The following is a 57,040-nucleotide window of genomic DNA, read 5'->3' as shown; positions in this document are numbered from 1 at the left end:
GGCAAGGTCAATCCGCTGGCGCTCGAGGAATTCGCAGCTCTCGAGGAGCGGTACACCTTCCTCTCCACTCAGCTCGAGGACGTCAAGACCGCACGCAAGGACCTTCTTGCTGTGGTCGCAGACGTCGACGCACGAATTCTGCAGGTGTTCACCGAGGCCTATGCCGACGTCGAGCGTGAGTTCGTGGGAGTGTTCGAGAAATTGTTTCCCGGGGGAGAAGGGCGGCTGGTCCTCACCGATCCCTCGGACATGCTCACCACCGGCATCGAAGTCGAGGCGCGTCCGCCCGGTAAGAAGGTCAAACGGTTGTCGTTGCTGTCGGGCGGCGAGAAGTCGTTGACCGCGGTGGCCATGCTGGTCGCGATCTTCCGGGCACGCCCGTCCCCGTTCTACGTGATGGACGAAGTCGAGGCGGCGTTGGACGACACCAACCTGCGGCGGCTGATCGGACTCTTCGAACAATTGCGGGAGAAGTCGCAGTTGATCGTGATCACTCACCAGAAACCGACGATGGAAATCGCCGATGCGTTGTACGGCGTCAGCATGCGCGGCGACGGCATCACCACCGTGATTTCGCAGCGACTTCGCGGTCAAGACATGGCCTCGACGTAAGCCCTGCTCACTTTCCGGGTCGGAGCCTGAAACAATGGGCCGGTGACTACCCAGGCTTGGATCATCATCGCGGCTGTAGCGGCCGTACTACTCGTCGTTCTCGTTGCCGGATTCCTGCGCTACCGCAAGGGGCAGGTATCGCTGAAGGCGCCCGAGACGAAGCCGGAGCTCGGCGCCCCCGAGAAGGACAAGTCAGGCGGCTACAAGGCCGGTGGCGGGTTCAACTTCAGTCAGGGGTCGACGGCAACGGCGCCACCTCCGGTGGTTCCGACACCGCCGGTCGCCGAGAAGCCGCCCGTCGTCGAAGAACCTGTCGTCGAAAAACCGATCGTCGAAGAACCGGTTATCGAGGAACCAACTGTCGCGGAACCGGTTGTCGAAGAACCTGTTGCGGAGAAGCCGGCCGCCGTCGAGGAGCCGGTTGTCGAAGAGCCGGTAGTACCGGTAGTAGAAGAGGCGCCGGTAGCAGAACCGGTTGTCGAAGAACCTGTTGTCGTTCCCGAGCCCGTTGTCGTACCCGAGCCCGTCGTCGTTCCCGCGCCAGTCGAGCCTGCACCGCGCGTGCTGGACGAGATCGACCCGACCGAGGGTCGGTTGGACCGACTGCGCGGGCGCCTTTCCCGCTCGCAGTCAGCAGTCGGCAAGAGCTTGCTGGGTCTGCTCGGTGGCGGCGATCTGGACGAGGACTCGTGGGAAGAAGTCGAGGACACCCTCCTCATCGCAGACCTCGGCTCCGCGACCACGGAAAAGGTCGTCACGAAGCTTCGTGAGCAGATGGCGGCCCGCAGCGTCCGGACCGAGGCTGCCGCCCGCGCCCTTCTGCGCGAGGTGTTGATCGCCGAACTGCGTCCCGAACTGGACCGCTCCATCCGCGCGTTGCCGCATGATGATCACCCGGCTGTTCTGCTCGTCGTCGGCGTCAACGGGACCGGCAAGACAACGACCACCGGCAAGTTGGCTCGCGTGCTCGTCGCCGACGGTCGTCGCGTCGTGCTCGGTGCCGCGGACACGTTCCGCGCCGCCGCCGCCGATCAGCTCCAGACGTGGGCCGAGCGTGTCGGCGCTGAAGTTGTTCGTGGCAAGGAGGGTGGCGATCCCGCTGCGATTGCCTTCGACGCGGTCTCACGGGGCATCGCGGACGGCGTCGACGTGGTCCTGATCGACACCGCCGGCCGTCTGCACACCAAGACCGGTCTGATGGACGAGCTCGGCAAGGTCAAGCGGGTTATCGAGAAGAAGGCCTCGGTCGACGACGTTCTGCTGGTTCTCGATGCGACGGTCGGCCAGAACGGATTGGCGCAGGCTCGAGTGTTCGCGGAGGTCGTGGACATCACCGGCGTCGTACTGACCAAGCTGGACGGAACCGCCAAGGGCGGAATCGTCTTCCAGGTTCAGCATGAACTGGGTGTGCCGGTGAAGTTGGTCGGCCTCGGTGAAGGTGCCGACGACCTGGCGCCGTTCGAGCCGGGTGCGTTCGTCGACGCCCTCCTGGGCTGACGCCCCCGTGCGCCTTTTCGGTAGCGCGAACTACCGAAAAGGCGCACAGGGTCGGTAGAACTCCCTGGCGAAACCTGTTTGCAACAAAGTTGGGCAATTGGTTCACGTCTGCGAAACGCGACAGCGCCATGGACGAAACACCAGCCCAGCACTCTTCTCCTTAACGACGTGCTGCCCGGCACGTGCGACTAGGAGGTAGTAAGTGAGTACCGACGATTTGTTGGCGAACTCCGGTAACGCCGCATGGATGCTGATGGCTGCATCTCTGGTCTTGCTGATGACACCCGGCCTCGCTTTCTTCTACGGCGGGATGTCTCGGTCCAAGTCCGTCCTGAACATGATGATGATGTCCTTCGGGGCCATGGCCGTCATCGGCGTCATCTACGTTCTGTGGGGATGGTCGATGTCCTACGGCACCGAGAACATCGGGGGCATTTTTGCCAACCCGTTCGAGTTCTTCGGCCTCAAGAACAGCATCACCGATGCTGACGGCAACTTCATCGCCGGCGCCTGGGGCTACCCCAACGTCATCGACATCGCGTTCCAGGTGACGTTCGCGATCATCACCACCGCCCTCATCAGTGGTGCCCTGGCCGAGCGGGTCAAGTTCGGCACCTGGCTCCTGTTCTCGGGTATCTGGGTCACCGTCGTCTACTTCCCGCTCGCACACATGGTGTGGGGCGGCGGACTCCTCTCGGGCTCCGAGGACGGCATCGCGGCAAAGCTCTTCGGCACCACGGTCAACGACGACGGAGTCACCGTCGCCAACGTCGCTCCGATCGACTTCGCCGGTGGCACAGTCGTTCACATCAACGCGGGTATGGCCGGTCTGGTCCTCGCACTCATCGTCGGCAAGCGTCTCGGCTTCGGCAAGACCGCCTTCCGTCCGCACAACCTGCCCTTCGTGATGCTCGGCGCCGCACTCCTCTGGTTCGGTTGGTTCGGCTTCAACGCCGGCTCGGCATTCGCCGCCGACGGTAACGCCGGTCTCGCCTGGGTCAACACGACCACCGCGACGTGTGCCGCAGTCCTGGCCTGGCTCGCTACCGAGCGTATTCGTGACGGCCACGCCACCAGCCTCGGCGCAGCTTCCGGTGCGGTCGCCGGTCTGGTCGCCATCACCCCTGCTGCCGGTGCGCTCAACCCGGTCGGTTCCATCTTCCTCGGCGCAGTAGCCGGCATCCTGTCCGCTCTCGCAGTCGGCCTGAAGTTCCGCTTCGGCTTCGACGACTCGCTCGACGTCGTCGGTGTTCACCTTGTCTCCGGCCTGTGGGGCACGATCGGTATCGGATTCTTCGGCACCGCAACCGGACTCTTCTACGGCGGCGACTACAAGCAACTGGTGGTTCAGATCGTGATCGCACTCGCAGCCCTCGTCTTCACCGGCGTTCTGACGACGATCATCGGCTTCGCACTCAAGCCCCTGGGCTGGCGAATCTCGGCCGAGGACGAGGCACGCGGCATCGATGAGACCGAACACGCAGAGACCGCATACGACCTCGCGTGATCAGCACGTGATTAAAGTGAATTCAGGCACTTCAGAGTTTGGAAAGGGATGAGCACATGAAGCTGATCACAGCAATCGTCAAGCCGTTCACGCTCGAGGACGTCAAGACCGGACTCGAGCAGGCCGGAGTGCTGGGTATGACAGTCAGCGAAGTTCAGGGCTACGGCCGACAGAAGGGCCACACCGAGGTGTACCGAGGCGCGGAGTACTCCGTGGACTTCGTACCCAAGGTCCGGGTCGAGGTCGTCGTCGACGACGCGGCCGTGGACAAGGTGGTCGAGGTGATCGTCGAGGCCGCTCGAACCGGCAAGATCGGTGACGGCAAGGTGTGGGTTTCGCCAGTCGAGTCGGTCATCCGGGTTCGCACCGGGGAACGCGGTGGCGATGCACTCTGACCCGAAAGGGTCCGAGAACTTCGGCCCTGGTTCCGTCGCGAAAGCGACGGGGCCAGGGCCGGTCTCGTCAGGGGGATCCGACGAAGCTGCGGACCTGGCCCGCGCACGCAAGGCCCTACTCACCGGAGGCGTCAAGAACAGGAGGCTCGACGCCCCCGCGCTGCGACATGCACTGGTCGATCTGCACGAATTCTGGTTGACCACCAAGGGGACCGAACTGGGCATCAAACCGGATTGTGGGTTTGCCATCGTCGCCGTGGGTGGTCTCGGCCGACGCGAACTGTTGCCGTATTCCGATCTCGATCTGATTCTGCTGCACGACGACATGGACCCAGCAGTCGTGGCCCAGGTTGCGGACAGCCTGTGGTACCCGCTGTGGGACGCGCACATCAAACTCGACCACAGCGTGCGGACGCTTCCGCAGGCGCTTCAGGTTGCGGCCACCGACATGACGGCGGCACTCGGAATGCTCGAAGCACGCCACATTGCCGGCGACGTGGAGCTGAGCAACTTGTTGATCAGTGGTGTCCGACGACAGTGGCGCATGGACATCCGCAGCCGATTCGACGAATTGATCACCCAGACCCGTACGAGGTGGGAGCGCAGCGGCGAGATCGCCCATCGCGCCGAACCGGATCTCAAGAGCGGTCGTGGCGGGCTGCGAGACGTCCAACTGCTCAACGCCCTGTCCATCGCGCAATTGACCGACGGGATGCCGGGGCTGGGACCCAACTCGCCCGGCGGCGGTCTGGCACTTGCGCACAGGCGGTTGCTCGACGTGCGCACCGAACTTCACCGCGTTGCCGGTCGCGCCCGCGACCAACTGCGAGCACAGGACGCCGACGAGATCGGTGCGGCGCTACGGATCGGTGATCGATTCGATCTGGCCCGCCTTCTCAGCGAATCGGCGCGCACCATCAGCTATTCGGTCGACGTCGGTATCCGTACAGCCGGAAACTCCTTGCCCCGGCGTGGTTTGTCGCGGCTGCGTCGCGCGCCGGTGCGACGACCACTGGACGAGGGTGTGGTCGAGCATGCCGGCGAAGTAGTTCTGGCGCGCGATGCGAGACCGAAGAAGGATCCCGGTCTGGTAATGCGGGTCGCGGCAGCGGCGGCCACAAACGGCATGCCGATCTCCGCGTCGACGCTCAATCGCCTGGCCGACAATGCCCCCGAATTGCGTGAGCCGTGGCCGAAGAATGCGGTCAACGATCTCTTGGTCGTGCTGGGTTCGGGATCGCGTGCGGTTCCGGTGATCGAGGCGATGGACCGGACCGGGCTCTGGGGTCGACTCCTGCCGGAGTGGGGGACCATTCGCGATCTTCCGCCGCGCGACGCCGTCCATACGTGGACGGTGGATCGCCACCTGGTCGAAACCGCCGCGTATGCAAGCGGATTCACCACTCGCGTCGCTCGGCCGGATCTGCTCATGCTCGGTGCGTTGATCCACGACATCGGGAAGGGGCGAGGGGGAGACCACAGCGTCGTCGGTGCCGAATTGGCCACCGCGATCGGAAATCGCTTGGGACTCTGGCCTTCCGACGTCGCGACGTTGACGGCGATGGTGCGCTACCACTTGCTGTTGCCGGAAACCGCCACCCGTCGCGACCTCGACGATCCGGCAACCGTGCAGCGAGTGGTCGACGCACTCGAGGGAGACGGGACCCTTCTCGATCTCCTGCATTCGTTGGCGGAAGCGGATTCGCTGGCCACCGGGCCTGGTGTCTGGGGCGACTGGAAGTCGTCGTTGATCGGCGAGCTGGTGCGTCGTTGTCGTTTGCTGATGGCAGGGGAGGAGCTCCCGCAACCCGATCCACTCGCTCCCGAGCAATTGGCCATCGCCGAGGAGGGCGGGGTTCACGTCTCGCTCGTTCCGGCCGAGAATGCGCACACCTACGTCGTGACCGTCATCGCGCCCGACGCACCCGGGCTGCTGTCTCGGGCTGCCGGAGTTCTGGCGCTGCAGTCCTTGCGGGTGCATTCCGCATCGCTGGGGTCGCATGCAGGTTCGGCGGTCAACTCGTTTGTCGTGACGCCGAGGTTCGGCACACCCCCGCAGGCGGTGCTGCTCCGGCAGGAATTGATCCGGGCTTCGGCCGGTGAACTGAATTTGCTCGAACTTCTCGACGCGAAGGACGAGGAGGCACGGGCAGAGCAGTGGGACGACCCGATCCAGACCAACAAGGATTCCGCGGTTCCGGTGCTCTATGCGCAGGCGCCACCGCGGGTCATCTGGTTCGACGCGCCCGGCGACGGTCAGGCGATCCTCGAATTGCGTACCGAGGACCGCGTCGGCCTGCTCTGCCGACTGGCCGCAGCACTCGAACACAGTGGAGCCGACATCCGGTGGGCGAAGGTCGCCACCTTGGGTTCCTCGGTGGTCGACGCGTTCTGCCTCGACTTCGGTGAGGCCGATACCCGCGCGGCGCGAGAGCGCGTCGAGGAGGCGGTGCTGGCGGTGGTTCCGGTGCCACAACCCAAGAAGAAAGAGGATTGACGGACCGGTTTCGGCAGTTACGCCCGCATCGGCTGGGATCGGTGCGGGCGTAGCGGCTAGGCTGGTGCCCGAGAATATCCACGGCTAACTCGCACGACCTTCAGGAGCGCACTCGGTGTTCGAATCCCTTTCCGACAGATTGACCGGATCTCTCAAGGATCTGCGTGGCAAGGGTCGTCTGTCCGGCGCCGACATCGACGCTACGGCCCGCGAGATCCGCCTTGCCCTGCTCGAGGCCGACGTCGCGCTTCCCGTAGTGCGCAGCTTCATCGCCAAGATCAAGGAACGCGCCAAGGGCGCCGAGGTCTCGGGTGCACTGAACCCGGCTCAGCAGGTCGTCAAGATCGTCAACGAAGAGCTGGTCGAGGTTCTCGGCGGCGAAACTCGTCGACTGCAGTTCGCCAAGACTCCGCCGACGGTCATCATGTTGGCCGGTCTGCAGGGTTCCGGTAAGACCACGCTGGCCGGAAAGTTGGCCAAGTGGCTCAAGGATCAGGGGCACACGCCCCTCCTCGTCGCCTGTGACCTTCAGCGTCCCGGCGCCGTCACTCAGCTTCAGATCGTCGGTGAGCGTGCAGGCGCCGCAGTCTTCGCGCCGCATCCCGGTACCTCCATCGGCGGCGGCGAGAACGCACTGGGCGTGTCCGCAGCCGACCCCGTCGAGGTCGCCCGCGCCGGCGTCGAAGAAGCACGCAACAAGCATTACGACGTCGTGATCGTCGACACCGCCGGTCGCCTCGGTATCGACTCGGAGCTGATGGCGCAGGCCGCCGGTATCCGTGACGCCGTCAACCCGGACGAGACCATCTTCGTCCTCGACGCCATGATCGGTCAGGACGCGGTCAGCACGGCCGACGCTTTCCGTGAGGGAGTCGGCATCACCGGTGTCGTCCTCACCAAGCTCGACGGCGACGCCCGCGGTGGTGCCGCGCTGAGCGTCCGCGAGGTCACCGGCCAGCCGATCCTCTTCGCGTCCACCGGCGAGAAGCTCGAAGACTTCGACGTCTTCCATCCCGATCGCATGGCCAGCCGGATCCTCGGTATGGGCGATGTCCTGAGCCTCATCGAGCAGGCCGAGCAGGTTTTCGACGCCGATCAGGCCGAAGCCACCGCAGCGAAGATCGGTTCCGGTCAGCTCACCCTCGAAGACTTCCTCGATCAGATGATGGCCGTCCGCAAGATGGGCCCGATCGGCAACCTCCTCGGTATGCTGCCGGGTGCCGGCGGCATGAAGGACGCGCTTGCCAACGTCGACGAGAAGCAACTCGATCGCATTCAGGCCATCATCCGCGGTATGACGCCGGCCGAGCGCGACGATCCGAAGATCATCAACGCCTCACGCCGACTGCGCATCGCGAACGGTTCGGGCGTCAAGGTTTCCGACGTCAACCAGTTGGTGGATCGTTTCTTCGAAGCCCGCAAGATGATGGCTGCCATGGCCGGCCGTATGGGCATGCCCGGCGCGCGTAAGCAGGTTCGCAGCAAGAAGGGCAAGAAGGGCAAGAAGGGCGGCAAGGGCCCGACGCAGCCCAAGATGCGCGGAGGATTCCCCGGCATGGGCGGATTCCCGGGTATGCCCGGCGGAATGCCGGCCGGCATGCCCGACCTGTCGAACATGCCCAAGGGTCTCGATCAGTTGCCGCCCGGACTGGAAGGCATCGATCTCTCCCAGCTCAAGCTGCCCAAGAAGTAGTCGGTGGCTGCGCTTCATCTGCGGGGTATCGGTCTGCCCGATGCCGAGCCGATCGAATTGTGGATCGTCGACGGGCTGATTTCCTTCGAGCCGGTGTCCGGTGCGGAGACGATCGTCGAATCGGGTTGGATCACACCGGGTCTCGTGGATGCGCACTGTCACGTCGGTATCCGCTACGGCGGTGGCGGCGGCGAAACCGTCGATGGCTTGCTGGGGCAGGCGAAGACCGAACGTGACGCGGGCGTGCTGTTGCTTCGTGACGCCGGATCGCCGGTCGACACCAGGTTCATCGACGAGCGCCTCGATCTGCCGCGGATCATTCGCGCAGGTCAGCACATCGCAGCACCGAAGCGGTACATCCCGGGCCTGCCGGTCGACCTGGACGACGAATCTCAGTTGCCGGCCGAGGTGGTGCGTCAGGCACGCGCCGGTGACGGTTGGGTCAAGCTCGTCGGGGACTGGATCGATCGTTCCATCGGTGACCTCGCCCCGTTGTGGAGCGACGAGATTCTGGTCGAGGCCATCGCTGCCGCCCATGCCGAAGGCGCAAGGGTCACCGCTCACGTCTTTGCCGAGGATGCTCTGCCCGGCCTGATCAACGCCGGCATCGACTGCATCGAGCACGGCACCGGATTGACGGACGCAACCATCGAGTTGATGGTCGCTCACGGCACGGCCTTGGTTCCGACGCTGATCAACATCGCAACTTTCCCCGAGATCGCGGACTCCGCCACGCGGTATCCGATCTACGCGGCGCACATGCGGGATCTGCACGCTCGTCGACATCGGACGATCGGTGCCGCTCACGAGGCCGGGATTCCGATCTATGCCGGAACGGATGCCGGCGGATCGATCAGGCACGGGCGGATCGCCGACGAGATCGCCGAACTCGAAGTTGCCGGTTTGACGGCGCATCAGGCGCTGGGCGCAGGCTGCTGGGACGCGCGGAGTTGGTTGGGTGCGCAGGGGATCGAAGAAGGAGCGCCCGCCGACCTGGTGGTTTATTCCGAAGATCCGCGCGTAAACCCCGATGTGCTCGCGAAGCCGATGCGTGTGATCCTCCGCGGAACCCCCGTGAGCGGTTAGGGAGTCCCCGCTCTCTCGAAGCGCGCACAGGGTGGTTTCCGAACGAGCCCACCCATCTGGCACAATGGACCATTGTTCGTCGCAACCGGTTACGTACCGCTGCGACGGTCACAGGATAGAGGCAAAACCGGGCTCACAAATCGTGTGGGTCGCTGAATTGCACGTGACATGCGCAGCACTGTTGTGCGCGCTGAAGGAGAACTGCAGCTGTGGCTGTCAAAATCAAGCTCACCCGCCTCGGCAAGATCCGCAACGCTCAGTACCGCGTTGTCATCGCCGACTCGCGCACCCGTCGTGACGGCCGTGCGATCGAGACCATCGGCAAGTACCACCCCAAGGAAGAGCCCTCGCTGATCGACATCGATTCCGAGCGCGCTCAGTACTGGCTGTCCGTGGGCGCACAGCCCACCGAGCCCGTCGAGGCACTCCTCAAGATCACCGGTGACTGGCAGAAGTTCAAGGGCCTGCCGGGCACCGAAGGCACCCTGCGCGTCAAGGAAGCCAAGCCCACCAAGCTCGAGCTCTTCCAGGCTGCGCTCGCGCAGGCCGAGAACGAGCCGGTTGCAGAAGCAATCACCCCCAAGAAGAAGAAGGCTGCAAAGGCTGACGAGGCCAAGGCAGAAGACACCGCGGCTGACGCCGAGGCTCCCGCTGCAGACGCCGAGGCTGCTGACAAGTGAGTGCCGTCGTCGCTGATGCGGTAGAGCATCTCGTGCGTGGCATCGTCGCCAATCCCGACGATGTGCGCGTCGAGCTGATCACCGGACGTCGGGGACGGACCGTCGAGGTGCACGTGCACCCAGACGATCTCGGCAAGGTCATCGGTCGGGGTGGTCGCACTGCGACCGCTCTGCGGACCTTGGTCTCCGGCATCGGTGGCCGCGGTATCCGTGTTGATGTCGTCGACACCGATCAGTAGACGGCAGTAAACAGGTGGAACTCGTAGTCGGTCGTGTCGCGAAGTCGCATGGCATCAAAGGTGAATTGGTAGTCGAGGTTCGTACAGACGAGCCCGAGGATCGTTTTGCCGTAGGTTCCGTGCTGCGTGGGCGCAAGCCGCGCGAGTCCACACTGAAGTCGTACACAGTGGAAGCCGCCCGGGATCATTCCGGGCGGCTTCTGCTGCGCCTGGAAGGCGTCAGTGACCGTGGCGACGCAGATGCGTTGCGCGGCACACTGTTTGTCATCGACAGTTCCGAACTCGAGCCTTCGGATGATCCGGACGAGTTCTACGATCACGAACTCGAAGGACTGAAGGTCGTCCTCACGGACGGCACCGAGATCGGTTCGGTCATCGAGGTATTGCATTCCGCCGCAGGCGAATTGCTCTCTATTCGCCGCGCCGGTGAGACGTCCGGTGAATTGCTGATCCCGTTTGTCGCAGCCATCGTCACCTCGGTGTCGATCGCCGACGGCGTCGTGGTGATCGAGCCCCCCGAGGGACTGCTCGACCCGGACTTCGGTGACAAGTCGAACAGCGACAATTCGAACTCCGACAGCGACTGATCGCTTGTCATGCGTCTCGATGTAGTCACCATCTTTCCCGAGTATCTCGAACCGCTTCGTGCTGCCTTGCTGGGCAAGGCAATCGAACGTGGCTTGATCTCGGTCGACGTCCACGATCTTCGGTCGTGGACGCATGACGTGCACAAAGCCGTCGACGATTCCCCGTATGGCGGCGGACCCGGCATGGTCATGAAACCCACCGTCTGGGGCCCGGCACTGGACGACGTGATCGGGCGCTCCGATTCTTCCGGCCCCGATGATGCCGAGACCATTCTGGTGGTGCCCACTCCCGCCGGCGTTCCGTTCACCCAGGAGACCGCGCACCGCTGGTCCAACGCCAAGCACCTTGTGTTTGCCTGCGGCCGATACGAAGGTATCGATCAACGGGTTTTCGACGACGCCGCCAAGCGGGTCAGAGTCGAAGAAGTCAGCATCGGCGATTACGTCCTGATCGGCGGCGAAGCAGCGGTGCTGGTGATGGTCGAGGCTGTCGTGCGACTGATGCCCGGCGTTCTCGGCAATCAGCTTTCACACCAAGAGGATTCGTTTTCCGACGGCCTTCTCGAAGGGCCTAGCTACACTCGCCCGGCTGTGTGGCGCGACCTCGAAGTTCCGCCGGTGCTTCTCTCCGGTGATCACGCGAAGATCAAAGCGTGGCGCCATGAGCAGTCGCTGCAGCGCACGGCCGAGCGTCGACCGGATCTTCTTCCTTAGGTATTTCGCTTCAACCAGGTGATGCTTGCGCCGTCGTCGAGCGATTCGGTTGTAGTCGGTGTGAACGGTGTCGGCTCGAAGTTACCTCTGATCATCGGTATGCCTGCGCCGGCGACTACCGGATACCTCTTGATGATCAACTCGTCGATCTCCGGTAGTAGTTCGCCGGCGAGAGTTCCGCCGCCACACAGCCAGATATCTTGTCCTTCTTCCTCTTTGAGAGATCTGACTACCCCAAGCGGATCGGCGCGAACGATGGTGACGGGGGGATCCTCGGCGTCAGGGATGGTTGTGGAGACGACGAACTGACGCAGGTGCGCGAAGGGGCTTTTCACTCCGGCGGCCAGCCCGGGCTCGTAGGAGCCGCGGCCCATGACGACCGTGTCGAAGGTCTTGTTGGGCGCGTCCTCGATTCCGAGAGCGGGCCGCACATGCGTTGGCACGGTTTCAGGATATCGATCGCATATCCAGGCCGTGATCTGTTCGGAGACCGGGAGGAAATCGAATTCGCCACCAGGCCCCGCGATGTATCCGTCGAGGGAAGCTCCCACGTAGTACACAAGCTTTCGCATATAACGCTCCGTTCGTAGTACTATGTTTGTAGTGGTTTAACTTAGGGTCGTGTCAGGAGTGATGTCAAGTGCGAAAGAACCCGGAACGCCGGCTTGCCCTGATCGACGCGGCAATCGAGGTGTTGGCCCGAGAGGGTGCTCGAGGCTTGACGTTTCGAGCCGTCGACGCCCAGGCAGCAGTGCCGAACGGGACAGCGTCGAACTACTTCTCCAATCGCGACGACCTGCTCACTCAAGCGGGTGGCCGGATCTACGAGCGACTGATTCCGGAGGACCTCGAAGGGATGATCGATCCCGTCAACGGCACCGATCGTGAGCGCCTGGTGACGCTCATGCTCGACGTGGTCGAGCGCGTCACCTCGTTCGGAACGGGTTTCCTCGCGCTCATGGAGTTGCGACTGGAGGCGACGCGTCGACCGGACCTGCGAGCGGTGCTGACCGTCCGCATCCGAGAAGACTTCGATCTGAACGTAGCCAATCATCTGGCGTCGGGCGTGCCGGGTGATGCGATGACCGTTCGCCTGCTCTATTTGTCGCTGAACTGGCTCGCACTGGATCGACTCACATTGCCGGACCTGTTCGGAGAGGAAGATATTCGGACGATCGTCGAGGCGGCGGTGGATCGAGCGTTACCCCGCGAATCGTAGAAGGTCAGTGTCGTTCGGCAGGTTTGCGGCGGAACGAGAAGTATCGATGACCGAAGAAGCTCACACCGGCGACGATCAGCATGACAACCGCCTGGGCGGGAAGCGGCGGGGCATGCAGAATCGACACCGCGATTGTTCCGAGTATCAGATTCAGCACCAGGCCACCGGAATTGACGACGATGAACGCTCCCAGGTCGCGTGCCACATGTCCGCGGACGCGGAAAACGAGAGTCCGATGCAGAACGAAAGCGATGAGGACGCTGATGGAGTACGCGCCGATCACAGCCACTTGATACAGATCCTTGTTGTCGAGGATCAGTGTCCAGATCACGAAGAGCACGTATCCGATCGCCGTATTAGCCACTCCGACAATGGCAAATGCGATGGGTTGATGCTTGACCACCCGAAGCAGTGGGCCGGGGTTCTCGGGTGATGCGATGTCTTCGGTCATGAAGACTCGGTTTTCACGGTGTTGATCCCGTCCTTGCGTCGGGTCCGCAGATACATCCACTCGAGCACGCCGAGTCCGAGGACTCCGGCGACCATCGAAGCGCCGCCGACCTTCCATCCCGGGGGACGCCACGTCAGGACAAGCTCTGCGTCCTTCGTCCCGGCGGGAATGTCCACGGTGACAAAGGACTTCGCGACGACGTCGATCGGGACAGGCTGACCGTCGATGCTCGCCCGATATCCGGGCCAGCCGAGCCGTGCGAACACAACCTTGCCGCCGGTCTCCGAACTGACACGAAGGGTGCTCGACATGTTCGATTCCGCGGTCGAAACAGCTTCGACGCCACGGGTATCGGCGATGCGGCCGTTTCGTGTCGAGACGGGGCCGTCGACGCGTTCGAGCACGGAGATGTAGTTCTCGTGACCGGGGTAGTCCACCCATGTCCACCCGTCGGGAGCCGGGTTCTTGCGTGCATCGGGGTAGAGAGCGTTCTGAAGTACGACGCGGTCCACGTTCATCAGGTCGACGATGGTGCGGCCGGTGGTGGGTTCGACGGTGAATGCGCGCCGAAAGGCGTCGGGGCAGACGCTCATGTCCCAGCGCATGCAGAGCAGATCACCGAAGTAGAAGTGCCCGTTGGGGGTGTAGCCGCTGGTGTAGGTCAGTTCGAGGTCTTTGGGGTAGTTGCCGAAAGCCAGGGAACCGTACGCTCCGTCGAGGGTTTTGTCCCCGGGTGCGATGAGTGCACGGTCGCCCAGTTGCAGTGTCGTGCCTTCGAAGTCGGGGAAGGCCTCTTTCATCTCCGAGCGGGATTCGGGCAGGTTCCAGCTCATCGGGGTTGGTTGCGCGGCCCGAACCTGGGCGTAGGCGATGGGGGAGACCGCGACGATCGCTACGAGGCATGCGAAAGCAGTGCCTTTGGTACGGCCGAGCCAGACCATCGCGGCGCCGAGTGCGGCAACGAGCAGGGCTGAGATCACATGCCATTTCGCGAGCCCGGGAGCTGCCGAGGCTGACCGAATCAGAAGCAGGCCCACGAGGATTCCCGCTGCAACGCAGCGCCCGCGCAACTTGTCGGTCGTGGCGTAACGCCCGAGCAGGATGCACACCAGAAGCAGGAGTCCGATGGCCACCATCGGAAGTACGCGCGCGGGCCACCGCAGTGGGCCAATCGTGCTCGGCCCGGCAGTCCACATGAGGACGGCGACCGTGAAGATCCCGACGGCGGTCAATTCGCGTGCCGCGGCGCGTGCCTTGCCCCAGTCGATGAATGCCAGGGCGGGTATGAGGAACCAGGCGATGTAGACCATGGGCATGGTCTGGATGTATCCCCACCACGAGGTGAACGCGGGCATCGTGCTCGGCAGGCTCGCGTTCAGCGATTCCGACCACGGGACGGCGAGGAATGCATCGTTCTTGACTTCGGATGCACCGCGCCAGGTGACGTCCGCGGTGAGCAGGCTCGGCAGATACGTCGCGAGACCGGCCAGAGCGGCACACGCGGACACCGCCAGAAGCCGCAGTGACGGCAGCCAACGCCGCTGATAGACAACTTCGCCGATTGCGACCGCGCCGATCATCAAGCCGGATTCGACTGCGGGGAAAACATATTGGACCGACATCGCGAGATACAAGAACACGAAGGTCGGGATCGGACCGCTCTTACCTCGGGCGTAGCGGATTGCCGACGCCCACGCCTGAACCATCCAGGCAGTGCCGGTGAAGGCAGTCATCCAACTGGCCGAGTCGAAGAACAGCAGGAAACCGGTGAACGGAATCGAGACGCCGGCGACGGCAGCCCACGTGGGCTTCGAGCCGTACTCGAGGCAGATCCGATAGACGCCGAGTGCAAGGATGATCGCGAAGATCAACTTCACGATCGTCGCGTACAACGCCAGGTTGTCGAAGGACGGTGCGATCAGGTCGATCAGGAGTTGCGGTGGATTGAGAAGGCCTGCTTCCTCGATCGCGTAGTTGCCCGCCATCCAGTTCTCGGGGACGAGCACCGGGAGGTGTCCTTCTCGCAGACTGCGGCCGAGCATGACCCACAGCGGCGCGTATTGGGACTCGGTGTCGTCGGTGTAGAAGTGACGAGCATTCGCGAGCACCACGGCCAGATAACCGGCGATGACACCGATCGCCGTGACGGCGCCCCACTTGTACACGTCTGCCCGGGCGAGAGTGCGAGTTTCCACCACGAGTTCCAGACCTTAACAGGGCAGGTGGGGCGTACGGAGACGCGAGCGCGTCACGCGCCGCCGGCATCCGAAGTCAAGACATCTCTGCGTGTTAAAGTTCGCGACGGTGTGGGCCCGATTGTGCCTGTCTCTCGGCGCCAGTCGAGCCCCCTGAAGGGAGTGGAAGCGAGTGCACTCGATTTCCGTCGTAGTGCCCGTTTATCAGGGCGAAAAGACGATCACGGCGCTCGTCGAGGAGTTGGACGGCCTGGGCACACCGAGTGCGACGCCCGGTGGTGCGCAGTTCTCCGTCGACGAGATCGTGCTGGTTCACGACAACGGCCCGGACCGCTCCGACGTCGTGTTACTCGAATTGGAGCGCCGTTTCGAGCAGGTGCGTGTCGTGTGGCTCAGCCGCAACTACGGCCAGGACGCGGCGACCATCGCCGGCATGGCCGCTGCAACTGGACAGTGGATCGTGACGATGGACGAGGACGGCCAGCACGACCCGGTGCACATCGGGGCTTTCCTCGACACCGCGCTGACGGAGCGATCCGATCTCGTGTATTCCAAACCCACGAACACACGCCCGCACGGATTCTTGCGGAACCTGACCTCGCGCGGCGCAAAGATCGTCTTGGCGACGGTATTCGCGTTCCCTGATTCGACGAGATTCGAAAGTTATCGCCTGATCCGCGGTGACATCGGCCGACAGTTGGCCGGCGTCGCGGCCAACGGCGTGTATCTGGACGTTGCGCTGACGTGGGTTGTCGGTAACACGGCCACGGCGCCGGTGACACTTCGAGCCGAAGGCCGCGAAGAATCCGGGTACAACTACCGCCGTTTGTTCTCGTTGTTCTGGAAGATGGTGTTGTGTAGCGGAACACGCGGTCTGCGGCTGGTCAGCCTGCTCGGAGTCACCCTGGCGTCGGCCGGCGTGATCATGGCCGCGGTGATCTTCATCGGGGCCATGACCGGCGACAACAATGATCCCGAAGGATGGGCGTCGATCATCATGGCGCTGCTGGTCTGTTCGGGTGCGATTCTGTTCTCGCTCGGGCTCATTGCCGAATATCTCGGTGTGGCACTGCACGTCCTTGTCGGAAAGCCGCTGTATCTGACTGTCGACTCCCCGCGGCCCGGAACCTCGATCGATCGGCGTAGTCGTGAGCACTGATCGCATCATCTTCTCCCGCCCCTATCGGGCATCGAACGAATTGTCGAATCTGGCAACGGTTCTGGAGTCCGACCACATTCACGGTGACGGACGTTTCACCAAGTCCGCGACTGCAGCGCTCAAGGCGATCACCGGATCCACGCATGCTCTGCTGACCACCTCGTGCACGCATGCACTCGAATTGGGTGCGCTGCTGCTCGAATTGGGCCCGGGCGACGAGGTAATAGTTCCGAGCTTCGCGTTCAGTTCGGCGGCGACCGCCGTCGCGTTGCGCGGGGCCACTGTTGTTTTCGTCGACATCGATCCGAGTACCGGCAACATCGACCCGGCGTGCGTCGCGGCGGCGATCACCGAACGCACCAAAGCTGTACTGGTCATGCATTACGGCGGAGTCGCCGCGGACATGGAACCTCTCCTCGACCTCGCGGAACTCCACGGCGTTGCGTTGATCGAAGACAACGCTCACGGACTCGGCGGAAAGTGGCGCGGGCGCTCGCTCGGCACCATCGGAACTATCGGAACGCAGAGTTTTCACGACACCAAGAACGTTCACTGCGGTGAGGGCGGCGCGCTGTTGCTCTCCGACGATCAGTTGATGACTCGCGCCGAAATCATCCGTGAGAAGGGGACCGACCGTGCGCGTTTCCTGCGCGGGCAGGTCGACAAGTATTCGTGGCAGGACATCGGGTCGAGTTATCTGCCCAGTGAACTCAATGCCGCCGTCCTCGACGCACAACTATCCGAGTTCGACGCGATTCAGGCGGCCAGGCATCGCGTCTGGGATGCCTACAGCGTGAGTCTGGGCGAGTGGGCGGCCGCGAACGGTGTCGTGCCCATGGCGGTGCCCGATGATCGCGAGCACACTGCGCACCTGTTCTATCTCAAGATGCCGACCGAAGAGAGCCGTGACGGCTTGATTCGGCACCTTGCCGGTGACGGAATCGTGGCGCCGTTCCACTACGTTCCGCTCGATACGAGTGCGGCCGGTGTGCGCTACGGCCGAACACCGCAGCCGTGCGTGCGTAGTGCCGAGTTCTCCGCGTCGATCCTTCGACTGCCGCTGTGGCCCATGCTCACGTTCGAACAACAGGACCGTGTCATCGGTTCGGTGCTCGAGTACAAGCAGGCTTGAGGACGAACACGACCGCGTGGATCGAATCAGGGCCCGGAAGCTTCGGGCATCGCCGAATCCGCGGTCGTGGATGCCGCTGCCCAGTCGTCGATGCTTCCGCTCGGGAAGAGAATCTGCGTGACGCCGGTGACCGTGTCGCGTGCGTGCAGTGCACTTTCGTCGTCGACGGCATCGGTGAACGAGGTGTCGGGATAGAAGCTGTCCTCATCCGTGTACTGGACGTCTTCTCGCGAACCGATCGCGATGATGTATCGGTTGTCGTCACCGACGATGCCGGTGGACAGATGGATCCACTTGTCCTCGACACAGCACATCCAGCCCTGTTTGACTCCTATGACGGGCTCGCCGAACAAGGCCTCGGGCAGGCCGAATCTCTGGTCGTAACCGTCGGTTCCTTCGGGAGTGGATTGCCGCAGGTACTCGACGAACTGCTCGACCCGTTCAGGTCCGAGTTGATCGGAGTCGTCGAGGACACCGCTGTAGAAGGTGACCAGGTCACGTGTCGTGGTCTCGGTGTTCCACCACATTCCGTCCCAGGGCGGCGTCGTCGCGGTCAGTGCGTAACGCTCGGCGACGCGGGTGATCACCTCTTGGCCGCCGACCTCGTCCCACAGGAGGTTGGCTGCGGTGTCGTCGGAGGATTCGAGCATCGCCGCCATGAGGGTGCGATCGTCGTCCGTGATGGGTCGCTCACCGCGCGCATCCTGATGAAGTAGATCCTCGGCGATGAAAAGTTTTGCCACCGAGGCTGTTTCGATCTGCTGGTCACCGGCGACGTCGAGGTACTTGTCCGAGGAGCGGTCGAGGATGGCGATGGAGACGTCCGCACCACGCCCGAGCGCAGCCACCTGAGCCTGTCCCAGGCGGCCGTCGAGGGTCTCGGCTACCGGAACATTGGTGTCGGGAAAGGCGGGGGTCTGCATCGGATCATCCGGGTTCTGTCCACCGCTGCACGAAGCCGCAAAAGTAACTGCGGCCACCATTGCGGCAATCCGGACGTACCGCGTACTCAATTGTTTCCCCCGGTAGCCCTGACACGGCACTGTTGCCGATCTTCTTGTCTCAGGATAGCGGTAGGGTCGGATCTCGTGATTCTCAAGACCGTGAACCAGCGCATTGCCGAGGAACTCGACGTCCGCGAAGGCCAGGTTGCAGCAGCAGTCGACCTTCTCGACGGCGGAGCCACGGTGCCCTTCATCGCCCGGTACCGCAAGGAAGTCACCGGCACGCTCGACGACGCCCAGCTGCGACTCCTGGACGAGCGGCTGCGGTATCTCCGCGAGCTCGACGACCGTCGTGACGCCGTGCTCACGGAGATCGACTCTCAGGGCAAACTCGACGATCAACTGCGCGGTCAGATCATGCTGGCCGAGACGAAAGCGCGGCTGGAGGACATCTACCTCCCCTTCAAGCCGAAGCGGCGCACCAAGGCGCAGATCGCCCGCGAGGCCGGCCACGAGCCCGTCGCCGATGCTCTCATCGGAGATCCCACCACCGATCCCGCGAAGTATTCGGACGAGCAGCTCGACGGTGCCCGGTCGATCCTCGTCGAGCGCTTCGCCGAGGACGCCGATCTGGTCGGTGAATTGCGTGAGCTGATGTGGAATCGCGGCCAGGTCGTCTCCTCGGTCCGCAAGGGCAAGGAAACCGATGGCTCGAAGTTTGCTGACTACTTCGAGTTCTCGGAACCGTTCTCCAAATTGCCCTCGCACCGCATCCTCGCCGTCCTGCGCGGCGAGAAGGAAGAAGTGCTGTCGCTCAACATGGCGGCAGACACCGAAGAACTCGCGCCGGGGGAGCGCACGGTCTACGAAGGCCGCATCGCGTCGCGGTTCGAGATCGCCGACCGCGGTCGGGCCGCCGACGGGTGGCTTCTCGACACCGTCAAGTGGGCGTGGAAGACGAAGTTCGCCGTCACGCTCGGTATCGACACTCGGATGCGTCTGCGGCAGTCGGCCGAAAAGGACGCCGTCGACGTCTTCGCCACCAACCTCAAGGATCTACTCCTCGCAGCTCCCGCCGGCGCCCGACCCACCATGGGACTCGACCCCGGATTCCGCACCGGAACGAAGGTTGCCGTCGTCGACGGAACCGGCAAAGTTGTTGCCTACGAGACGATTTACCCGCACCAGCCGCAGAACAAGTGGGACGCGGCTCTCGCGACGCTTGCCGGACTGGTCGCCGAACACGGCGTCGAACTGATCGCCATCGGCAACGGCACGGCCTCACGCGAGACCGACACGCTCGCTACCGAACTGATCAAGAAGACCGGCGCGCCCAACCTGACCAAGATCGTCGTCTCCGAGGCAGGCGCATCGGTGTACTCGGCTTCGGCCTACGCGTCGCAGGAACTTCCCGACCTCGACGTCTCGATTCGCGGTGCGGTGTCCATTGCGCGTCGCTTGCAGGATCCGTTGGCGGAGTTGGTCAAGATCGATCCCAAGTCCATCGGCGTCGGTCAGTACCAGCACGACATCACCGAATCGCTGCTCTCGCGTTCCCTCGACGCCGTCGTCGAGGATGCCGTCAACTCGGTCGGCGTCGACGTCAACACCGCGTCCGTGCCGCTGCTTGCTCGGGTGTCCGGAATTGCAGGATCCCTTGCAGAGAGCATCGTCGCGCATCGGGACCAGAACGGTCCGTTCAAATCCCGCAAGGGTCTCAAGGATGTCTCCCGCCTGGGACCCAAGGCATTCGAGCAGTGCGCAGGCTTCCTGCGGATCACCGACGGCGACGACCCTCTCGACGCGTCGAGCGTCCACCCGGAGGCATATCCGGTGGTTCGCAAGATCGTCGCGAGTGCAGGCGGGGACGTGCGCACCGTGATCGGAAACTCGCAGGCACTTCGATCGGTCAAGGCGTCCGACTACGTCGACGAGCGATTCGGTCTACCGACCGTCACCGACATCATCTCCGAGTTGGAGAAGCCGGGACGAGATCCACGACCCGAATTCAAGACCGCAACCTTTGCCGCAGGTATCGAGAAGGTCGCGCATCTCAAGCCCGGCATGACCCTCGAAGGCGTGGTCACCAACGTCGCAGCCTTCGGTGCCTTCGTCGACATCGGAGTTCATCAGGACGGTCTGGTTCACGTCTCGGCGATGTCACACAACTTCGTCAAGGACCCACGCGAGGTCGTCAAGTCAGGTGACGTCGTCAAGGTGAAGGTCCTCGAAGTGGACGAGGCACGCCAACGCATCGGGCTGACGCTTCGTCTCGACGACGAGGTGGGAGCGCCCCGCAAGTCCGAAGGCCAGCGAGGTGGGCAACCCCAGCGTCAGGGCCAGCCGCAGGGCCAGCGTCAGGGGCAGGGTCAGCAACGAGGAAATGGCGGACGCCAGGGCGGACGCGAGCAGCGACCGGACAACCGCGCGCCTGCTGCCGGGTCGATGGCCGACGCTCTGCGCAAGGCGGGCTTCGGCAAGTAAATCCGTCCGCCGGGTTTTCGAAGTCCGTATCGTCACAATCGAGTCGGTTGGCGGTATGAATCCGATCAGGGTCGGATCATGAATTCGGTGAAGGGAGGACAGTGATGCGGGAGTGGCTCGAGCGCGAGATCATCGCCCATGGCCGATTGCCGTTGCTGTTCTTCCTGCTCGGGTTCCTGTCCGCCTTCCTTTTCATCCGCCTCAGCGTCCGTATGATTCGCGCGCAAGTGAAATGGTGGCCGGGCAACATCGCGCCCGGAGGCCAGCATGTGCATCACGTCGTGTTCGGTGTGATCGCCATGATGATCTCCGGTGGTGCGTTGATCGCGGTCTACGTCGATGGTTCGCAGACCACCGGTGCCGTCCTGGCGGCGATCTTCGGTATGGGTGCGGCGTTGGTGCTCGACGAGTTCGCACTGATCTTCTATCTGAAGGATGTGTACTGGTCCGAACAAGGTCGGACCTCGGTGGATGCGGTCTTCGTCGCGATCGCCGTGACCGGTCTGGTGCTGCTGGGTTTCCGCCCGCTCGAACTTCTCGACGTCGCCGGATTCCGTGAAGAACGCGATCCGTGGATCAAATTGGTCTTCGTTTTCGTCGCGTTGATCAACTTCGCCTTGGCAGCCATCGTGATTCTCAAAGGGAAGATCTGGACGGGGCTCGTCGGCCTGTTCGTTTTCCCGTTGCTGGTAATCGGAGCGGTCCGCCTGAGCCGGCCGGGTGCACCGTGGGCTCGCTGGCGGTACACGCGCAAGCCGAAACGGATGAACCGCGCGCTCGAACGCGAACGGAAATGGCGTCGGCCCGTCATCCGGGCCAAGATCTACGTCCAGGATCTGATAGCCGGATCGCCGAGCGTCGAACATGCGATGACCGCGGCCGAGCAGGAACTGGACCACACCATCCACGCAGCTCCGCCGCCACCGATTTCCCCGCTGGTATCCGCGTCTGGCACAATGGACGGGTTGCCTGGACCAGGCAGCAGCACTTGATCTGGGCACGAACCAGACGAGCGCCGTTTCGGGAGACCGAAACGCGTGCCGCTCGGTTCCTCTGCTCCTGCGAAATACAAGGATGACATATGAACACCCTGGACTTCCTGGACAAAAAGTCGCTCCGCGACGACATCCCTGAGTTCCGTCCCGGCGACACGCTCAACGTGAACGTCAAGGTTATCGAAGGCTCCAAGGAGCGCGTGCAGGTCTTCAAGGGCGTCGTTATTCGTCGCCAGGGCGGCGGCGTTCGCGAGACCTTCACCGTCCGTAAGGTCTCCTTCGGCGTCGGCGTCGAGCGCACCTTCCCGGTTCACAGCCCCACGCTGGCCTCCATCGAGGTTCTGACCCGCGGTGACGTCCGTCGCGCCAAGCTGTACTACCTCCGTGAGCTTCGTGGCAAGAAGGCGAAGATCAAGGAAAAGCGCTGATCTTTCCGATGAGCCCGGCACCGCGTACGCGCGGTGTCGGGCTAATCTGGTTTCTGTGGCAGATTCTTCGAAGGAGCAGGCATTGTCGTCCGGACCCGAGAATCACGAGGGATCAAGCGGTTCCGCGGAACCGACCTCACATCGGCCGCAGAAGAAACAGCGATCGTTTCTGCGAGAACTCCCTGTTCTGATCGGCGTAGCGCTGGTACTCAGCATCGTCCTTCAGGCATTTGTCTTCAGAGTTTTTCTCATCCCATCCGAGTCGATGGAACCGACACTGCACGGCTGTGCGGGATGTACCGGTGACCGCATCGTGGTGGAGAAGATCGGATACCGCTTCGGCGATCCGGAACCCGGCGACGTCGTCGTCTTCAAGGGACCCGATTCGTGGAACACGAAATATGTGTCCAATCGGTCCGACAACGTTGTCGTCCGCGGTATTCAAGAGGTCGGTTCGTGGGTCGGCCTCGTTCCGCCGGACGAGAACGACTTGGTCAAGCGAGTGATCGCTACCGGCGGCCAGACCGTCGAATGCTGTGACGATCAGGGCCGAGTCCTGGTCGATGGCAAGCCGCTCGACGAGCCGTACATCAAGATGGATTTCCCGTTCACTCCGGGAACGCAAACGTGTGACACCGAATTGAAGTCGGGCCGCTGCTTCGGACCGATCACCGTTCCCGAGGGCCACGTGTGGGTCATGGGTGACAACCGCAGCAATTCCGCCGACTCGCGCTACCACGTCGACGACGAGTTCCAGGGAACCGTCCCGATCGACAACATCATCGGTCAAGCTCGTTTCATCGTTCTTCCCCCGTCGCGAATGGGCGGCATCGATGCGCCTGATATTCAGGGCAACTGAGTTGTCGGACCGCACACATGGATTCGCGTAGTTCCGAGTAGGCAGAGACAGTGAGTAGTTGGCCCCCTCGCGTTGTCATTCGCAGATCGGCAGGTCTGCGGACGATGGAGTCTGCGTTGGCGCGAACCGGACTCGGTCCGGTGGCCGGCGTCGACGAGGCCGGGCGCGGAGCGTGCGCTGGTCCACTTGTCATTGCAGCGTGTGTCCTGGCGCCGAAACCGCAAGCAGCCCTCGCGCGGCTCGACGATTCGAAGAAGCTGACCGAACGTGCGCGCGAGGAGCTTTTCCCGGCGATCAAGCGCTTGGCGTTGGCGTGGAGTGTCATCTCTGTTCCCGCTGCGGAAGTCGATCAGATCGGCATCCACGTCGCCAACATCGAGGGGATGCGACGAGCAGTTGCGGGCCTCGACCTCGAACCGGGCTACGTTCTCACCGACGGATTCCGGGTTCCGGGTCTGACGGCTCCGTCGCTACCGGTCATCGGCGGTGACGGCGCCGCTGCATGCATCGCCGCGGCGAGCGTTCTCGCGAAGGTGACCCGAGATCGTGTGATGACCGAGATGGACGACACTCATCCGGGATACGGCTTCGCGATTCACAAGGGATACAGCACGCCACTGCACATGGACGCACTCGACGAGCTGGGGCCGTGCCCTGAGCACCGCATGACCTATGCCAACGTGGTGGCTGCGGGAGTCCGGTTGGAACAACGCGCGGGCCGTACGGGATGATGGACGTTCAGACGAACTGGGAGGACTGGCTAAACCGATGAGTGCCGAGGATCTCGAGAAGTACGAAACCGAGATGGAGCTGTCGCTCTACCGTGAATACCGGGACATCGTCGGACAGTTCTCCTACGTCGTGGAGACCGAACGACGTTTCTACCTGGCCAACACGGTCGAGTTGCTGCCCCACAATTCAGACGGGGAGATCTACTTCGAGCTGCGGATGTCCGACGCCTGGGTGTGGGACATGTACCGCCCGGCGCGATTCGTGAAATACGTACGCGTCGTGACCTTCAAGGACGTCAACATCGAAGAGCTGGACAAGCCGGATCTGCGCCTTCCTGACTGATCTGCGCTTGCCGGACTGATCTCGACAACGAAGTGCCCCGCCGATATCGGCGGGGCACTTCGTATTTCGCGGAGTTGTGCGGGGTCAGTTGCCCTTGACGTTCACAATCTGACGCAGCGTGTGTCGAATCTCGACCAAGTCCTTCGCGTCGTCCATCACCACGTCGATGTCCTTGTACGCACCCGGGATCTCGTCGAGGAACGCCGCGGAACGCTTGTATTCGATTCCGACCATTGCCTTGTCGAGATCTTCGATGGTGAAGGTCTTGCGTGCCTGGTTACGTCCGTACACCCGACCCGCGCCGTGGGGGCTGGACTTGAACGACGGCACGTTTCCCTTCCCGACGACGACGTAACTCGCCGTCCCCATCGAACCGGGGATGAGCCCGGGCGTGCCCTCGTCTGCCTTGATCGCACCCTTACGGCTCAGCCACACACCCCTGCCCATGTGGAACTCCTTCTGGGTGAAGTTGTGGTGGCAGTTGATCCGCTCGACTTCGTCGATGATCGCGGGCTTGCCGTCTCCCATGAAATGCGCGAAGTCCTTCACGACGCGGTCCATCATCTCTTCGCGGTTGAGCAAAGCGAAGTGCTGAGCCCAGTTGAGATCGGTGATGTACGAGTCGAATTCGGGTGTCTTCTCGACCAGGTAGGCAAGATCCGGATCGGGAAGGTTGATGTACCACCGCTCGCACAAGTCCTTGGCGATCTTGATGTGATGCTGCGCGAGCTTGTTTCCGATACCGCGGCTTCCCGAGTGCAGGAACAGCCAGACGCCGTCGCTTTCATCGAGTGTCACCTCGATGAAGTGGTTACCAGAGCCCAGCGTTCCGAGCTGAAACCTCCAGTTGTTCTTGAACTTGTCGTAGAAGGCCAGGCGATCGCCCGCCATTGCCTCGAGTTCTGCGATGCGGATTTTCGCCGTGTCGCTCAGCGTCTTGTTGTAGACACCTGCCGAGAGCGGAACGGAGCGTTCGATGCTGTGGCGAAGTACGCTCAGGTCGCGGCCTTGAAGGTCGCGTGCGTTGAACTGGGTTTTGACCGCGATCATTCCGCAGCCGATATCGACTCCGACGGCGGCGGGCATGATTGCGCCTTCCGTCGGAATGACCGAACCCACCGTCGCTCCCGCACCGAGGTGCGCATCCGGCATCAATGCCAGATGTGGACGGACAAAAGGCATCTGGGACGTGCGCAGCGCTTGCTCGCGAGTGTTTTCGTCGAGTATCGATGCCCAGTTCCACAACCTCTTGGTGATCTTCTCCATCAGATTTCTCCCACATAGTTCACAGCCGAACCCATCGGTCCGGTGTGTCGTGCAGGAATGACCATGCGCTCGGTCAGTGGTTGTGTGCAACCCCTTTTCAGGTTCGCAGGCCGTCTGCGAGTTCGTAGATTCGTCCGACGTACTTCTCCTGGAAGGCTTTTCGGGCAGCATCTGCTTGTTGCCGTGCGCCCATCTGGGAGTAGAGGTACTCGAGATGAACCAAACTCTCGCCGATGTCGACCCGTCGCTGGTCGAGAACCGTCAGCTCGTCGACCAGTCGAGCCAGATCTAACGCGGTGTCCGGTACCTCGTCCATGGTGATCCTCGATGTCCGTGAGTGCTTCCTGACCCCGAGGCTAACACTCTTCGAACATATTTTCGATACCTGCCCTGTTGTTTACTTCGACAACGTGGCTGTCAGTTGGTCGATGGCATACGGAATGCTCAGGACGGTATTGCCGGACATCGCCGCGCCGACGGGTGGATCTGCGGTGTACCGCACGACTATCGCATTTCCGCTCTTCACGGCGGGTAGTCGCTGGTAGAGCGTGTTGTCGGCGAGGGCTTTCTCTCCCCCCGGATCGGCCATCACGATCAAACGATCAACGGGTTCGAGGATGTCGTATCGCTCGTTCGGCAGCCAGTCGCCGAACTGGTCGCCGACGAATGCGTCGACGGTCGCGGGGAGGGTGAACCCGAGTGACGAGAGGAAAATGCCGCGTGGGTCGTGCGACGAGAACACGTATCCCTCGGGAGTGTCGAGGTTGACGATCGTTGCGGTTTGCCCGGCGAACTCCGGGTGTGCAGCGCGGGCGGCGGCAAACGCGTTTTCGGTATCCGTGATCAGTTGCTGAGCTTGTGGTCCTTTGCCGAGGGCGCGCCCGGCGGTGAGCGTCATGTCGGTCCACGGCGTTGTGTACGCGTCGTAGTCCTTGCTCTGCGCGACAGTCGGCGCAATCGAGGTCAGCTTCTTGTAGGTTTCCGTGTCGATGTCGGCGTACAGCGCGAGGATCAGATCTGGTGCGAGGGACGCGATTTGCTCGAAGTTGAAGTCTCCGCCGCTGTTGATGTAGGTCGGAGTCATTCCCTTCCAGTAGTCCTTCGTCCACGGCCAGCTTTCATCCAGGCCGGAGCCCCACCATTCGGCCATTCCGACGGGTTCAACCCCCAGGGCAAGCAGTGGTTCGTGATCGGTGTATCCGAGTGTGACGACGCGCTGTGGTGCGGCGTCGATTGTCGTCGAACCCAGTGCGTGCTCGATCGTCACGGGGAATGCGTCGTTGCTCTGGGGCGCTGATGCGGTGTCGACGCCTTGCGAGGTTCCACAGGCGGTCGAGAACCCGATGATCGCGGCCGTCGTGAATAAGGCGGCGAGGATTCGGGTGCTACGTGAGGGCACGTGCATGCTCCTTCGAAGTGGTGGGCGAAGTGATCTGAGTTCCGCGTGAAGTGCTGAACTGGTCGCGTCAGCAATAAAGTGAGGCTAACCTTTGCAAGATCGTCGGTCCATCCTTCAGGATGGACTCGGATACGCCCAGAAAGACGCAAAATGTCCACTATCGAGTACTCGACTCGTCCAAAGTCCTTGCTAGCGCTGCCCGATAGTCGCGGACGGACATTCAAAGATTTTCAGGTCTACACCAACGTCGTCGACGGAGTGACCGCGTACGGAGCTCATCGACACCCCGAGCATCAGATCGCTTGGATGAGTGAAGGGACGATGCGGATCGCTACCGGAGGCAACGTGTGGCACCTGCACAGCGAGCACTTGGTCTGGTTGCCGGGCACCGTTCTCCACGACATGACACTTCTGACGGAGGGGTGCATGATTGCGGCCTATGCGCGTCCGGATCTACGCCCTGGCGGGCCCAGGTGGACTCAGCCACTTGTTCTCGAAGTCGATGCTCTGTCCGCTCAATTGCTGCGCCATCTCGCAGATCGGACCATCGACGATGCTCGGCGGTTGATGAGTCAGGAGTTGCTCTACGACGTTCTTGCTGCCGCGCCCGAACGGCACGACGTCCTCGCGGTTCCTCGTAATGCTGCGGCGAGTTCGGTTTCTGCACGGATCCTCGCCGATCCGGCAGACTCACGGACGCTGGGGGAGTGGGCGGGCGAACTCGGGGTCAGTTCCAAGACCTTGATGCGTGCCTTTGTCGCCGATACTGGGATTACCTTCGGACAGTGGAGGACTCGCGCCCGAATGTATGCGTCGCTCGAGATGCTCGCGCGGGGTGAGGGTGTCAACGACGTTGCCCCGCAGGTGGGTTACCGAACCAGTAGCGGGTTCATCGCCGCATTTCGGGAAACCTTCGGTACGACGCCGGCCCGGTACGGCGGGAAAGCTGATGCAGTGAGTCGCTGAGTTGGAAACCCACGTCGCACACTCGGAGACGATAGTTGATAGATCGTGCTCGCGTCGACAGGCTAAATGCTGAGGGTGGCAGTCTTCAGTACACCCAGGCTGGCTTTGCGGAGGCTGAGAGTCGGCATTGGCATCGGATTCTTCGTTCAGGGCTGCGTCTCGACGATCGGTCAATCGGTTACGGCAGCATTTTGATGGCGATTAGACAAAAATCAGAAATGTCCTCATCGTGAGCGCTTTCCGACGATCTGCGTAACCGTAGAAGACGTAACACACAATGCTGCGCCAGAAAGGAGGACAACCCAAAGCCCCCACCCGATCGATGGAGAAACGGTGGTGCGAAAAACCGTCGCTTCTGCATCTGAAACATTCATGGCGTCGATTATTCCGATCACGACCGCGATTGCGCCTACCGCTGGCGCGACCCACCGGTCTCCAAATTTGGCCTTTCCTCCTCTAGATAGAATAGTGAACAGTGCGATTGCTGCTACCGCGCCGAGAACGAGTGTTAGGACGCCGTCTCCGTCGACACCAGACTTTGAGAAGTTGAGAAATGTCACCCATGGACCGAGGCTTCCGACGATTATCCCGAAACATGCAAGTAGAGCTGCCACGATATTTGGCATGTAGTTGGAAGGGAGGGGAGAGTCGGCCTGTACGAATCCAACTGGCGGTACACCAGCGAATCGCCAATCTGTCTCGTGCTCGGGATGGGGTTCGTAAGGTTGATCCGATTCTGGCGACGATGCTTGGTGCTGAGCGAGCCAGTATTCCGGTGGTCGGGGCTCTTGGTTCGGTTGGTCAGATGGAGAGTTGGGTGGCTGCGTCACTTGAGAACCAACTTTCTGCTGTGGGAGCTGCGCAGTTTGTGGGTGAGTTGTATTGCAACTGCAATCTGTCAGACAAACTATACAAGTGAAAGTTTCGCGGAGTTCTTAAGTTGTCGGCATAGGAAAATTCGTGCAGGTCGACTGTCGCTTCAAAGTCAGACATGCTCGCCAATAGGTTGTCCGTCTACCTCGAAACGAATTGTAAATCGAGCTGGCGGGCGGAGCAGTGGCTCTACGACGTTGACCGCCTGGACGGTACGCATAGAATAAAAATGGGTGTGCCTTCCTCGGGGATAAACCAGTAGGTAGTTCGATTTTGGAGATTAGTACCAATCTGTGAAGTCATGGCCTTGTCTCCTCGAGCGATCCAGACCGCAGTTCGATGTCTAAGCTTCTACCTTTGGTGTCGGAACGCCGGAAGTGATTGATGGTTTCAACGGCGAAGATACTTCCAGAACATTGAAATGGGCCGAGCTGCCAGCATATGCTGGTGGCTCGGCCCATTTACTAATCTGAACTGAGTCAGCTCATGTTGCCGAGCACATTGCCCAGGACACCGCTGATGACATTGGTCATCGACCCCTGCGGATCGGTGAGGGAACCGAATACCTGGCCCGATCCGGAGTTGAGTGAGCCGAAGCCCATGTCCTCGAGGCTTCCGGCGCCCGCCTCGACGGGGTTCGGCTGCCGGATGGTGACGCACACGCCCATCGGATTGATGTTCCAGTCGCCCGCCGCCAGCACAATGTTGGTGCCGGCGCCGCTGTCGAGCTGAGAGCCGACAACTGCGTTATCGGGAACCTTGTAGGTGGTCTCCAATGCGATGATGCCGCCACCAGCAGTGGTCCATCCGCCGCCCTTTGCCACCACGGAGTTGTTGCCGACGACGACGGTCTTGGTGACGTCGTCCCACTTCTGGTCGCCGATAAGCCATTTGACGTTCAGGCGAGCCTTGACCAGCTGGAATCCTGCCGGGTGGAAATCGCGGATCTGATTGACGAGTGCTCCCGAACCGGAAACCTTTGTCAGGTAGGTGACCGTCTGTCCCGGGGCGACCTTGCCGTCGCCGACAACCTCCTTGCTGACGGTGTACGGCGTCCCGAGGGAACCGGCCCAACTGTCGGTGACCGACTGGTTGAGCGCGCATGCCGGTGCTGCTTGCGCCACCGAGGCTCCAAGTCCAACAGTGACGCCGGCGGCGATGAGAACGAGGGATGTAGTGGTTGCTACTGCGTGGCGAAGTGAGCGGCGGGCCATGTAGAACTCCATTCAGCGGGGTGCGTGACGGTTTGAGCAAAACTGTAACTAGTTCTACTGGACTTTCGTCCAAGATGTGGCTGATTTCAGAAAATTGTCAGGTTTCGGGTCGCCGTTGGTGTGTCGCGCTGCCGAATTCCACAGGTTCCGAGTTGTGAACAGGTTGTTTTCGGATGGCTTGGTTTTGTGGTGGTGGGTTGAGGGTGGTGGTTGGGACGCGCTTCGTATGGGGCGGGCGCGCGGTCGTGTGAGTGGTGGGGGCTGCGATGGCGAGGAATATGGCGTTGGGGGCTCGGGGCGAGGATGTGGCTGTCGAGTTCCTGATCGATGCGGGTTTGGAGATTGTCGAACGCAATTGGCGTTGTCGGTACGGCGAGTTGGATGTTGTTGCGACGTCCGGTGATCGGATTGTGTTCGTGGAGGTGAAGACTCGCTCTGGTGTCGGGTACGGGAGTCCGGCGGAGTCGGTGACGTTCGCGAAGCAGCGTCGGATTCGGGTGTTGGCGATGCAGTGGCTCACTGATTCGGGTCGGTCGTGGTCGAGGGTGCGTTTCGATGTGGTGGCGGTGTTGATCGGTCGCGACGGTGTGCCTTCGGTCGAGCATTTTGTGGATGCGTTCTGATGGCGTTGGGGCGGGCGCATTCTGTTGCGGTCAGTGGTGTCGACGGGCAGATCGTGGAGATCGAGGCGGATATCGGGCGCGGGTTGCCTGCGGTGCATTTGGTGGGGCTGCCTGATACGGCGTTGCACGAGTCGCGTGATCGGATTCGAGCGGCGGTGACCAATTCCGGTGAGGAGTGGCCCGACAGCAAGGTGATTTTGGCGTTGTCGCCGGCGACGTTGCCGAAGGTGGGCAGTGTTTACGATTTGGCTTTGTCGTTGTCAGTTCTCGATGCGGCGAAGAAGTTGCCGCGGAAGTTGTTGCGGGAGACTGTGTTTTTGGGGGAGTTGGCGCTCGACGGTCGTTTGCGGACGGTGCGTGGTGTGTTGCCTGCGGTGCTTGCGGCGAAGCGGGCGGGGTGGGGGACTGTGGTGGTTCCGGCTCGGGCGTTGGCTGAGGCGGGCTTGGTGAAGGGGATCGAGGTGCTGGGCGCTGACGATCTGTCCGCGGTGATCGGGTGGTTGCGTGGGGAGTTGGCGCTTGCTGTTCCTGATGTTTTCGAGCGTGCTGGTGTGGTGGCGGTGCGGGATTTGAGTGAGGTTGTCGGGCAGACGGATGCTCGGTGGGCGATCGAGGTTGCTGCGGCGGGTGCGCATCATTTGATGTTGACGGGTCCGCCGGGGATCGGGAAAACGATGTTGGCGCAGAGGCTTCCGGGGATTCTTCCGCCGTTGACGGAGGGGGAGTCGTTGGAGGTGACGGCGATTCATTCGGTGGCGGGGGTGTTGCCGGAGGATCGGCCGTTGATCGATATGCCGCCTTTCATTGCGCCGCATCACAGTTCGTCGGTCAGTTCGCTGGTGGGTGGTGGTAGTGGGATGGCTCGTCCTGGTGCGGTCAGCCGCGCCCATCGCGGCGTGCTGTTTCTCGACGAATGTGCCGAGATCGGGGTGAAGGTGCTCGAAGCGCTACGCACACCACTCGAAGACGGGGAAGTGCGAATCGCCCGGCGGGACGGAGTTGCTCGGTACCCGGCGCGGTTCCAGCTGATCCTGGCCGCGAATCCGTGCCCATGCGCGCCGCCGCGAGACGCGGACTGCGTCTGCGCACCCGCGGCGCGTCGCCGTTACCTGGGGAAATTGTCTGGCCCGTTGTTGGACCGAGTCGACATCAGGGTCCGGATGCAGGCGGTAGCAACCGGAGCGCTGATCGACGAAGTGGGGGAAAGCACCAGCGATGTTCGTGCGCGCGTGGCGGCGGCTCGGGACACTGCAGCCCAGCGGTGGAGTGAGTACGGGTGGCGGACCAACGCGGAGGTACCAGGGCCGGCGTTGAGACAGAAGTTCAGACTCTCGCGTGCAGCGCTGGCGCCGGTGGAACGGGCGCTGCGTAAAGGTGTCATCACTGCTCGTGGGGCGGACCGAGCGTTGCGGGTTGCCTGGAGTGTCGCCGATCTGGCAGGTGAAGCGATGCCCGGACCAGACCAAGTTGTCACCGCACTCGACTTTCGAGACAGGGGATTCCAATGACTGCACACGATCCACGACTACTCGCTTGGGCATATCTGTCCCGCGTCGTGCAGGGCCCTAGCGCATATATGTCCATGTTGATCGGCGAGCTCGGGGTCGAAGAAACTGCGAGGGCGGTTCGCAACGGCGATCTGCCACCCGCGATCGAGGAGAAGACGCGAGCCCGCGCTCACATCGACACAGCCCAACGAGACCTCGACCTGATGGAGGCGATGGGTGGCAGACTCGTAACACCGAACTGCGCCGATTGGCCGGCGTGGCGAATGCTTTCCTTTGACGGACTCGATCCCTCCGGGGGTGAGACGGCGCCATTTGTGTTGTGGGTGTTGGGGTCCGGGGATTTGGTTGATCTGACCGAGAGATCGGTTGGAATTGTGGGCACGCGGGCATCTACTGCGTACGGCGAACACGTGACGGCAGAGATTGCCGGTGACCTCGCTGTCGACGGATGGACCGTGATTTCCGGGGCGGCCTTCGGTATCGACGGGGCCGCGCACCGCGCTGCATTGGGCGTAGGTGGAAACACACTGGCTGTCTTGGCCTGTGGCGTGGATCGAGCGTATCCGTCAGGGCATGCGCGACTACTCAAACAGATAGCGAGTTCGGGTGCAGTGATAAGTGAATATCCGCCGGGCACAACACCTGCAAAGTTCCGGTTTCTGGCAAGGAATCGACTGGTAGCTGCGTTGTCGGACGGAGTAGTGGTGGTCGAGGCGGGTTGGCGCAGTGGTGCACGCAATACCGCCAATTGGGCTCGGAAGTTAGGCCGTCCCGTGATGGCGGTGCCCGGACCGGTTACCTCGGCATCGTCGACCGGATGCCACCGGATGATCCGAGAAGGTGAAGCGCAACTCGTGTCCAATGCCGTGGATGTAGTCGAAGCGTCAGGCCCATTTGGTGTCGGGGATTCCGCGGAGGATGCGGCCGCGACGCGTGACATCGACGCATTGCGAGGCAATTCTCGATTGGTATACGAAGCATTGCCGGGAACGGGGTCTCGCAGTACGCGTGAGTTGTCCGAGGAATCGGGATTGCTCATAGCTCAGGTTCGTGCCACTCTTCCTCTGCTCGAACTGGAGGGATTTGCAAGTTCTGATTCCAGTGGTTGGTTTCGGACGCGGTAGTACGTGAACTACTTCTGCGCCCGTCAGACCATGCGTGGCGATGCTCACTAATCGTTTGTGAAGACCGTGAATCGTCAATACCCGCAGCGCATCGAAAATGGCACGTCAGGGCTATTTTTCACGAATTTGCTCGACTGTGTGCAATGTAATTCTCGATGCTTTCGCCGACCCGACCTGCAAGTTCGACGGGTCTCAGGAAAGCCTCAGGTCAATGTGCGTGGAAGTCCGATTAGTCTGGATCACGATGACGGCGGGCATTGATTGACACCCGGCATCCGAGGGATGAATGTGCAGAATTTTCAGGGTCGTGTTCGGTCGAGGCAATGCCGCTAACCCGCTGCTAATTCGGACCATTGAGTCTGTTCGGAAACGGTGAAGGCTTTCGAACTTCTTTTGTTCATCAACGCTCTATCTGTGTATTGTGAAGGAGAATTGAATCGATCATTGAAAGAGGAGTGCAATGGCTGAGAAGCTGATTCGGCAACTCATCGACGACCTTGATGGTAAGCCGATTGACGATGGATTCGGTGATCGAATTGAGTTCTCTTACCAGGGAACGGATTACGTGATCGATCTGCGCGCCACCAATGCAGAGAAGTTCGACGCTGCGGTGAAGCCGTTCGTGGAGGCTGCTGCGAAGGTGAGCGGGAAGCGCGGCAAGAAGGCTCAGGCTGCATCTCCGCAGGCCACATCAGGTTCCGGACGCTCCAAGGAGACGCTCCAGGCCATCCGTGACTGGGCAGGTAAGAACGGTTACGAAGTTGCTCCGCGTGGGCGTATCAAAGCGGAAATCATCGACGCTTTCGACGCTGCACACTAGATTGAATTAAATACACCTCTGGCTCTCGGCGAACTCGCCGGGAGCCAGAGGTGTATTTTACTGTTGCTTTGCCGAGTTCTCGGACAGCTTTGTCCGAGAGGTCGTCCGTGTGAAGCTGATCAGATAATTCGTCTAAACAGCACCGAATTTACCCAGCAGATTGGTCGGTTTCTTTCGCTCTGCACAAAGGTCGACAGAGCGCTATGTGGAGTCGCCGGCGAGGTATTTCGCCCTCGTGCTGCAATTGTCGTGTACATTAGTTAGGTAACACTAACTTTCGGAAGGATCTTTCTGTGGCCAAGCCGACAACTGCATTGACGGTTCTGCGGACCGAACAATTGACCCCCCATATGGTACGAGTGTTTCTCGGGGGACCAGGCTTCGAGTCGTTCACTCCCAGCGAATACAGCGATTCCTATGTAAAGATCGAATTCGGCACTCCTGATCAGCCGACACTGCGCACCTACACGATTCGTTCGTACGATCTTGATGCCAAAGAGATTGCAATCGATTTTGTCGTCCACGGCGACATGGGTGTCGCAGGTCCGTGGGCCGCGTCAGTTCAGCCGGGCGCTGAGATTACTCTGCGGGGACCCGGTGGCGCGTTTTCGCCGTCACCAACCGCTGATTGGTATCTCTTCGTCGGAGACGAGACCGCAATACCCGCTATTTCCGCGTCGATAGCGCGATTGGCGCCGAATGCGGTCGGCTACGCCGTCGTCGAGGTCGGGGGACCGGAAGACGAAATCGCGCTCGATGCCCCAGAAGGTATTGCCGTGACCTGGCTGCATCGCGGGGCATCGTCCGACGCGGTCGGCGAAGAATTGGCGGGCGACAACGCTCCGGTTGTCGCCGCGGTCAAGGCGCTCGAGTGGTTGCCGGGCGAACCGCACGTGTTCATTCACGGTGAAGCGCAAGCCGTCATGCACAACCTCCGGCCGTACATTCGCAAGGAACGAAATGTCCCGGCGTCGGCTGCTTCTATTTCCGGCTATTGGCGTCGTGGTCGCACCGAAGAGGGCTTCCGGGTCTGGAAGTCCGAACTCGCTGCGGCCGAAAACTAACTCGCGGCGGCCGTGCCGCGAGTCAGCAACACGAGCGCAACGGCCGCGAGAACTCCGAAGGTGGGAATTGCGATTGCCATCGGAACTGCCGTGTCTTCTCCCGCAATTCCCACCAGCGGCGAAACCAGCGCCGCCAAGCCGAACTGGCCCGCTCCCATCAGCGCTGAACCGGTCCCGGCCGCGTTGGTGACCTCTCCTTGGGCGAGAGCGGTCGCATTGCCCATGATGAACCCGATGCTCGAAATTGCCACGAACAGTGGGACCAAGATCAACCAGGTATTCGTGGAACTGAAAACCACGCTGGTGCAGAACAATACGGCGCCGCCCATGAGGAGTAGGCACACCCCGAAACGCAGCAGCGTGCGTGCTCCGACGCGACCGAGCAGGCGAGTGGTGATCATCGCTGCCGTGACCATTCCGGTGGCGTTCACTGCGAACACGATCGAGAATTGTGACGGACTCAGTCCGAGAACGTTCTGAACGACGAACGGTGACGCGGAGATGTACGCGAACAGGGCGCCGAATCCGAAGACGAATGCGAGCGCATATCCGAGGTAGTGCCGATTGCGGACCACGTATCGCAGATTCGAGATCAGGGCCTTCAATCCGCCGCCGTGGCGTCGCTCGGGCGGAAGTGTCTCGGGAACGAGCAAAACGACACCAGCCACCATCACGGCGCCCGCGACAGCCAGGACCCAGAAGATTCCGCGCCATCCGACGGGGCCGAGAAGTGCGCCGCCGATCAGTGGCGCGACGACGGGAGCGATACCGCCGATGATCATCATGATGCTGAAGAGCTTCGCTGCGTCGTCGCCGCGCGCTCGGTCGGCAATACAAGCGCGGGCAAGAACGATGGCAGCGCCTCCACTCAAGCCCTGGACGAGTCGTGCACCGATGAGAAACTCGATGTTCGGCGCCACCGCGCATGCCGCGCCGCTCAGTGCCGTGATGATTGTCGCGGCCAGCAGTATTCGTCGCCTGCCAAGTCCGTCGGAGATCGGACCGACGATCAGCTGGCCGATTCCGAGGCCTGCCATGAAGGTGGTCAGCGTGAGCTGAACGCTGGCCGCAGTAGTGTCGAGTGCATCCGCCATCAACGGTAGGCCGGGCAGGTACATGTCGATGGACAGTGGAGCGATTGCGGAAATCAGTGCCAGTACGCACAACATCTTCAGAGGAATTGCTCGATTCACCGATCAACCCTATCGGCGAGGGAGCTTGCAGTTTCAATCGCGGCGAGCGAGCGTGTGTTCATGACTGACGCATTGCCGGCGAGCTTGAGCGTTCACCTCGATGCGTATGCCGAGCACCTCCGACTGAGCCGAGGCCGGTCGGAACACACGATCCGCGCCTACGTCGGTGACGCGCGGGCATTGCTGACCCATTTCTCCGCGGGTTCGGAGAATGCAGATCTCGACCGCCTCGACCTAAGTGTCATGCGTTCGTGGTTGGCCGCCCAGAATGCCGTAGGAACAGCCCGTACGACGGTAGCTCGACGGGCTTCTTCGGCGCGTGGGTTCACTGCGTGGCTCGCGCAGACCGGACGCATTTCCGTCGACCCGGGCACACGTCTGGCGGCTCCACCAGCTCGCCGGACGCTGCCGACGGTACTGCGCCAGAGCCAGGCCCTCGACGCAATGGATGCGGCGGAAAGCGGTGCGCAGCAACAAGAGCCGCTCGCCCTGCGAGACCGACTCATCGTGGAATTGTTGTACTCCACCGGAATTCGCGTCGGCGAGTTGTGTGGACTGGACGTCGAGTCGGTCGATGCCGATCGACGTTTGCTTCGTGTTCTCGGCAAGGGGAACAAGGAGCGGTCGGTGCCATACGGCCTGCCCGCAGAATCGGCACTGAACGGCTGGCTGGAGCACGGACGACCCGCGCTGTGTTCGGATCGGTCCGGGCGAGCGTTGCTCCTCGGAGTTCGAGGCGGCCGGCTCGATCAGCGTCAGGCGCGTTCGGTGGTCCACGAAACCATGGCTGCAATTCCAGGGGCTCCCGACATGGGTCCGCACGGGCTTCGGCACTCGGCTGCGACACATTTGCTGGAGGGTGGTGCGGACCTTCGTGTGGTCCAAGAACTCCTCGGTCATGCGAGTTTGGCGACCACTCAGCTGTACACGCACGTGTCGGTCGAACGGCTTCGATCCGTCCACGATCAGGCCCATCCGCGCGCCTGATTTGTGGAGCGACGCGAGTTCTCGGCTGGTATTTGGTAGCGTCGCAGCTCAGAAGAGTGAACAATCGGCAAAGTTCGATCGTCGTGTCGAGACACTCGATTACATGCGATATCCGGGGGATTCGTGAACCGCCAAGATGTGAAGCACCTGCCGAACAGCGGCCAACCAGCCTGGCTGTCCGAATCGCCGCAACCGGCTCCCGAGCCGGCGCCGACGCCGGAGCCTGTGGCGCGACTGCAAGAGGTCTGGTCCGCGCCACCGCCACCGTCGAGCCAACAGCAGGTGACAAACCAGGATCTGGTTGCCGAAGCTTTACTGAAACGCCCGAAACGGACGCCGCGTGGCGGCTGGCGTAGGGGATTGCATCGTGCGACCGGAGGTGTGGTCAATCTGGGGGATTCGACCAACGAACAGCGCAACCGTGCACTGGCCGCCCGAATCGAGCAGCCGATCCGCAACGACTACCGAGTCGCTCTGCTCTCGCTCAAAGGGGGAGTGGGCAAGACGACGGTCACGGTCGGACTCGGTGCGACGTTTGCTTCGCTGCGTGGTGACTGCGTCGTGGCGGTTGACGCCAATCCCGATTTCGGGACTTTGGCACAACGTGTTCCGCTGCAGACCAATTCGACAGTGCGCGATCTGATTGCTGCTAGACCGGACATAAAGAGCTATTCGGACGTTCGAGTGCACACATCCCAGTCGTCGAGTCGTCTCGAGGTGCTGGCGAGTGAGCAGGATCCGGCGATTTCGGAGGCATTCAGCGAGGCCGACTATCGCCAGGTCATCGACATCTTGCAGGTCTACTACAACATCATCCTCACTGATTGCGGTACCGGGATCATGCACTCGGCGATGAACGGCGTTCTGGATCTTGCCAATTCGTTGGTTCTGGTCAGTTCGCCGGCAATCGACGGAGCGCGCAGTGCAGCGGCAACGCTCGATTGGCTTCAGTTGCACGGATACGGCCATCTGGTCGAGCGGACCGTCGTCGTCATCAGCGCCGCCAGACCAGGGTCGAGCGTCATCGACATGGACGCGTTGGTGGACTATTTCATGCGTCGATGCCGCGCCGTCGAGGTCATTCCTTTCGACGAGCATCTCGCGGAGGGGTCGGTGATGGACCTCGAATTGATGCGACCGGCCACCAGACGAGCGTTCATGGAACTGGCAGCGATGGTGGCCGACGACTTCGCGGACGCTGTGGGTCGGCACGCCGTTTCCGAGTGGCACTGATTCTGCGACCGATTTCTGCGACCGATCAGCCTCCTTTCAATGGCTTGAGCCTGAGCGGTTGCGACCGAACCAGTCCGAGTGGATCGAGATACTCGCGTCCTCTGCGCAAGCCCCAGTGCAAACATGCTTCGACAGCGCACCCTTCGTGCCCGGTTTCGAGGGTTCCGATCACTGACCTGGCTGCGACGCGTTCACCTGTGCGAACGACTGCGGTGACGGGTTCGTAGGTCGTGCGTAGGCCGCCGGAATGATCGATCGACACCGTCGGCTTTCCGGCGACCACTCCCGCGAACACCACGATGCCGTCGCCGGCCGCGAGGACGGATTGGCCGGCGCTGCCGCCGAGATCGACCCCGCGATGACCCGGCAGCCAGTTCTCGGCCGGTTTGTCGAAAGCGCGTTCCACGTGCGGCCGAGGAGCGAGCGGCCAGTCGAATCGCGTGTCTGCTGACGCCGTGCCTACGGCGACACAGCAGGAGATCACGGCGAAGGCCACGCCTCGTCGAGCTCCGCGCAACATCGTCATTCCTTGATCTTGCGTGGAGTAGCGCACGCTTCAATGCAGATCAGACGGGTAATCCACAAGGTAGCCGCCGATCCACAACCGCCGGTTCGGTCTGTTGCTTCCGGGGTGGTTATGGCATCGGGGGACGAGGACGTACACTTGTCGAGCGGTCTGTGCTCGCACAGTCCGACTTCGCGCGCCCGCGCACGTTTTCCGGCCTCGGCTGGTCCTGGTTCTCACGAAACAGGTCCGACGGCCGTGCGGGTGCCAGGGCAGGGATCACCCGATCGCCTGCATCAACCGGATTGAAAGTTTGAGGTACACAGCCATGGCTGTCGTAACCATGAAGCAGATGCTCGATAGTGGAACCCACTTCGGACATCAGACCCGTCGCTGGAACCCGAAGATGAAGCGATTCATCTTGACCGACCGCAACGGCATCTACATCATCGACCTCCAGCAGACGCTGACGTACATCGACAAGGCGTACGAGTTCGTCAAGGAGACCGTTGCCCACGGCGGCACCGTTCTCTTCGTCGGTACCAAGAAGCAGGCGCAGGAGTCCATCGCTTCCGAAGCGACTCGCGTCGGAATGCCCTACGTCAACCAGCGTTGGCTCGGCGGCATGCTCACCAACTTCACCACCGTTCACAAGCGTCTGCTTCGCCTCAAGGAGCTCGAGGCAATGGAGCAGACCGGTGGATTCGAAGGTCGCACCAAGAAGGAAATCCTCATGCTCACGCGTGAGATGACCAAGCTGGATCGCACCCTCGGTGGTATCCGCGACATGGCCAAGGTTCCTTCCGCGGTGTGGATCGTCGACACCAACAAGGAGCACCTGGCAGTTGCCGAGGCTCGCAAGCTGAACATCCCGGTCATCGCGATCCTGGACACCAACTGCGACCCTGACCTCGTCGACTACCCGATCCCGGGCAACGACGACGCCATCCGTTCCGCAGCACTGCTGACCAAGGTTGTCGCTTCCGCGGTTGCCGAAGGTGTGCAGGCACGTGCAGGACTGAGCGCCGACAAGGACGCGAAGCCCGAAGCCGGCGCAGGCGAGCCCCTCGCCGAGTGGGAGCAGGAACTGCTCTCGCAGGCAGCTCCGGCCGCAGAGGCTGAGGCAGCTCCGGCTGCAGAGGCTGAGGCAGCCCCCGCCGCAGAGGCACCGGCCACCGAGGCCTGATTCGTTGAAACCGGCCCTGACCAAGAGTTCTTTTGGTCAGGGCCGTTTCACCGTTAGGCCCGAGCACCACCGTCAGGCCGTGCTTCACCGTTAGGCCGTGCTTCACCGTTAGTCCTAGGTCCGAAACAGACACATGAGGAGGCTCGCTAATCATGGCGAACTACACCGCCGCTGACGTCAAGCGGCTCCGTGAGCTCACCGGCTCCGGAATGATGGCATGTAAGAACGCACTCGCAGATGCAGACGGCGATTTCGACAAGGCCGTCGAGCAGCTGCGCATCAAGGGCGCGAAGGATGTCGGAAAGCGCGCAGAGCGCACCACCGCTGAGGGTCTCGTCGTCGCCAAGGACGGCGTCATGATCGAGATCAACTGCGAGACCGACTTCGTCGCCAAGAACGACGAGTTCATCAAGCTGGCCGACGAGATCGTGACCGTCGCTGCTGCTGGTAAGCCTGCTGACCTCGACGCTCTCAAGGCGCTCGAGCTCGACGGCAAGACCATCGACACCGTCATTGCGGAGCAGTCCGCGAAGATCGGTGAGAAGCTCGAACTGAGCCGCGTCGCTTCCTTCGACGGCCCCGTTGCCGTTTACCTGCACAAGCGCAGCTCCGACTTGCCGCCCGCTGTCGGCGTTCTCGTCGAGTACACCGGTGAAGGCGATGCTGCTGCTGAGGCCGCTCGCGGCGCTGCAATGCAGGTCGCAGCACTCAAGGCGAAGTACGTCACGCGTGACGAGGTTCCCGAGGAGATCGTCGCTTCCGAGCGTCACATCGCCGAAGAGACCGCCCGCGCAGAAGGCAAGCCCGAGCAGGCACTGCCGAAGATCATCGAAGGCCGCGTCAACGGTTACTTCAAGGACGTCGTTCTGACCGAGCAGTCTTCGGTCACGGACTCCAAGAAGACCGTCAAGGCGATCCTCGACGAGGCAGGCGTGACCATCAAGCGCTTCGTGCGTTTCGAGGTCGGCGCCTCCGCTTAATTCGGAGCCCGCACACATGGACCCCGCCTGAAGAGCATTTGCTCTACCGGCGGGGTCTACGTGTACCTGGGGCCTCCGATGAGGCAGGATGAGAGTGCCTCGGGACGAGTCCCGGGGGCTTTCCTATGCCGCGGTGTCCGATTCGGCGGCAGAAGAAGAATGAAGGACCTACAAGGTCTTGTATCGAACTGAGGAGAACAATGTCCGAACCAGCCAACGAACGTCCAGGATTCAAGCGGGTCCTGCTCAAACTCGGCGGCGAAATGTTCGGAGGCGGCAAAGTCGGTCTCGATCCCGACGTGGTCACCAAGGTGGCTGAGCAGATCGCAGAGGTCGTTCGATCGGGCGTACAGGTTGCAGTGGTCATCGGCGGCGGAAACTTCTTCCGCGGAGCGGAACTGCAGCAGCGTGGCCTCGATCGCGCGCGCTCCGACTACATGGGCATGCTAGGCACCGTCATGAACTGCCTCGCTCTGCAGGATTTCCTGGAGAAGGCGGGCGTCGATTCTCGCGTGCAGACGGCCATCACCATGGGCCAGGTCGCCGAGCCGTACCTCCCCCTTCGCGCACGTAGGCACCTCGAGAAGGGGCGCGTAGTCATCTTCGGTGCCGGGATGGGTATGCCCTACTTCTCGACTGACACCACTGCTGCGCAGCGCGCGCTGGAGATCGGTGCCGAGGTAGTGCTGATGGCCAAGGCTGTCGACGGCGTCTACTCGGCCGACCCGCGTCTCGACCCGGACGCGACGATGTACGAACAGATCACGCACCGTGAGGTCATCGAACGTGAGCTCAAGGTCGCGGACGCGACGGCATTCAGCCTGTGCATGGACAACTCGATGCCGATGATGGTGTTCAACCTCCTCACCGAAGGAAACATCGCTCGCGCGGTGTCCGGTGAGAAGATCGGCACCCTGATCAAGTCGTGAGTGACACCCAAAAAATGATGCAGAACAACATGGAGGAACAGCCGTGATCGATGAAGCGCTCTTCGAGGCAGAAGAGAAGATGGAAAAGGCTGTCACGGTAGCCAAGGACGATCTCGGCTCGGTTCGCACCGGACGCGCGAACCCCGGTATGTTCTCGCGCATCGTGATCGACTACTACGGTTCGATCACGCCGATCACGCAGCTCGCGAGTATCAACGTCCCCGAGGCCCGCATGGTCATCGTCAAGCCGTACGAGGCTTCGCAGCTCAACGCGATCGAGACGGCGATCCGCAACTCGGATCTCGGGGTGAACCCGTCCAACGACGGCAGCATCATCCGCATTTCGGTTCCGCAGCTCACGGAAGAGCGTCGACGTGAACTGGTGAAGCAGGCCAAGTCCAAGGGCGAGGATTCGAAGGTCACGCTGCGCAACATCCGCCGCAAGGCGATGGACGAACTCGGCCGGATCCAGAAGGACGGTGAAGCCGGCGAGGACGAGGTCGGTCGCGCAGAGAAAGAACTCGACAAGACCACGGCGAAGTACGTGCACACGGTCGAGGAACTCGTCAAGCACAAGGAAGCAGAGTTGATGGAGGTATAGCCTCCTCATTTGCAGTGTTTGTCGTCGGGAGTAGATCAGGGAGTTTGGGTGCACGCACAAGAGGGAACCGCCGGTGGTCCCGTCACGGACGGGCCTACGGGCGGCGCTGAGGGCGCGCAACCGCCGAAGTCGAAGGCGGGCAGGAACCTACCTGCCGCCATCGGCGTCGGAGCTGGCCTCGGCGCCTTGGTCATCGGCACTTTGATCTTCCTGCCCCCCGGATGGATCGCCGTCGTTGCGATCGCGATGTTCATCGCGACGTGGGAGGTCACCACGCGGCTTCGTGAAGCCGACATCGAGGTGCCGCGAATTCCGCTTCTCGTCGGCGGGCAAGCCACGATCTGGCTCGGCTGGCCGTGGGGACCGGTCGGGGTGCTCAGCGGATTCACCGCGACCGTCCTGGTATGCATGGTGTGGCGGTTGTTCGACCACGGCCTCAAGGCGACCCCGAAGAACTTCCTGAGAGACACCTCCATCACGGTGTTCGTTCTGGCGTGGATCCCGCTGTTGGCGTCATTCGGTGCGTTGATGGTGCTCGAAGACGACGGCCCCGGTCGCGTCTTCGTCCTGATGATCGGTGTCGTGTGCTCCGACATCGGCGGCTACGCGGCTGGAGTGCTGTTCGGGAAGCATCCGATGGTGCCCGCTGTGAGCCCGAAGAAGTCCTGGGAGGGATTCGTCGGCTCCCTCATTTTCTGCGTCATCGGCAGTTTGCTTTCGGTGACGTTGATCCTCGACGCGAATTCGATGATCGGCGTCCTGCTCGGTGTCGTCCTGGTGGTAGTCGCGACGGTCGGCGACCTGATCGAATCGCAGATCAAGCGTGAACTCGGCATCAAGGACATGGGAACCTTGCTTCCCGGCCACGGCGGAATCATGGACCGCCTGGATTCACTCCTGCCGTCGGCATTTGTCACCTGGCTGATTCTGTACGCACTCGTCTGATTTCGCGTGCGTGATTTCTTCTCCGGCCGTTCCAAGCCGATCCCCAGCCCGAACATCTGGCATTGGCCGGACGTGTACGAAATCGAGAACCGCGCGCAGGACGTCGACGGTTCCCTCTGGGCGGCGATGCGAGCCCGGGTCGACTGGACTGGACGCGATGTCGTCGATGTCGGCTGTGGGGCGGGGTTCCATCTACCGGAGTTCGCTCGTACTGCCCGTCGTGTTGTCGGAGTGGAGCCGCACGCACCGCTGGTGAAGGCCGCGCGGGAACGAACCCGCGATTCGGCGTCGATCGACGCAGTCCAGGGTTCAGCAGAGTCCACGGGTCTGGTGGATGCTTCAGTCGATCTCGTCCATGCCCGTACGGCGTACTTCTTCGGAAAAGGCTGCGGCCCGGGAATTCGTGAAGCAATGCGCATCCTGAGGCCCGGGGGAGCCCTGCTGATCGTGGATCTCGATGTGAGCGCCGGCCCGTACGGGGAGTGGATGAGGGCGGATCTGCCCAAATACGATCCCGCGGCGGTCGAAGGATTCTTCGAGGCTCAAGGGTTCTCGCTCACGCGTGTCGACGCCCGGTGGGAGTTCGAGAATCGAGACGATATGCGGCGGGTACTCGGAATCGAGTTCACCGAGAAGACTGCCGAGCGTGCGTTCTCGCAAGTAACAGGGCTTGCCTTCTCGGTGCGATACCGGATCCATGTTCGGTCCAAACCACGATCACTCGAACTTGCGTGAAGGCGGGCTCAAAAGACGAACGTCAGGCGCTCCGACTTGAGCGCCTGACGTTTTCTGCTCCGATTCAGTAGTAAAAAAATCAGTGATCGGTGGGGATGTGGAACAGGGTGGCGAGCTTGTGAATCTTCTTCGCCTTGGCGAGCTTGGGCAAGTCGCTGCCGTCGCGCACGCGTGAGCCGTCTTCGCCGAGATCGTCGATGACATTCTGAGCCCAGATCGCGTCGGCTACAGAGGGACTCAGTCCTGCGTTGACGGGGGCAGTCTGCGCGGTGGTCATGCAGAGTTTGCCGGCCATGCCGAGTGACAAGGTGATCGCACAGTCTCGGGCGAGCAGATCCAGATCGGGGCCGAGCGTGGGACCGTCGATCGGCGGAGCGATGCGTGCCGCGCGGCTGGCGATGGTGAGCCGCGAACGCGGGTACGACATCGACGTGGGGGAGTCGTCCATCCCAGTGTCGCGCCGGAAGTCGCCGCTGCCGAATGCGAGACGGAAGATGCCGTCAGTGCGTGCGATCTCGGGCGCAGCCTCGAGTCCCACCGCGGATTCGACGAGAGCAAGAATCTTGGTGCCGTCGGGAAGTCGCTCGGCCGTGGCGTCGGCCTGCTGACCGCTTTCGGTCTTTGCGAGCATGACACCCTCGAGTCCGGGGAGGCCCGCGAGTACGGCCAGATCCTCTTCCCAGAACGGTGTCGTGGCGTCGTTGATCCGAACCCAGGCGTGATTGTGTTCGCTCAGGAATGCGGCGACATCGCGGCGGGCAGCTGGTTTGTTGGGTGCGGTGACGGCATCCTCGAGGTCGAGAATGACGGCGTCGGCCGCACTCGCGAGTGCGGCGTCGAAGGTGTCCGGTTTGGACGCGGGGACGAGGAGCCAGGATCTTGCCTGCTGCGGGGCAATTCGCGAGGTCACAGGTCTCTCCATGTGAGTAGTCACATCAGGGCCTTTCCGGTGATTTCCACGACATCAATGATGCCTGCTGGCCCATCGATCGACCCAATTGCGTAACTAGATTTCAGTCACATCTGCCGCTTCGCTGCGCGCCGGATCTGAATGATGCGAACGCCACCTGCCAACGCCATGATCAACGCGCCCGCGATGGCGGAAAGCAGGATCGTGATTCCGAGCGGAAAGTCGATCTGCCAGGCGAGGATCTTGACGGAGACGCTCTCGAGGTTCTGCAGGATGAACACCAGCAGTAAGATCAGCACAATTGCGCCTATGACCAGGCCAACCCAGGTCGTCGCAGCCCTGGTTCGGTCGGTGACCGACGTTCCGGTCGGCACCGGTTCAGGCGTCGGTGTCGGTTCCGGATCGTGTTTTTCCACTGCCTTGTTCTCGTCCACCTTCGGAAGTTCCGGATCGGGGCCGAAACCGTCGGCTGGGCCGTACACGGGGGAATTCGACGGATCCTCTGGTGTGGTTGACATGACATGATCATCACTCAACCTGCGCGAAGTTGCACGGGTAATCCGGCCACAATCGGGTGGCAGTGGGGTAGCACCCCAAAACAATGGGACAATGGTGTAACTATGGCTGCCTCTCTTCCCCTCGTTTTCACTGCACCCAAGCGCGGAATGCCTCCACGGCACCTCGCCGATCTCGATTCCGCCGAGCGCAAAGAAGCGGTGAAAGAGCTCGGCCTTCCGGCTTTCCGGGCCGATCAGCTGGCGCGTCAGTACTACGCGCGGCTGGAAGCCGATCCGGAGAAGATGACCGATCTCCCCGCATCGGTGCGCGAGAAGGTTGGGGAGTCGCTGTTCCCGACCTTGTTGACCCCGATCAAGCACCTCGCGTGCGATTCGGGCGACACTCGCAAGACCCTGTGGAAGGCACATGACGGAACGCTGCTCGAAAGCGTCTTGATGCGCTATCCCGACCGGGCAACACTTTGCATCTCGAGTCAGGCAGGCTGCGGAATGGCCTGCCCGTTCTGTGCGACGGGTCAGGGCGGCCTCGACCGCAACCTCTCGACCGCCGAGATCGTCGATCAGGTTCGCGAGGCAGCGGCTGCCATGCGCGACGGTGAAGTTGCCGGCGGCCCCGGACGCCTCTCGAACGTCGTGTTCATGGGTATGGGCGAGCCTTTGGCGAACTACAAGCGCGTGGTGGCAGCGGTACGACGGATCACCTCGCCTGCACCCGACGGCCTCGGCCTGTCTCAGCGGTCCGTCACGGTCTCGACCGTCGGCCTAGCTCCCGCTATCCGCAAGCTCGCTGACGAAGGCCTGAGCGTCACGCTGGCGGTATCGCTGCACACACCGGACGACGAACTGCGCGACACTCTTGTCCCGGTCAACAATCGCTGGTCAGTGTCGGAGGTACTTCAGGCTGCCCGGTACTACGCAGACAAGACCGGTCGCCGTGTGTCAATCGAGTACGCGATGATCAAGAACGTCAACGATCAGCCGTGGCGTGCGGACATGCTGGGCAAGAAGCTGAAGAAAGCACTCGGCGGGTTGGTGCACGTCAACCTGATTCCGCTCAACCCGACTCCGGGCAGCGAGTGGGACGCGAGCCCCAAGGACGTCGAGCGCGAGTTCGTGCGTCGGGTCATCGCCCAGGGCGTCTCGTGCACGGTGCGCGATACGCGCGGTCAGGAAATCGCCGCAGCCTGTGGCCAGCTGGCAGCCGAGAACTGAAACGTTCCAGGCCTGAAACACGTAAAGAGAAGGCCTCCACGAACTTTCGTTCGTGGAGGCCTTCTCTTTGTCAGGTTTCTAGCGCGGGCGGCGACGGATGACGATGTCGCGGACCAGAATGAAGATCATCAATCCGGCGGTGCCGATGAGCCACAGATCCTCGACCTTGCCGTGATGGTTTCCGATCATCATCAGAAGCAGGAATATTGCGAAGAACCATCCGAGGAAACGGAAAAACTTGAGTCCTTCACCACTCCACCCCCATGCGGCAGAGGGAACCTCGGCCTCATCGACGTGCGAGACCACGACGGGGGCGCTGGACTTGACGTCCAACTGGGTATCGGCCACGGTCGATCCTCCTGCTCATTCGGTTGCACTACTGCCCAATATGGTGACATACGACTGCCTGTCGTACGTAGTTGGGCGTCGATAAGGTTGTTCTCAGGTGTTATCAGGAACAATGGGCGAGTGCAGGAAACCACACGTACCCGCGTCCTCCTCCTCGGCAGTACCGGTTCGATCGGTACCCAAGCGCTGGAGGTCATCGCTGCCAACCCCGACCGTTTCGAAGTAGTCGGTCTTGCAGCGGGCGGCAACAACGTCGAGTTGTTGGCCGAACAGATTCGTGCAACCGGCGTCACGGACGTCGCCGTCGCCGATCCTGCAGCGGCATCGGCGCTGGAATCGGTAACCGCCCGTTCGGGACCGAGCGCCGTGACAGAACTGGTTCGGGACAGCGGTGCCGATGTTGTCCTCAATGCGCTCGTCGGTTCGTTGGGACTCGAACCGACACTGGCGGCTTTGAACTCGGGAGCGCGCCTGGCGCTGGCGAACAAGGAATCGCTTGTCGCCGGCGGAGCGCTGGTGACGAAAGCCGCCGCCCCCGGTCAGATCGTGCCGGTCGACTCGGAGCATTCGGCGCTTGCCCAGTGCCTACGTGGTGGAACAGGCGACGAGGTGGCCCGGTTGGTTCTCACCGCTTCGGGTGGGCCGTTCCGTGGCTGGAGCGCCGAGGAGCTCGAAAGTGTGAATCCGGCTCAGGCAAAAGCGCACCCCACCTGGTCGATGGGCCCCATGAACACCCTCAACTCGGCAACTCTGGTCAACAAGGGCCTCGAGTTGATCGAGACGAACCTGCTGTTCGGGATCGACTACGACCGCATCGACGTCACCGTGCATCCGCAATCGATCGTGCACTCCATGGTGACCTTCTTCGACGGATCGACGCTGGCACAGGCGAGTCCACCGGACATGAAGCTCCCGATCGCTCTCGCTCTCGGCTGGCCGGACCGCATCGAAGGTACGGCGTCGGCATGCGACTTCACCACCGCCTCCACCTGGGAATTCGAGCCGCTCGATTCGTTGGTGTTCCCCGCCGTCGATCTGGCGCGAAGCGCAGGAAAATCCGGAGGTTGCTTCACCGCGATCTACAACGCGGCCAACGAAGTGGCGGCTCAGGCATTCCTCGACGGTGTCATTTCCTTCCCGGCGATCGTCCGCACGGTGGCTGCTGTTCTCGACGATGCAGGTCAATGGTCCGCAGAACCGGTTACCGTGGACGACGTTCTGGCCGCAGACGGCTGGGCACGCACACGAGCGCGTCAGCTCGTGAAGCAGGAGGGCTAGAGCTTTCATGGTTTTTGCACTGGGCGTAGTGCTGTTTGCCCTCGGCATCGGCGTGTCCATCGCCCTGCACGAAGCCGGTCACATGTGGACGGCCAAGGCTTTGGGAATGAAGGTTCGCCGCTACTACATCGGATTCGGACCGAAGATCTTCTCGTTCCGTCGAGGTGAGACCGAGTACGGCCTCAAGGCGCTGCCGCTGGGCGGATTCTGCGACATCGCGGGCATGACGGCCCTCGACGAGATGACGCCTGAAGAAGAGCCGCACGCGATGTACAAGAAGGCGGCGTGGAAGCGCGTCGTGGTCATGTCCGGCGGTATCGCGATGAACTTCATTCTCGGGTTCCTCCTGATCTACGCATTGCTCCTCGGTTGGGGTCGAACCAGTACGGAGCCGGCACCGCCTGTTGTCAAGGGCGTGACGTGTGTTGCTCCGACGCAGCTCGGTCAGGATCAGGGGTGGAAACTCGCGGATTGCACCGGTACCGGCCCGGCGGAGGCAGCCGGAATTGCTGCCGGCGATCGGATCGTCGCGGTGGACGGTCAACCGACGGACACTTTCGCCAAGGTTTCCGCGGCGATCCGCGACAAGTCCGGGACAGTCACGCTCACAGTCGAGCGCGGCGACGAGACTGTTCAAGTTCCGGTCGACGTATCGCCGGTTGAGCGTTACGTAGCCATAGAGGGCAGCACAACGCCGGAACTGGCAAAGGTAGGCGCTGTCGGAATCGAGGGTGTCAGCAATCTGATCGAGTACAACGCGCTCACTGCTGTTCCGGCGGCCTTCGACTTCACCGGCCAGATCATGGTCGACTCGGTGAAGGCGTTGGCTGACATTCCGTCGAAGGTGGGGGCTCTGTGGGAGTCGATCACGGGCGGCGAACGCGCTCAGGACACACCGATCAGCGTGGTCGGTGCCAGCGTTATCGGCGGTGAAGCGGCGGACCGTGCACAGTGGGCGACGTTCGTCGGACTGCTCGCATCGATCAACTTCTTCCTCGGTGTTTTCAACATCCTGCCGCTGTTGCCGCTCGACGGCGGTCACATCGCGGTGGTCTTCTACGAGAAGATCCGTGATTGGTTCCGCGCCCGCCGAGGCTTGATTCCCGGCGGCCCGGTCGACTACACGCGACTCCTTCCGATTACTTACGTATTCATCGTGATCGGTGGCGCGTTCATGTTGCTGACACTCACGGCTGACATCGTCAATCCGATCAAGATCTTCTGACCGTGTGAGAAGGGTGACGGTTGCCGCGCGGTAGTGCGGCGATCGCCCGGCTAAACTTGCAGTGAAGCTATGAAAGAAGGCACAGACGTGACCATCCCTATCGGACTGGGAATGCCCTCGGCACCCGCAGCGATTCTTGCTCCTCGACGCAAGACACGGCAGCTGCAGGTCGGCACGGTAGGTGTGGGCAGCGATTTCCCCATCTCGGTGCAGTCCATGTGCACCACGAAGACGCACGACGTCAATGCAACGCTGCAGCAGATCGCGGAACTGACCGCGTCCGGTTGCGACATCGTCCGTGTCGCCTGCCCGCGTCAGGAAGACGCGGACGCGTTGTCGATCATTGCGAAGAAGAGCCAGATCCCGGTTATCGCCGACATCCACTTCCAGCCGCGCTACATCTTCGCGGCAATCGATGCGGGATGCGCTGCGGTGCGCGTCAATCCGGGCAACATCAAGGAATTCGATGGCCGTGTCAAAGAGGTGGCCAAGGCTGCCGGTGACGCAGGCATTCCGATCCGTATCGGTGTCAACGCGGGATCGCTCGATCCTCGGTTGATGGAGAAGTACGGCAAGGCGACGCCCGAAGCGTTGGTCGAGTCCGCGCTGTGGGAGGCCGGGTTGTTCGAAGAGCACGGCTTCGGTGACATCAAGATCTCCGTCAAGCACAACGATCCGGTGATCATGGTCGAGGCTTACCGCCAACTCGCCGCCAAATGCGATTACCCGTTGCACCTCGGCGTCACGGAGGCAGGGCCGGCGTTTCAGGGCACGATCAAGTCCGCGGTCGCCTTCGGTGCGCTGCTCGCGGAGGGTATCGGCGACACGATCCGGGTTTCGCTCTCGGCCCCGCCGGCCGAGGAAATCAAGGTCGGTAACCAGATTCTGCAGTCTCTGAACCTGCGTCCCCGCAAGCTCGAGATCGTCTCTTGCCCCTCGTGTGGCCGTGCACAGGTCGATGTCTACACACTTGCCGACGAGGTCTCCGCCGGCCTCGAAGGCATGGAGATCCCGCTGCGCGTGGCAGTCATGGGTTGCGTCGTGAACGGACCGGGTGAAGCGCGTGAGGCCGACCTCGGTGTGGCGTCCGGCAACGGCAAGGGCCAGATCTTCGTCAAGGGCAAGGTCATCAAGACGGTGCCCGAGGCGCAGATCGTCGAGACGTTGATCGAAGAGGCGATGAAAATTGCCGAAAGCATGGAGGGTGACGCTTCGGAGGGTGCGCCGGTCGTCACCGTGAGTTGAGTGATTGCCGGATGAATCTTCCCCGTCGGTGTCAGGTTCGTGGCAATCTGAGTGCATCATGATCGGGTAGTGATATTCGTGGACGCGCAGTCGAGTCGAGGGGGTTGACGGATGCTCAAACTCCTCGGAGCCAAGCAGGTCGGAAGTCGAGATCTCGAAGACGTCCGACGGGTACTCGACGCCGATCCGGTGGCGGCCTGCATGATTGCCGCGCGCGTCGAAGAATGTGGCGTCGACCCACGAATGATTCACGGCGAGCTGTGGAGTCGAGGCGGGCCGTTGTCCTCACTGTGCTTTGCCGGGGCGAATCTGGTTCCGCTTCGAGGCGATCCGGATGACATTCGGGCATTCGCCGACCGTGCCTGTCGGATTCCGCGCATGTGCTCGTCGGTGGTCGGCCGCGCCGAATTGGCGTTGCCGCTGTGGGAGATGCTCGAGCTCGATTGGGGAACTGCGCGGGAGGTTCGCCCCGAACAGCCGTTGCTCGCGGTTTCCGAGCCGCTGGCGTGCCCGTCGGATCCACTGGTCCGGCAGGTTCGCTCGGACGAACTCGAGATCTATCTGCCTGCCGCGATCGCGATGTTCATCGAAGAGGTCGGAGTCGACCCGCGTGCCAACGACGGTGGGCGCGGATACCGGCACCGTGTCGCTAGCCTGATCGCCGCTGGTCGAGCGTGGGCGCACATCGAGGACGGCCAGGTCGTTTTCAAGGCGGAGGTCGGTTCGATGTCTGCTCGCTGTGGCCAGATCCAGGGTGTGTGGGTCAACCCGGAATTTCGTGGGCAGGGCTTCGGCGTGACCGGTACAGCGGCTGTAGCGGAGTCGATCATGGCGACCGGTCGCATTGCGAGCCTGTACGTCAACAGCTTCAATACGATTGCGCGGTCGACCTATTCGCGGGTGGGGTTCCGACAGGTCGCGACCTTCTCGACGGTGCTGCTCGACTGACCGTACAAGCTGCGTGCAATGGTCGCGCCTACGCTGGGTGGAGCATTTGTCGCCCTACTATGGGGCTCGATGAACACTCGGCATTTCTCTCGTAGTCGCTCGGCCCAACTGTTGGCCTCCTGCACCGTGATTTTCTTGGCGGTGGGGATCAGTTCGTGTACTCCGAAACCCGCCGGCCCCGAGCCGGTCGCGCAGCAGTTCCTGAGTGCGTTCGGTGACAGGGATATCGACGAGGCAGCAAAACTGACGGACCGGCCTGACTCCGCGGGTCCTGTATTGAGTGACACCTGGGATGCGCTCCAGGCCGAGTCGATGACTGCCGAGACCACGTCGGTGAAGATGAACGGTGACACTGCGACGGTCGGCTACACCTACGAGTGGCACCTTCCGAAAGACCGCGTGTGGACGTACGACGGCGAGCTGCAGATGGGACGCAAGGACGGCGACTGGTCCGTCCGGTGGAGTTCGACGGACGTTCACCCGCGCCTCGGTGACAAGCAGACGATGTCGTTGCGGGCAACCGCGGCGCCGCGAGCGCGGGTCAACGAGCATTCGGGCACGGATGTCCTGGTGCCGGGAATTGTCTACCGAGTGAAGTTCGATCGCTCCAAGAGCAACGACATCATTGGTTCCGCAAACAATCTCGCAAGTGTTCTCGGTCGGTTCGATTCTTCGCTGACGGGTCAATCGATCGCCGAATCCTCGACGGCCGTCAAGGGCGACTATCTGGTGACCCGCCTGCGCAGTGACGACTACGACCAGGTATCGGCGCAACTGGGAGCTATCTCGGGAGTATCTGTCTCGGACGAATCGGATCTCGTGTCGACCGACCCGGAGTTCGCGCCTGACCTTCTCGGGCAGATCAAGAAGACGATCATCGACGAGGTCGACGGCAAAGCCGGCTGGAGTGTCGTCACGGTCAACCAGAACGGCGTCGACACCGATGTGCTGACCGAGACTGCGCCGCAACCTGTTCCGTCGTTCAGTATCAGTTTGGACCGCAACATTCAGATCGCTGCTCAGCGTGCCGTGAACGTGAACAAGGATCAGGCGATGATGGTGGTCATCGAACCGTCGAGTGGGGCGATCCTGGCTGTCGCACAGAACAAGGCAGCAGACCGCGACGGACCGGTCGCGACGATGGGTCAGTATCCGCCCGGTTCGACGTTCAAGATCATCACGGCAGGCGCGGCAATTTCGACCGGTCAGGCGACCCCCGACACGATGGTGCCATGTCCTGGCCGGATCGAGATCGGTGAGCGCAGCGTCCCCAACTACAACGAGTTCTCACTCGGCACGGTGCCGATGGCAACGGCCTTCGCGCGTTCGTGCAACACGTCCTTCGCCAAGCTGGCCAGCGAGATGCAACCAGACACGTTGACCACTGCCGCAGCGCAGTTCGGCATCGGCCAGGACTACAACGTGGTGGGATTGCCGATCGATTCCGGTTCGGTGCCGCCGGCGTCGGACCTGGTGCAGCGGACCGAAGACGGGTTCGGTCAGGGAAAGGTCGTGGTCAGTCCGTTCGGAATGGCGATGGCAGCGGCGACGGTCGCGAACGGTTCGACTCCGGTGCCGCAACTGATTTCAGGGCGCGAAACCACCATCGACGGTGAGCGCCCGGCGATCACACCGGCCATGGTCGACGGTCTGCGCGGAATGATGCGACTCGTGGTCACCAGCGGTACTGCAGAACGCGTCGAAGATCAGGGTGAGGTGTACGGCAAGACCGGTGAAGCCGAGGTCGAAGGGGGATCGCACGCGTGGTTCGTCGGCTATCGCGGGAACCTGGCCTTCGCGACTCTGGTTGTGCGGGGCGGAAGTTCGGACAACGCCGTCGCAGTCACCCGTGACATGCTCACCGCCCTGCCTGAAGGCTACTGACCCGTCAGGGGAGCAGTCCCAACCGCCGGGCGGTCACCACGGCTTCGTGGCGTGAGCTCGCGTCCAGCTTTCCCATCGCGCTTCGCAGATAGCTCTTGACTGTTTCCGGGCGAAGGGAAAGCCGTTGGCCGGCTTCGATGTTGGTGCAGCCGAGTGCGACCTGAGAGAGAACGTCCACTTCACGCGGGGTGAGCGTGACGTCGGATTCGGCGTCGGCGGTGGGACGGAGCAGGTTGGCCAAACGCTGGGAGAGTCCGCGGAGTTTGGTCTGCAAGTCGGTGTCGGTGACGGTCTGGGCGACACTGCGTAGTTCGGCGTGGACTCCGCGGATCTCTTCCGAAGACATACCGTCGGCGGTAGTCGCGGCGGCGGCCTGCAGTAGTTGCAGGCGACGATCGACTTCGTCGCGGATGGCGAACTCCATCCCGAGACGCCGGGATGCGCCGACCATGACGTCTGCTGTTCGGTCACCCAACGGAGCGGAATCGCGGATCGCGGCGTAGAGCACAGCGCGCGATTTTCCCGAAACCATGACCGGAACGGCGATGATCGAATGCAGGCCCTCGCTGAGAACAGGACGGTCGAAGTGATGAGTGATGGACTGCGAATTGCCGTAATCGTTGACGGTGATCGGTGAACCCTGGGCTACGACGCGTCCGCCCATGCCCGAGCGCGGCGGGATGGCCAAGCCCTTGAGGTTGTTGGTGCGGGTGCCGACGAATTCGCTCAGGTGCAGGGTTCCGTCCTGGACCTCGCCTCCGAACAGCACGGGAACAACGCCCTGAGCTGCGATTGTTCGGAGTTCACCTCGCATTGCGTCCCCGTCGCGGGGGCGCAGAAGTGACGAAGCATGTCGGTTCACGCAGGTACCCCTTTCTGGGGGTAGTGAAGTTCTCTTGTGAGCTAGATCATAGGGGGTGAACAGTACGTATGACGAGCCACCAACGTAACCGGTCGGGCCAACCATACGACGATCGATAAGGAGCAAGTTGATGAGCACCGATCCCACCGCACGGGTGCGCGAGCTGCTGGACCAGTACGACACCCCGCATGCCAGCGCCGCAGAATTGCTCTGCGATCGGCATCCCGCGGATGGCGTTGCATTCACCGTCGTCGAGGCAGACCTTAGCTCGGTGGACCTCACTTACGGTCATCTACGTGAGCAGTCCGCGCGTTTCGCGGCAGCTCTGGCCGACCTCGGAGTCGAGCCGGGTGACAACGTCGCGACCTTGATGGGTAAGTCTGCGGACCTGGTGGTCGCGCTCCTCGGAATCTGGCGCCGCGGAGCGGTCCACGTGCCCTTGTTCACGGCGTTCGCTTCGCCGGCCATCGCTTTCCGCTTGACGGCCAGCGGCGCGAAGGTGGTCATTTCCGACGCCAATCAGCTCGAGAAGCTCGCGCCGGGAGAGGACATCCCCGCCGACGCAGCGTGGCAGGTCATCGTCGCGGGCGGCGCGGCCGGTGACGAGTTGGACTTCGACGCACTTGTCGCAGCTCAGGATGCCGAAGACCCGAAGGGCGCTGCTCAGGCAGTCGGCGGTAACGCACCGATGGTGCAGTTGTTCACCAGTGGCACCACGGGAACACCCAAGGGCGTGCCGGTTCCGGTGCGCGCGCTCGCCTCGTTCCACGCATACCAGGAGTTCGGCCTCGACGTCCGAGAGGACGACGTGTTCTGGAACGCCGCAGACCCGGGCTGGGCGTACGGGCTGTACTACGCGTTGCTCGGCCCGCTTGCCGCCGGCACGCGAAGCTTGCTGCTGCACGCCGGATTCTCCGCGCCGCTGACGTGGCAGATCATCGAGAAGTTCGGTGTCACCAATTTTGCCGCCGCTCCGACTGTCTACCGCAGTCTGCGTGCCGACAAGGCTCCCGTTCCGGAAGGCATCTCGCTGCGCCGCGCTTCCTCGGCCGGTGAGCCCTTGACTCCGGATGTTGTTGCGTGGTCGAAGAACTCGTTGGGCGTCGAGGTCCGTGATCACTACGGCCAGACCGAGCACGGCATGTTCATCGTCAACGCCTGGGCCGACGGACTTCGCGACGATGTCCGTCCCGGATCCATGGGTCGTCCGTTGCCGGGTTGGTCTGCCGCTGTGCTGGAAGACAATTCGGATGACATTGCACCGGCCCGCACTCAGGGCCGCGTGGCGATCGATACTCACAACAGCCCGTTGATGTGGTTCACCGGGTACGTCGATGCGCCGGAGAAGACGAAGCAGCGATTCAGCGAAGACGGCCGCTGGTACATCACCGGTGATGCGGGAATGACGGACGAGGACGGATTCTTCTTCTTCTCCTCGCGCGACGACGACGTCATCATCATGGCGGGCTACCGCATCGGTCCCTTCGACGTCGAGAGCGTGCTGGTCATGCACGAGCACGTCATCGAGGCCGCCGTGGTGGGCATGCCCGACGAGTTGCGTGGTGAGGTTCTCGAGGCGTTCGTCGTTCTTCGCGAAGGCGTCGACGGCGACGACGAACTCGAGAAGGAACTGCAGACGTTGGTGAAGAAGAAGTTCGCCGCGCACGCGTACCCGCGCACGGTGCACTTTGTTCCGAACCTGCCCAAGACCCCGAGTGGGAAGGTTCAGCGGTACATCTTGCGGAAGGGATAAACCCCTGCTGTGCGCCTTTATTAACCCCCGGCGGTTAACAAAGGCGCACAGCAAGGTCAGCGCCGACGAATTCTGCCGACCACCATGAGGGCGATCAGGGTGACTGCAAGCAGCAGTGTCGTATTTGCTGCGGCAAGAAATACCTGGCCACGGTCGGTGAGTCCGAAGATGCTGACCGGCAAGGTCTTCCATGTCGCCGGGTAGACCATGACCGTTGCGCCCAGCTCACCCATCGACAGTGCGATGGAAAGCCCGGCAG

56 protein-coding genes (2 of these 56 cut by a window edge) are annotated in these 57,040 nt (G+C 62.1%); 41 read left to right on the top strand and 15 right to left on the bottom strand.

Going from position 1 to position 57,040, the window contains the following annotated elements:
* From smc to trmD, 11 genes are all read left to right on the top strand, one after another.
* A protein-coding gene (gene smc, locus ABH939_RS07735; protein ID WP_075832943.1) for a chromosome segregation protein SMC crosses the window boundary here: on the top strand, positions 1–612 show its end. The gene continues 2,976 nt to the left of window position 1, outside the view; 612 of the gene's 3,588 nt are visible here — the last part of the coding sequence; the start codon falls outside the window, past its left edge; it ends in the stop codon at positions 610–612.
* A gap of 42 nt (positions 613–654) precedes the next feature.
* Positions 655–2,109, top strand: coding sequence for a signal recognition particle-docking protein FtsY (ftsY, locus tag ABH939_RS07730; protein WP_404649528.1), 1,455 nt, complete (start codon positions 655–657; stop codon positions 2,107–2,109).
* Between the two features lie 247 nt (positions 2,110–2,356).
* Positions 2,357–3,616 carry an ammonium transporter gene (locus ABH939_RS07725; RefSeq protein WP_042450902.1) on the top strand — a complete coding sequence of 420 codons (1,260 nt, stop codon included), beginning with the start codon at positions 2,357–2,359 and terminating at the stop codon, positions 3,614–3,616.
* 56 nt (positions 3,617–3,672) lie between these two features.
* Positions 3,673–4,011 (top strand): P-II family nitrogen regulator, encoded by a 339-nt coding sequence (locus tag ABH939_RS07720; RefSeq protein WP_003942772.1) that lies wholly within the window; start codon positions 3,673–3,675, stop codon positions 4,009–4,011.
* The gene (locus tag ABH939_RS07715) at positions 4,001–6,508 is read left to right on the top strand and encodes a [protein-PII] uridylyltransferase (protein ID WP_003942689.1); all 2,508 of its coding nucleotides are present in this window, start codon (positions 4,001–4,003) and stop codon (positions 6,506–6,508) included. Before ABH939_RS07720 ends, ABH939_RS07715 begins: the two co-directional genes overlap by 11 nt.
* Before the next feature lie 115 nt (positions 6,509–6,623).
* The gene (gene ffh, locus ABH939_RS07710; protein ID WP_003942713.1) at positions 6,624–8,201 is read left to right on the top strand and encodes a signal recognition particle protein; all 1,578 of its coding nucleotides are present in this window, start codon (positions 6,624–6,626) and stop codon (positions 8,199–8,201) included.
* 3 nt (positions 8,202–8,204) lie between these two features.
* Positions 8,205–9,287, top strand: coding sequence for an amidohydrolase family protein (locus ABH939_RS07705; RefSeq protein WP_218748801.1), 1,083 nt, complete (start codon positions 8,205–8,207; stop codon positions 9,285–9,287).
* Positions 9,288–9,496: 209 nt separating this feature from the next.
* Entirely contained in the window at positions 9,497–9,967 is a 471-nt protein-coding gene (gene rpsP / locus ABH939_RS07700; RefSeq protein WP_003942818.1) for a 30S ribosomal protein S16, read from the top strand.
* Complete coding sequence (locus ABH939_RS07695) at positions 9,964–10,206, top strand: RNA-binding protein (RefSeq protein WP_003939023.1); 243 nt, start codon at positions 9,964–9,966, stop codon at positions 10,204–10,206. Before rpsP ends, ABH939_RS07695 begins: the two co-directional genes overlap by 4 nt.
* A gap of 14 nt (positions 10,207–10,220) precedes the next feature.
* On the top strand, positions 10,221–10,793 hold the full coding sequence (rimM, locus tag ABH939_RS07690; protein WP_218748799.1) for a ribosome maturation factor RimM: 573 nt from the start codon (positions 10,221–10,223) through the stop codon (positions 10,791–10,793).
* Between the two features lie 9 nt (positions 10,794–10,802).
* Positions 10,803–11,507, top strand: a complete 705-nt coding sequence (gene trmD, locus ABH939_RS07685) for a tRNA (guanosine(37)-N1)-methyltransferase TrmD (protein ID WP_003942745.1) — start codon at positions 10,803–10,805, stop codon at positions 11,505–11,507.
* Here trmD and ABH939_RS07680 read toward each other — a convergent pair.
* Positions 11,504–12,079: a dihydrofolate reductase family protein gene (locus tag ABH939_RS07680; RefSeq protein WP_065455565.1), complete on the bottom strand. Its 576-nt coding sequence runs from the start codon at positions 12,077–12,079 to the stop codon at positions 11,504–11,506. The two genes, trmD and ABH939_RS07680, sit on opposite strands and share 4 nt — an antisense overlap.
* A gap of 68 nt (positions 12,080–12,147) precedes the next feature.
* Here ABH939_RS07680 and ABH939_RS07675 point away from each other — a divergent pair, with 68 nt between their 5' ends.
* Positions 12,148–12,726 carry a TetR/AcrR family transcriptional regulator gene (locus tag ABH939_RS07675; protein ID WP_042450812.1) on the top strand — a complete coding sequence of 193 codons (579 nt, stop codon included), beginning with the start codon at positions 12,148–12,150 and terminating at the stop codon, positions 12,724–12,726.
* A 4-nt stretch (positions 12,727–12,730) separates the two neighbouring features.
* Here the strand turns inward: ABH939_RS07675 and ABH939_RS07670 are convergent, their stop codons facing one another.
* Both ABH939_RS07670 and ABH939_RS07665 read right to left on the bottom strand, forming a co-directional pair.
* Positions 12,731–13,177 carry a GtrA family protein gene (locus ABH939_RS07670; RefSeq protein ID WP_030535434.1) on the bottom strand — a complete coding sequence of 149 codons (447 nt, stop codon included), beginning with the start codon at positions 13,175–13,177 and terminating at the stop codon, positions 12,731–12,733.
* Complete coding sequence (locus ABH939_RS07665; protein WP_215515851.1) at positions 13,174–15,372, bottom strand: hypothetical protein; 2,199 nt, start codon at positions 15,370–15,372, stop codon at positions 13,174–13,176. Before ABH939_RS07665 ends, ABH939_RS07670 begins: the two co-directional genes overlap by 4 nt.
* 172 nt (positions 15,373–15,544) lie before the next feature.
* Here ABH939_RS07665 and ABH939_RS07660 point away from each other — a divergent pair, with 172 nt between their 5' ends.
* Both ABH939_RS07660 and rffA read left to right on the top strand, forming a co-directional pair.
* Positions 15,545–16,531: a glycosyltransferase gene (locus ABH939_RS07660; protein WP_003942691.1), complete on the top strand. Its 987-nt coding sequence runs from the start codon at positions 15,545–15,547 to the stop codon at positions 16,529–16,531.
* Complete coding sequence (gene rffA, locus ABH939_RS07655; protein WP_003942806.1) at positions 16,521–17,663, top strand: dTDP-4-amino-4,6-dideoxygalactose transaminase; 1,143 nt, start codon at positions 16,521–16,523, stop codon at positions 17,661–17,663. Before ABH939_RS07660 ends, rffA begins: the two co-directional genes overlap by 11 nt.
* A 26-nt stretch (positions 17,664–17,689) precedes the next feature.
* Here rffA and ABH939_RS07650 read toward each other — a convergent pair whose 3' ends face one another.
* Positions 17,690–18,646: a serine hydrolase gene (locus tag ABH939_RS07650; RefSeq protein ID WP_003942780.1), complete on the bottom strand. Its 957-nt coding sequence runs from the start codon at positions 18,644–18,646 to the stop codon at positions 17,690–17,692.
* Between the two features lie 105 nt (positions 18,647–18,751).
* Here ABH939_RS07650 and ABH939_RS07645 point away from each other — a divergent pair, with 105 nt between their 5' ends.
* The 6 genes from ABH939_RS07645 (at position 18,752) to ABH939_RS07620 (ending at position 24,447) form a co-directional block, all read left to right on the top strand.
* Positions 18,752–21,091, top strand: a complete 2,340-nt coding sequence (locus tag ABH939_RS07645; RefSeq protein WP_007729297.1) for a Tex family protein — start codon at positions 18,752–18,754, stop codon at positions 21,089–21,091.
* Between the two features lie 104 nt (positions 21,092–21,195).
* On the top strand, positions 21,196–22,083 hold the full coding sequence (locus ABH939_RS07640) for a hypothetical protein (RefSeq protein ID WP_003942742.1): 888 nt from the start codon (positions 21,196–21,198) through the stop codon (positions 22,081–22,083).
* 89 nt (positions 22,084–22,172) lie between these two features.
* A complete protein-coding gene (gene rplS / locus ABH939_RS07635) occupies positions 22,173–22,514 on the top strand; it encodes a 50S ribosomal protein L19 (RefSeq protein WP_003942791.1) in 342 nt (113 codons plus the stop codon).
* A gap of 55 nt (positions 22,515–22,569) precedes the next feature.
* Complete coding sequence (gene lepB, locus ABH939_RS07630) at positions 22,570–23,373, top strand: signal peptidase I (protein ID WP_003942787.1); 804 nt, start codon at positions 22,570–22,572, stop codon at positions 23,371–23,373.
* A 50-nt stretch (positions 23,374–23,423) separates the two neighbouring features.
* The gene (locus ABH939_RS07625; protein ID WP_024487346.1) at positions 23,424–24,104 is read left to right on the top strand and encodes a ribonuclease HII; all 681 of its coding nucleotides are present in this window, start codon (positions 23,424–23,426) and stop codon (positions 24,102–24,104) included.
* A gap of 37 nt (positions 24,105–24,141) precedes the next feature.
* Positions 24,142–24,447 (top strand): DUF2469 domain-containing protein, encoded by a 306-nt coding sequence (locus ABH939_RS07620; RefSeq protein ID WP_003942715.1) that lies wholly within the window; start codon positions 24,142–24,144, stop codon positions 24,445–24,447.
* 84 nt (positions 24,448–24,531) lie between these two features.
* On the opposite strand, the gene ABH939_RS07615 is transcribed toward ABH939_RS07620, so the two are convergent.
* From ABH939_RS07615 to ABH939_RS07605, 3 genes are all read right to left on the bottom strand, one after another.
* A complete protein-coding gene (locus ABH939_RS07615) occupies positions 24,532–25,713 on the bottom strand; it encodes an RtcB family protein (protein ID WP_050656825.1) in 1,182 nt (393 codons plus the stop codon).
* Between the two features lie 97 nt (positions 25,714–25,810).
* The gene (locus ABH939_RS07610) at positions 25,811–26,029 is read right to left on the bottom strand and encodes a hypothetical protein (protein WP_003942716.1); all 219 of its coding nucleotides are present in this window, start codon (positions 26,027–26,029) and stop codon (positions 25,811–25,813) included.
* Positions 26,030–26,110: 81 nt separating this feature from the next.
* Positions 26,111–27,118 (bottom strand): iron-siderophore ABC transporter substrate-binding protein, encoded by a 1,008-nt coding sequence (locus ABH939_RS07605; protein WP_378397571.1) that lies wholly within the window; start codon positions 27,116–27,118, stop codon positions 26,111–26,113.
* A 144-nt stretch (positions 27,119–27,262) separates the two neighbouring features.
* Here ABH939_RS07605 and ABH939_RS07600 point away from each other — a divergent pair, with 144 nt between their 5' ends.
* Entirely contained in the window at positions 27,263–28,078 is an 816-nt protein-coding gene (locus tag ABH939_RS07600; protein WP_162114304.1) for an AraC family transcriptional regulator, read from the top strand.
* A gap of 1,352 nt (positions 28,079–29,430) precedes the next feature.
* Here ABH939_RS07600 and ABH939_RS07595 read toward each other — a convergent pair.
* Positions 29,431–30,165, bottom strand: a complete 735-nt coding sequence (locus tag ABH939_RS07595) for a hypothetical protein (protein WP_007734864.1) — start codon at positions 30,163–30,165, stop codon at positions 29,431–29,433.
* Positions 30,166–30,431: 266 nt separating this feature from the next.
* Between ABH939_RS07595 and ABH939_RS07590 the strand changes: the two genes are divergently transcribed.
* The 5 genes from ABH939_RS07590 (at position 30,432) to ABH939_RS07570 (ending at position 35,304) form a co-directional block, all read left to right on the top strand.
* Positions 30,432–30,788 (top strand): YraN family protein, encoded by a 357-nt coding sequence (locus tag ABH939_RS07590; RefSeq protein ID WP_037130401.1) that lies wholly within the window; start codon positions 30,432–30,434, stop codon positions 30,786–30,788.
* Positions 30,788–32,296: a YifB family Mg chelatase-like AAA ATPase gene (locus ABH939_RS07585; RefSeq protein WP_007734866.1), complete on the top strand. Its 1,509-nt coding sequence runs from the start codon at positions 30,788–30,790 to the stop codon at positions 32,294–32,296. Before ABH939_RS07590 ends, ABH939_RS07585 begins: the two co-directional genes overlap by 1 nt.
* On the top strand, positions 32,293–33,420 hold the full coding sequence (gene dprA / locus ABH939_RS07580; protein ID WP_003942814.1) for a DNA-processing protein DprA: 1,128 nt from the start codon (positions 32,293–32,295) through the stop codon (positions 33,418–33,420). Before ABH939_RS07585 ends, dprA begins: the two co-directional genes overlap by 4 nt.
* Before the next feature lie 460 nt (positions 33,421–33,880).
* Positions 33,881–34,240 (top strand): Lsr2 family protein, encoded by a 360-nt coding sequence (locus tag ABH939_RS07575; protein WP_003942721.1) that lies wholly within the window; start codon positions 33,881–33,883, stop codon positions 34,238–34,240.
* 293 nt (positions 34,241–34,533) lie between these two features.
* Positions 34,534–35,304: a siderophore-interacting protein gene (locus tag ABH939_RS07570; protein ID WP_007734868.1), complete on the top strand. Its 771-nt coding sequence runs from the start codon at positions 34,534–34,536 to the stop codon at positions 35,302–35,304.
* On the opposite strand, the gene ABH939_RS07565 is transcribed toward ABH939_RS07570, so the two are convergent.
* Entirely contained in the window at positions 35,301–36,473 is a 1,173-nt protein-coding gene (locus tag ABH939_RS07565) for a multidrug effflux MFS transporter (RefSeq protein WP_058038842.1), read from the bottom strand. The two genes, ABH939_RS07570 and ABH939_RS07565, sit on opposite strands and share 4 nt — an antisense overlap.
* 84 nt (positions 36,474–36,557) lie before the next feature.
* Here ABH939_RS07565 and ABH939_RS07560 point away from each other — a divergent pair, with 84 nt between their 5' ends.
* Both ABH939_RS07560 and ABH939_RS07555 read left to right on the top strand, forming a co-directional pair.
* Entirely contained in the window at positions 36,558–37,484 is a 927-nt protein-coding gene (locus ABH939_RS07560; RefSeq protein ID WP_003942767.1) for a tyrosine recombinase XerC, read from the top strand.
* 123 nt (positions 37,485–37,607) lie between these two features.
* Positions 37,608–38,717 carry a MinD/ParA family protein gene (locus ABH939_RS07555; protein ID WP_058226325.1) on the top strand — a complete coding sequence of 370 codons (1,110 nt, stop codon included), beginning with the start codon at positions 37,608–37,610 and terminating at the stop codon, positions 38,715–38,717.
* Between the two features lie 25 nt (positions 38,718–38,742).
* Here ABH939_RS07555 and ABH939_RS07550 read toward each other — a convergent pair whose 3' ends face one another.
* On the bottom strand, positions 38,743–39,237 hold the full coding sequence (locus ABH939_RS07550; protein ID WP_007734876.1) for a M23 family metallopeptidase: 495 nt from the start codon (positions 39,235–39,237) through the stop codon (positions 38,743–38,745).
* 313 nt (positions 39,238–39,550) lie between these two features.
* Here ABH939_RS07550 and rpsB point away from each other — a divergent pair, with 313 nt between their 5' ends.
* The 6 genes from rpsB (at position 39,551) to ABH939_RS07520 (ending at position 44,598) form a co-directional block, all read left to right on the top strand.
* The gene (gene rpsB, locus ABH939_RS07545; RefSeq protein ID WP_003942709.1) at positions 39,551–40,408 is read left to right on the top strand and encodes a 30S ribosomal protein S2; all 858 of its coding nucleotides are present in this window, start codon (positions 39,551–39,553) and stop codon (positions 40,406–40,408) included.
* 152 nt (positions 40,409–40,560) lie between these two features.
* A complete protein-coding gene (gene tsf / locus ABH939_RS07540; RefSeq protein ID WP_007734877.1) occupies positions 40,561–41,388 on the top strand; it encodes a translation elongation factor Ts in 828 nt (275 codons plus the stop codon).
* 200 nt (positions 41,389–41,588) lie between these two features.
* Positions 41,589–42,317, top strand: coding sequence for a UMP kinase (pyrH, locus tag ABH939_RS07535; RefSeq protein ID WP_003942722.1), 729 nt, complete (start codon positions 41,589–41,591; stop codon positions 42,315–42,317).
* Positions 42,318–42,360: 43 nt separating this feature from the next.
* A complete protein-coding gene (gene frr, locus ABH939_RS07530) occupies positions 42,361–42,918 on the top strand; it encodes a ribosome recycling factor (RefSeq protein ID WP_003942777.1) in 558 nt (185 codons plus the stop codon).
* 48 nt (positions 42,919–42,966) lie between these two features.
* Positions 42,967–43,863, top strand: a complete 897-nt coding sequence (locus ABH939_RS07525; protein ID WP_003942673.1) for a phosphatidate cytidylyltransferase — start codon at positions 42,967–42,969, stop codon at positions 43,861–43,863.
* A gap of 6 nt (positions 43,864–43,869) precedes the next feature.
* Positions 43,870–44,598: a class I SAM-dependent methyltransferase gene (locus tag ABH939_RS07520; RefSeq protein WP_166502168.1), complete on the top strand. Its 729-nt coding sequence runs from the start codon at positions 43,870–43,872 to the stop codon at positions 44,596–44,598.
* Between the two features lie 79 nt (positions 44,599–44,677).
* Here the strand turns inward: ABH939_RS07520 and ABH939_RS07515 are convergent, their stop codons facing one another.
* Both ABH939_RS07515 and ABH939_RS07510 read right to left on the bottom strand, forming a co-directional pair.
* The gene (locus ABH939_RS07515; protein WP_030535660.1) at positions 44,678–45,520 is read right to left on the bottom strand and encodes a CoA ester lyase; all 843 of its coding nucleotides are present in this window, start codon (positions 45,518–45,520) and stop codon (positions 44,678–44,680) included.
* A gap of 95 nt (positions 45,521–45,615) precedes the next feature.
* Positions 45,616–46,026 carry a lipopolysaccharide assembly LapA domain-containing protein gene (locus ABH939_RS07510; protein ID WP_073512295.1) on the bottom strand — a complete coding sequence of 137 codons (411 nt, stop codon included), beginning with the start codon at positions 46,024–46,026 and terminating at the stop codon, positions 45,616–45,618.
* Positions 46,027–46,128: 102 nt separating this feature from the next.
* Here ABH939_RS07510 and rlmN point away from each other — a divergent pair, with 102 nt between their 5' ends.
* Complete coding sequence (gene rlmN / locus ABH939_RS07505; protein ID WP_003942816.1) at positions 46,129–47,238, top strand: 23S rRNA (adenine(2503)-C(2))-methyltransferase RlmN; 1,110 nt, start codon at positions 46,129–46,131, stop codon at positions 47,236–47,238.
* Positions 47,239–47,316: 78 nt separating this feature from the next.
* On the opposite strand, the gene ABH939_RS07500 is transcribed toward rlmN, so the two are convergent.
* Positions 47,317–47,586 (bottom strand): DUF2631 domain-containing protein, encoded by a 270-nt coding sequence (locus ABH939_RS07500; RefSeq protein ID WP_003942762.1) that lies wholly within the window; start codon positions 47,584–47,586, stop codon positions 47,317–47,319.
* A gap of 120 nt (positions 47,587–47,706) precedes the next feature.
* Here ABH939_RS07500 and dxr point away from each other — a divergent pair, with 120 nt between their 5' ends.
* The 5 genes from dxr (at position 47,707) to ABH939_RS07475 (ending at position 54,166) form a co-directional block, all read left to right on the top strand.
* Complete coding sequence (gene dxr / locus ABH939_RS07495) at positions 47,707–48,864, top strand: 1-deoxy-D-xylulose-5-phosphate reductoisomerase (RefSeq protein ID WP_063316575.1); 1,158 nt, start codon at positions 47,707–47,709, stop codon at positions 48,862–48,864.
* Between the two features lie 7 nt (positions 48,865–48,871).
* Entirely contained in the window at positions 48,872–50,089 is a 1,218-nt protein-coding gene (locus ABH939_RS07490; protein ID WP_404649523.1) for a M50 family metallopeptidase, read from the top strand.
* Positions 50,090–50,176: 87 nt separating this feature from the next.
* Positions 50,177–51,334, top strand: a complete 1,158-nt coding sequence (ispG, locus tag ABH939_RS07485) for a flavodoxin-dependent (E)-4-hydroxy-3-methylbut-2-enyl-diphosphate synthase (RefSeq protein ID WP_007734888.1) — start codon at positions 50,177–50,179, stop codon at positions 51,332–51,334.
* Positions 51,335–51,445: 111 nt separating this feature from the next.
* Positions 51,446–52,282: a GNAT family N-acetyltransferase gene (locus ABH939_RS07480; RefSeq protein WP_003942692.1), complete on the top strand. Its 837-nt coding sequence runs from the start codon at positions 51,446–51,448 to the stop codon at positions 52,280–52,282.
* A 69-nt stretch (positions 52,283–52,351) separates the two neighbouring features.
* A complete protein-coding gene (locus ABH939_RS07475) occupies positions 52,352–54,166 on the top strand; it encodes a penicillin-binding transpeptidase domain-containing protein (protein WP_404649522.1) in 1,815 nt (604 codons plus the stop codon).
* Between the two features lie 4 nt (positions 54,167–54,170).
* On the opposite strand, the gene ABH939_RS07470 is transcribed toward ABH939_RS07475, so the two are convergent.
* Complete coding sequence (locus ABH939_RS07470; protein ID WP_042450799.1) at positions 54,171–54,980, bottom strand: LuxR C-terminal-related transcriptional regulator; 810 nt, start codon at positions 54,978–54,980, stop codon at positions 54,171–54,173.
* Between the two features lie 178 nt (positions 54,981–55,158).
* On the opposite strand from ABH939_RS07470, the gene ABH939_RS07465 reads away from it, so the two are divergent.
* Positions 55,159–56,781, top strand: coding sequence for an AMP-binding protein (locus tag ABH939_RS07465; protein ID WP_003942743.1), 1,623 nt, complete (start codon positions 55,159–55,161; stop codon positions 56,779–56,781).
* Positions 56,782–56,837: 56 nt separating this feature from the next.
* Here the strand turns inward: ABH939_RS07465 and ABH939_RS07460 are convergent, their stop codons facing one another.
* On the bottom strand, positions 56,838–57,040 hold the end of the coding sequence (locus ABH939_RS07460; RefSeq protein WP_209448603.1) for an ABC transporter permease. 583 nt of this gene lie beyond the right edge of the window; the window shows 203 of its 786 coding nt (coding positions 584–786); its start codon lies beyond the right edge, outside the window — the gene reads right to left on this strand; its stop codon occupies positions 56,838–56,840.

The organism is Rhodococcus sp. 27YEA6 (genome assembly GCF_044908235.1).
Classification (GTDB): domain Bacteria; phylum Actinomycetota; class Actinomycetes; order Mycobacteriales; family Mycobacteriaceae; genus Rhodococcus_F; species Rhodococcus_F qingshengii.
The sequence above is the reverse complement of the archived record's forward strand: the minus strand, read 5'-3'. Positions and strand labels throughout refer to the sequence as shown.

What these genes read in the sequence shown, in the direction of transcription:
- ABH939_RS07470 (WP_042450799.1), bottom strand. Translation starts at nt 54,980, where the DNA reads ATGCGAGGTGAACTCCGAACAATCGCAGCTCAGGGCGTTGTTCCCGTG.
- tsf (WP_007734877.1), top strand. Translation starts at nt 40,561, where the DNA reads ATGGCGAACTACACCGCCGCTGACGTCAAGCGGCTCCGTGAGCTCACC.
- ABH939_RS07585 (WP_007734866.1), top strand. Translation starts at nt 30,788, where the DNA reads ATGGCGTTGGGGCGGGCGCATTCTGTTGCGGTCAGTGGTGTCGACGGG.
- ABH939_RS07610 (WP_003942716.1), bottom strand. Translation starts at nt 26,029, where the DNA reads ATGGACGAGGTACCGGACACCGCGTTAGATCTGGCTCGACTGGTCGAC.
- ABH939_RS07550 (WP_007734876.1), bottom strand. Translation starts at nt 39,237, where the DNA reads ATGTTGCGCGGAGCTCGACGAGGCGTGGCCTTCGCCGTGATCTCCTGC.
- trmD (WP_003942745.1), top strand. Translation starts at nt 10,803, where the DNA reads ATGCGTCTCGATGTAGTCACCATCTTTCCCGAGTATCTCGAACCGCTT.
- ABH939_RS07515 (WP_030535660.1), bottom strand. Translation starts at nt 45,520, where the DNA reads ATGGAGAGACCTGTGACCTCGCGAATTGCCCCGCAGCAGGCAAGATCC.
- ABH939_RS07615 (WP_050656825.1), bottom strand. Translation starts at nt 25,713, where the DNA reads ATGGAGAAGATCACCAAGAGGTTGTGGAACTGGGCATCGATACTCGAC.
- ABH939_RS07680 (WP_065455565.1), bottom strand. Translation starts at nt 12,079, where the DNA reads ATGCGAAAGCTTGTGTACTACGTGGGAGCTTCCCTCGACGGATACATC.
- ABH939_RS07575 (WP_003942721.1), top strand. Translation starts at nt 33,881, where the DNA reads ATGGCTGAGAAGCTGATTCGGCAACTCATCGACGACCTTGATGGTAAG.
- rpsB (WP_003942709.1), top strand. Translation starts at nt 39,551, where the DNA reads ATGGCTGTCGTAACCATGAAGCAGATGCTCGATAGTGGAACCCACTTC.
- ABH939_RS07510 (WP_073512295.1), bottom strand. Translation starts at nt 46,026, where the DNA reads ATGTCAACCACACCAGAGGATCCGTCGAATTCCCCCGTGTACGGCCCA.
- rlmN (WP_003942816.1), top strand. Translation starts at nt 46,129, where the DNA reads ATGGCTGCCTCTCTTCCCCTCGTTTTCACTGCACCCAAGCGCGGAATG.
- ABH939_RS07640 (WP_003942742.1), top strand. Translation starts at nt 21,196, where the DNA reads ATGCGGGAGTGGCTCGAGCGCGAGATCATCGCCCATGGCCGATTGCCG.
- ABH939_RS07605 (WP_378397571.1), bottom strand. Translation starts at nt 27,118, where the DNA reads ATGCACGTGCCCTCACGTAGCACCCGAATCCTCGCCGCCTTATTCACG.
- ABH939_RS07720 (WP_003942772.1), top strand. Translation starts at nt 3,673, where the DNA reads ATGAAGCTGATCACAGCAATCGTCAAGCCGTTCACGCTCGAGGACGTC.
- ABH939_RS07475 (WP_404649522.1), top strand. Translation starts at nt 52,352, where the DNA reads ATGAACACTCGGCATTTCTCTCGTAGTCGCTCGGCCCAACTGTTGGCC.
- ABH939_RS07670 (WP_030535434.1), bottom strand. Translation starts at nt 13,177, where the DNA reads ATGACCGAAGACATCGCATCACCCGAGAACCCCGGCCCACTGCTTCGG.
- ABH939_RS07725 (WP_042450902.1), top strand. Translation starts at nt 2,357, where the DNA reads ATGCTGATGGCTGCATCTCTGGTCTTGCTGATGACACCCGGCCTCGCT.
- ABH939_RS07490 (WP_404649523.1), top strand. Translation starts at nt 48,872, where the DNA reads ATGGTTTTTGCACTGGGCGTAGTGCTGTTTGCCCTCGGCATCGGCGTG.
- ABH939_RS07620 (WP_003942715.1), top strand. Translation starts at nt 24,142, where the DNA reads ATGAGTGCCGAGGATCTCGAGAAGTACGAAACCGAGATGGAGCTGTCG.
- dprA (WP_003942814.1), top strand. Translation starts at nt 32,293, where the DNA reads ATGACTGCACACGATCCACGACTACTCGCTTGGGCATATCTGTCCCGC.
- ABH939_RS07465 (WP_003942743.1), top strand. Translation starts at nt 55,159, where the DNA reads ATGAGCACCGATCCCACCGCACGGGTGCGCGAGCTGCTGGACCAGTAC.
- rplS (WP_003942791.1), top strand. Translation starts at nt 22,173, where the DNA reads ATGAACACCCTGGACTTCCTGGACAAAAAGTCGCTCCGCGACGACATC.
- ABH939_RS07595 (WP_007734864.1), bottom strand. Translation starts at nt 30,165, where the DNA reads ATGGCCCGCCGCTCACTTCGCCACGCAGTAGCAACCACTACATCCCTC.
- ABH939_RS07600 (WP_162114304.1), top strand. Translation starts at nt 27,263, where the DNA reads ATGTCCACTATCGAGTACTCGACTCGTCCAAAGTCCTTGCTAGCGCTG.
- pyrH (WP_003942722.1), top strand. Translation starts at nt 41,589, where the DNA reads ATGTCCGAACCAGCCAACGAACGTCCAGGATTCAAGCGGGTCCTGCTC.
- ABH939_RS07715 (WP_003942689.1), top strand. Translation starts at nt 4,001, where the DNA reads ATGCACTCTGACCCGAAAGGGTCCGAGAACTTCGGCCCTGGTTCCGTC.
- ABH939_RS07560 (WP_003942767.1), top strand. Translation starts at nt 36,558, where the DNA reads ATGACTGACGCATTGCCGGCGAGCTTGAGCGTTCACCTCGATGCGTAT.
- ABH939_RS07480 (WP_003942692.1), top strand. Translation starts at nt 51,446, where the DNA reads ATGCTCAAACTCCTCGGAGCCAAGCAGGTCGGAAGTCGAGATCTCGAA.
- ABH939_RS07565 (WP_058038842.1), bottom strand. Translation starts at nt 36,473, where the DNA reads ATGTTGTGCGTACTGGCACTGATTTCCGCAATCGCTCCACTGTCCATC.
- ABH939_RS07590 (WP_037130401.1), top strand. Translation starts at nt 30,432, where the DNA reads ATGGCGAGGAATATGGCGTTGGGGGCTCGGGGCGAGGATGTGGCTGTC.
- ABH939_RS07650 (WP_003942780.1), bottom strand. Translation starts at nt 18,646, where the DNA reads ATGGTGGCCGCAGTTACTTTTGCGGCTTCGTGCAGCGGTGGACAGAAC.